Origin of the sequence: Streptomyces sp. NPDC050535, assembly GCF_044457665.1 — a bacterium.
In the GTDB taxonomy this organism is placed as follows: Bacteria; Actinomycetota; Actinomycetes; order Streptomycetales; family Streptomycetaceae; genus Streptomyces.
The window spans coordinates 360,217-417,187 of record NZ_JBITHE010000006.1; the positions used below are offsets into that span (position 1 = coordinate 360,217).

The following is a 56,971-nucleotide window of genomic DNA, read 5'->3' on the forward strand; positions in this document are numbered from 1 at the left end:
CGCCCTCATCCAGTCCGTCGAACTCGACACAAGGGCCTGGACGGAGACGGAGCGGAGCGTCGCGTTCCTGCTCACAGGCCGTCTGCCCGATCGCGTCGATCGCGCCCTGTGATCCTGTTGTCGTACTGCGCGCGGTAGGCTGGCCGATCGTTGTACCGCTTTCGGGGGATCAGCCTTTCGTAGGCCAATGTCCGGAAAACGCGCCCGTTTTGAGGTGTGTGTGGTACGGCGAACCGGAGGACGCGCAACGTGGCGCAGTCCACAGCGGGCCCTCGCGGATCAAGCTGTCGCGAGGGCGGAACGACCGGGACAATGCCAGTTAATGGCTTTGTCGTCTTTCTTGGTCGGTCGTTCGTGCCGCTGGGCATGCGCGCTCGTTCTTCACCGTGGGGCGGTCGGTGCGCCGTTCCGGGCGAGCTGGACTTGGAAGCACTAACCGATGGGCGAGGGGTACGCATGACTGACACCGGCCAGGTCCCGGGCGAGGGACTGCCGGAGAACGCAGGCATGGTGGATCAGCCGGGCGTCCTCGCGCCGGGTGCGTACACCTTCCTCGACCCCTCCGGGACTCCCGCAGATGACGACGACCTGCTCCTGATGCCCGGCGCGCCCGGGGCCCAGGGCGCGTGGGGCAACGAGGTGCCGCCACCTGCCCCGATGCCGTTCGTCCACGAGCCGGGTGCGCATGAGGCGGGTGCGCCCGAGGGGGCTGCATACGAGCCGCTTCCGCACGAGCCGCTTCCGCACGAGCCGGGTTCGCAAGAGTTGGCTGGACACGAGTCAGCGGGGCACGAGCCCCTCCCGCACGAGTCAGCCGGAGAAGAGCCCTTCTCGCACGAGCCCGGTCCGCACGAGGCTGCCGGGCGCGACAGCGGTTCGGTCGACCTCGCCGCCGTCCGCGCGCCGGAGCCCGTGCCTGCCCCGCAGCCGACGCCGCCCCGTCGCCCGCTGCACCTCGGCCCGCCGACTCCGGACGGCTCCGCGAGTCCGGTGCGTTCGCTCGCCGACCGCGGCCCCGCCGGCGCGCGGGTGAGCCCCGCGGCCGTGTACACCGCCCCGGTGACTCCCCTACGCCACCCCGGTCCGCCGACCGCCGGGCCCGAGTACCTCGACGTGCAGCAGCTCTCCGAGATCCCGCCGCAGGGCGCGATGCCGTGGGGGGCTCCTCCGTCGGGACCGGAAGAGGCCGCAGCAGAAACGGTCGTCCCGGAGGCGGCGAGCGGCACGGAGTTCGCGCACGTCCCCGCTTTCGTCCCCGCTGTTCATGAGCGGGCCCAGGAGGTGGCAGAGGACCGGGCGGCGTTCGCCGAGGTCTCCCAGGAACCCGAAGCGGCTCAGGAGTCCCAGGGTCAGGAGGCCGCCGAGGCCGCGGCGTTCGCTGAGGCCCCGGCGTTCGCCGAGGTGCCTCAGGAGCCGGAGGCGGTCCAGTTCTCGGGGCCCGCGCAGGTGTCCCAGGACATCGACGCGGCCCCGGGCCTCGCTCCCGAGTCCCCGGCCCCCGCCCTGCCGCCCGAGGCGACGCAGGTTTCCGAGGCCATGTTCGCGCCCGCCACCGACGGAACGCCGGACCCTCGTCACCTCACGCCGGCCCTGGACGAGACCCCCTTCTCCGAGGCCCCGCCCGCCCAGGTGCCGACAGCCGACGCCGAGTACACCGCCGAGGCCTACGCGCCCGTGCACCCTGCCCCGCAGGCGCCGGTCCCGCCGGACGCCGAGCACTTCGCCCCCGACCAGCACGTCGCACCGGAGCGGAATCCCGACCGGTACCAGGCGCCGGAGCAGAGTCCCGACCAGTACCAGGCACCGGAGCAGGACTCGCGCGGAGCGCACGCGACCCCGCCGCAGGCCACCGGACCCGCGGCTGTCCACTTGGCCGACCAGTCCGAGGCGTCTGACGAGGCCCTCCAGGCACCCCGGTTCGCGACCGCCCCCGCTGTCCACATCCCGGACCACGCCGCCCAGTTCGCGGACACCGGATCCCACGCGGAGGGCTCGCTCGCGCCCGGCCAGGCGCTGCCGCAGGCCCAGTCCCGGCCCCACTCCCAGGAGCAGACACCTCCCGCGTTCGCCGAGGTGTCCGCGTCCCAGCCCCCGCACAGCGTCCCGGCAGGTGTCGGCGCGTATGCCCAGGCCCCGCACACAGCCGTGGGCCAGGCCCATGGCGAGCACTTCCCGGTCCCCGGCGAAGGAGCGGGTGCTTCCGAACTCCCGGCCGCACCTCTCGAACCCCACGCGGACCATTCCCTCGGCCAGTTCGTGCCGGTGGAGGGCACGGTGCCGACGACCCCGCACCTCGCCCCGACTCCGCCCCACGCCATGACGGTGCCGCCCTTCCTCGCCGAGGAGCAGCCCCCGGCCGAGGAACCCGCGGCGGAAACCCCGCAGGCTCCTGTCGTCGATGCGGAGATCGTCGAGGCCGAGATCGTCGAGACGGATCTCGTCGAGACGGAGTCCGTCGCCCCCGTACCCGCGCCCCGCGAGGCGGCGGCGCCGGAGGCCGAAGCGGCGGCGGAGGCTCAGTCGGTCTCCGTGCCGGAGCCGCTCCCGGCGGCCGCGGAGACCGTGGTGGCACAGCAAGCGGACGACCTGGACACTCAGGGCGCCGACCAGGAAGAGAGCACGGCCGCAGTGGCAGACGTACGAGAGTCCACCGGCCCGGCGGCACCCGGCTACGACGACGCCGAGCGCGAGGCCGTCCTGCGCGTGATGCGCGAGCGCCGCGACATCCGCAACGGCTTCCGCAGCGACCCGATCCCGCACGACGTACTGCTCCGCGTCCTGGAGGCGGCCCACACCGCACCGTCCGTCGGGCACTCCCAGCCCTGGGACTTCGTGGTGATCCGCTCGGCCGACACCCGGCGTTCGATGCACGAACTCGCGGCCCGTCAGCGCGAGGCGTACGCGAAGTCGCTGCCCAAGGGCCGTGCGAAGCAGTTCAAGGAACTCAAGATCGAGGCCATCCTCGACACCCCGGTGAACATCGTCGTCACCGCCGACGCGACCCGCGGCGGCCGCCACACCCTGGGCCGCCACACGCAGCCGCAGATGGCCCCGTACTCCTCCGCGCTCGCGGTCGAGAACCTCTGGCTCGCGGCCCGCGCCGAGGGCCTCGGCGTCGGCTGGGTCAGCTTCTTCGACGAGCGCGAGATGGTCCGCGCGCTTGGCCTCCCCGAGCACCTGGAGGTCGTCGCCTACCTCTGTGTCGGCTACGTCGACGAGTTCCCGGACGAACCCGAGCTGATGCAGGCCGGCTGGTCCAAGCGCCGCCCGCTCTCGTGGGTCGTCCACGAGGAGACGTACGGCCGTCGCGCGCTGCCCGGTGAGGAGCCGCACGACCTGCTCGCCGAGACGATCTCCAACATCCGTCCGCTGGACGCGAAGGCGCTCGGCGAGGCCTGGGAACGCCAGAAGCGGATGACCAAGCCCGCCGGCGCGCTCGGCATGCTGGAGATCATTTCCGCGCAGCTCTCGGGCCTGTCCCGGATGTGCCCGCCGCCGATCCCGGAGCCCGCCGCGGTCGCGATCTTCGCCGGCGACCACGGTGTGCACGCCCAGGGCGTCACCCACTGGCCGCAGGAGGTCACCGCCCAGATGGTGGCCAACTTCCTCGGCGGCGGCGCGGTCTGCAACGCGTTCGCCAACCAGGTCGGCGCCGAGGTCTGCGTCATCGACGTGGGCGTCGCCTCCGACCTCCCGGCCACGCCGGGTCTGCTGCCGCGCAAGATCCGCGCCGGCACCGCCGACATGACGACCGGACCCGCGCTGACCCGCGAGGAGGTCGTCGCGGCCATCGAGGTGGGCATCGAGACGGCCCGCGACCTGGTGGCGGCGGGCAACAAGGCCCTGCTGACCGGTGAGATGGGCATCGCCAACACCACTCCGTCGGCTGCCCTCATCTCGGTCTTCACGGGCACCGACCCGTCCGAGGTGACCGGCCGCGGCACGGGCATCAACGACGAGACCCTCGCCCGCAAGACCGAGGTCGTGCGCCGCGCCATCGAACTCCACCAGCCGGACCCCGCCGACCCCATCGGCGTGCTCGCGGCCTTCGGCGGCCTCGAACACGCCGCCATGGTCGGCCTCCTCCTCGGCGGCGCGTCCCTGCGTACGCCGGTGATCCTGGACGGTGTCAGCGCCGGCGCCGCGGCCCTCGTGGCCCGCGCCATCGCCCCCGAGGTGCTCGCCGCCTGCATCGCGGGCCACCGCAGCGCCGAGCCGGGTCACGTGGCCGCCCTGAACAAGCTGGGCCTGCGCCCGCTGGTCGACCTCGACCTGCGCCTGGGCGAGGGCACCGGGGCGCTGCTGGCCCTCCCGGTGGTGCAGAGCGCGGCACGGGCGATGCACGAGGTGGCGACGTTCGACTCGGCCGGGGTGACCGAGAAGTAGACGCGAGGACGAGGGCCCGGAGGCGCTGCCCTCGGTTCGAGGAAGGGGCGGCCCTGGGGAAGGAACCGCATCGGCCGCCGCCGTATCGTGGACCCGGACCCGGAAACAGCACGTCAAGGCCGCTCCAGCCCAGCGCGGCGGCCCCGCAGGAGGAGCCGCACCGCCATGGCCGAACACCCCGCCTACCCCGTAGGCCTCCGCCTCACCGGCCGCCGCGTGGTGGTCCTCGGCGGCGGTCAGGTCGCCCAACGCCGCCTCCCGGCGCTCATCGCGGCGGGCGCGGACATCCACCTCGTATCCCCGGAGGCCACTCCCTCCGTGGAAGCGATGGCGGACGCGGGTGAGATCACCTGGACGAGGCGCCCGTACCAGGAGGGCGACCTGGAAGACACCTGGTACGCCCTGATCGCCACCAGCGACCACGAGGCGAACGCCGGAGCCTCCGCCGAAGCGGAACGCCACCGGGTCTGGTGCGTCCGCTCCGACAACGCCGACGCGGCGACGGCGTGGACCCCGGCCACCGGCCACAGCGAGGGCGTCACGGTCGCGGTCCTCACGACCGACGCCCGGGGCCGCGACCCCCGCCACACCGCCGCGATCCGCGACGCGGTGGTCGAGGGCCTCCGCGACGGCACCCTCGTGGCCCCCCACTACCGCACCCGCACCCCCGGCGTCGCCCTGGTCGGCGGCGGCCCCGGTGACCCGGACCTGATCACGGTGCGCGGCCGCCGCCTCCTCGCCGAGGCGGACGTCGTCATCGCCGACCGGCTCGGGCCGCGCGACCTGCTCGCCGAACTCCCGCCGCACGTCGAGGTGATCGACGCGGCGAAGATCCCGTACGGCCGTTACATGGCCCAGGAGGCCATCAACAACGCGCTGATCGAACACGCCAGGCAGGGCAAGTCGGTGGTACGGCTGAAGGGCGGGGACCCCTTCGTCTTCGGCCGCGGCATGGAGGAGGCCCAGGCCCTCGCCGAAGCGGGCATCGCCTGCACGGTGGTCCCCGGCATCTCCAGCTCGGTCTCGGTGCCGGGCGCCGCGGGCATCCCGGTCACCCACCGCGGGGTCGCCCACGAGTTCACGGTGGTCAGCGGCCATGTCGCCCCCGACGACGAACGTTCCCTCGTCGACTGGCGGGCCCTCGGCAGACTGCGCGGCACGCTGGTCGTGCTCATGGGCGTCGACAAGATCGGCGCCATCGCCCGCACGCTCATGGACAACGGCAAGGCGGCCGACACCCCTGTCGCCCTCGTCCAGGAGGGCACCACGGCGGCCCAGCGCCGGGTCGACGCGACCCTGGAGACGGTCGCGGAGACGGTACGCACACAGGACGTCAGGCCCCCGGCGGTCATCGTCATCGGCGAGGTCGTCAACGTGGGCCCCGGGAACCTCAACCGGTAACCCCCGGTAACACAACACCTTCCCAGCCGTTGGCACCACACCCAGGACAAGGCAGTATCACCCTGTGGCCGATCTCATCACCGTCGAGGACCCCGCCGACCCCCGTCTGCGCGACTACACGGGCCTGACCGACGTGGAGCTGCGCCGCAAGCGCGAACCCGCCGAGGGCCTGTTCATCGCCGAGGGCGAGAAGGTCATCAGACGTGCCAAGGACGCCGGGTACGAGATGCGCTCGATGCTGCTCTCCGCCAAGTGGGTCGACGTCATGCGCGACGTCATCGACGAGCTGCCCGCCCCGGTGTACGCGGTCAGCCCGGAGCTCGCCGAACAGGTCACCGGCTACCACGTGCACCGCGGCGCCCTCGCCTCCATGCAGCGCAAGCCGCTCCCGGCCTCCGACGAACTCCTGCGGACCGCGCGCCGCGTGGTCGTCATGGAGTCGGTCAACGACCACACCAACATCGGCGCGATCTTCCGCTCCGCCGCGGCCCTCGGCATGGACGCGGTCCTGCTCTCCCCGGACTGCGCGGACCCGCTCTACCGCCGCAGCGTGAAGGTCTCCATGGGTGCCGTCTTCGCGGTCCCCTACGCCCGTCTCGACTCCTGGCCCAAGGGCCTGGAGTCGGTCCGCGACGCCGGCTTCAACCTCCTCGCCCTCACCCCCGACGAGAAGGCCAAGTCCCTCGACGAAGCGGCCCCGCACCGTATGGACCGGGTCGCGCTGATGCTCGGCGCGGAGGGAGACGGCCTCTCCACGAAGGCCCTGATGGCGGCCGACGAGTGGGTCCGCATCCCGATGGCCCACGGCGTCGACTCGCTCAACGTGGGCGCGGCGGCCGCCGTCGCCTTCTACGCCGTGGCGACGGGCCGCCCGCAGCCCTAAGGGCTGTCCCGTAATCCCCGGCGGGCGCACGACGACAGCTACGGCACCTCGCCGCGTTGTCGGATCGCCCGAATACACCCGGTATGAGGACGACCCTCCGTCTTGCGATGCACCGCATCTGACGCCGCGCGCTGATCCACCGGGGATTACGGGACAGCCCTTAGCCAGTGCCTGTCACGGCGCCGGTCCTCGACCAGTGCCCGTCACGGCGCTAGTCCTCGAATCCGCTCCGGGAGTCGGCCACGTCCTCGGGCACCGAATCGTAGGGCCGTGACTGCCGTACGTCGTCGCGTACGTGCCGGTCGTCGTCGAGGCTCCGCGCCGGACCCTGGCAGCCCTGCGCCACCGCGATCCCCAGCGCGACCAGCAGGGTCACCACGACGAACACGAAGAGCCGCTGACGCAACAGCCGCGGATTGGCGGGCCGCCTGCCGGTACCGGTGGTCCGGGGCCCCGGACGACCCGTGCCACTGCGCGCCCCGGGTCTGCTGCCGGAACGGCCGGTGTTCCGCGCGGGAGCCGGACGGGCGCCCGACCGCGGCCCGGCGGCGCCGTTCGTTCCGCCCGTCCGCGGCGGGGGAGTGCCCTGCGGACGCCGCTGGGTGCGCTGCTCGGCGTACTGCTCGGCGAGCCGCCCCGTCGGCCGGTCGGGATCGGTGCGCGGCGCGGGCGGCCGGACATCGGCCAGCCCCTGCGTCTCGCGGGCCGCGATCTCCTTGAGCCGCAGCGACAGTTGGAGCGTGCTGGGCCGCTCCTGGGGGTCCTTCGCCAGACAGGCCCGTACGAGAGGCGCCAGCGAGTCCGGTACGCCGTGCAGTTGGGGTTCCTCGTGCACGACCCGGTAGAGCATCACCTCGGAACTGCCGTGTCCGAAGGGGGAGTCCTGCATCGCCGCGTACGCGAGCGTGGCGCCCAGCGCGAACACGTCCGTCGCCGGGGTGACGGCGGCTCCGCGCACCTGCTCGGGCGCGAGGAAGCCCGGCGACCCGACCGCCGTACCGACGTGCGTGAGGGTGCTCGCGCCCGTCGCCCAGGCGATCCCGAAGTCGATGATCCGCGGCCCCTTCGGGGACAGCAGGATGTTGGACGGCTTGAGATCCCGGTGCACGACACCGGCCTCGTGCACCGCGAGGAGCCCCTCGGACAGTGCGGCGCCCACCGCGGCCACGTCGGCGGCGGGCATCGGCCCTTCCTCGGCGACCTTGTCGTGCAGGGAGGGCCCGGGAACGTACTGCGTGGCGAACCAGGGCCGTTCGGCCTCCAGATCCGCCGCGACGAGCCGCGCCGTACACCCGCCGCGAATCCGCCGCGCGGCCGAGACCTCGCGCGCGAACCGCGACCGGAACTCCTGATCCTCCGCCAGATCGGGCCGGATCACTTTGAGCGCGACCCGCTGCCCACGCCGGTCGGAGCCCAGGTAGACCACGCCCATCCCACCCGCGCCGAGCCGTCTGTGAAGCCTGAACGAGCCGACGACACGCGGGTCCTCGCGCCTCAGGCGCATCATCGCCATGTCCATCCCCGCTGCCCGGTCCGTTTGACGAGCCACAGCTTACGTTTACGCGGCCGGTGGCGCGCAGAGGCCGCGCCCTCTCGGCCCGATCGATTGTCAGTGCCGGGTGGGAAACTTGAAAGGTGGTCAGGGAGCGTGCGAGCAGTGCGGCTTTGGGCCGGCTGTGATCCCAACCATCCGTCGCAGAAGGGGGATTGAACCCGTGAAGGGTGACCGAGTGGAGATAGTCGTGGACGCCGGGGACACGACGAGAACGTACGAGGTGGTGGCCAGCAGGGCAGGCCGCAGGGTGGAGACAGCGGTCCGCCGAGGGGTCGTGGAAGTGAGCGAAGTCACCCGAAGCGGATCAGTGGTGCGTACCGCCCGCTTCATGGCGACCCGCGTCCTGGCACTGGTGGAGCAGCCGGTCCCCAGGGAAGACAGCTCGGAACAGACGGGATAGCCCGGGCAGACCGGACACCCCCTCCGGGAAGACCCTGAGGCCCGGGACCTCATCTCCACCCAGGGGAGTACTCCGCAGGTCATCGGTCATCCTCCGGGAGGCCCGCCAATCGGTACGAGGGCATGACGACCCATCGGCGCCGCACCCCTAGATTTGAAGTCAAGCGGCGGGTGCAGCACTCGTCCCCCGAGGTCAGACACCCGCCGCTGCCAACCACAACAGAAGCTCGGTCAGGAGAGGACCATGGCCCACACGGCATCGCGGACAATGATCCGCACGCAGGGACGCAAGGCATACACCGCCGCGTTCAGCACCCGCCAGGGTCAGCGCCACCCACTGGTGGCGACAGCGATGGTCCTTCCCCTGGCGGCCCTGCTCGTAGTCGTCTTCGGCGGCTGGGAAGCAGTGGTCACACAAGCGTCGTCCGTGGGCGTGATGCTGGGGCGCTGAGCGGCGCCCCAGGCCCGGAAGAGCGGTCCGGGCGGGGACATCCGGCCATGAAACCCCGTGGGGACGGGGGTGCGGCGGACGGCAAAAAATGCCCGCGCAGCTGGGGAGCTGCGCGGGCATTGCCGTGTTGTGCGCCTGGACCGGCGCTGCTTTCGCGGACCGTATCGCTCGCCGTGGGGGTCGCTCAGTTGATGGTTGCGGTTCGGAGCCCCTTCGGTGGCTGCGTACGCTCGCGGGGAACCGTAAGTACTCGCAGGGGGACTCGTGACCGCAGACGTGCTGCCCGCGCTGACCGCCGAGGCGCGCGGTGCGGCCCATTCGGAAGGGGCCTGTGCTCACGACGACACGGTCCTCGCCGACAGGCAGGACGGCACTGTCGTCCGGCACGGCGACACCGTCGCCAAGGCGCACGCGCCCGGTACGGACCCGGGGGAGCTCGCCCGCCGCCTGGCGGTCGCCGCGGACCCCGCCCTCGGGGGGATCCTCCTCGCCCCACTCCGCCCGACGCCCGTCGATCTCCACGGCCGCCTGGTGACCTTCTGGCCGTACGGCAGCCCCGTCGATCCGGGGAACCCCGAGGCGGCCCCGTGGGAGGACGCCGCCGCCCTGCTGGCCCGCCTGCACCGGTCACCCGCGCCGGACGGGCTGCCGCCCATGCGAGGCCCCGCGAAGGCGGCCCGCGCGATCGCCCGGCTCAGGGCGGTGGGCCCGCACCCGGCGGCCGCCCCGGTTCTTCGCGCCTGGGCAGTCCTCCCGGCCTGGGCACGCGCGGAGGCTCCCATGCCGGCCACGGCGACGCTCTGTCACGGCGACCTCCACCTGGGCCAGCTCGTACGCCGGCCGGCGGCGACCGGCCCGTGGCTCCTCATCGACGTGGACGACCTCGGCGTGGGCGTCCCGGCCTGGGACCTGGCCCGCCCGGCCGCCTGGTACGCCTGCGGCCTGCTCCCGCCCGAGGAATGGACCCGCTTCCTGACCGCCTACCGGATCGCCGGCGGCCCGGCCGTACCCGCACAGGGTGACCCCTGGCCCGCCCTGGACGTCGCGGCCCGCGCCCTCACCGTGCAGACGGCGGCACTGGCGATCGCCAAGTCCGCCGCCGCGGACCGCCCGTTGGACGAGGTGGAGCAGGCCGTGATCGACGCCTGCGACCGAATGAGCGGCGCCCCGCCCGAGTTGGCGACCGATTTCGCGAAGTAGGGTGCAACCGACCGAAGCCGGGCAGTGTCTGTCCTGGCGGAAGCAGTACCGACGGCGAGGAGTTGAGCCGAGCATGCAGTGTCCGAAGTGCCATGCGCCGATGCACACGTACAACCGCAACGGCGTCCAGATCGAGCAGTGCAGCGGTTGCCGGGGGATATTTCTCGACTACGGCGAGCTGGAGTCGCTGACCCGGATGGAGTCCCAGTGGTCGCAGCCCGCGCCGCCGCCCCCCGGAGCCCCGTACCAGGGCGCGCCCGCGCCGGCCTGGGGCGCCCCGCAGCACGGCGGTCACGGAGGCCACGGCGGTCAGTACGGCGGCCACCACCGCCAGAAGAGCTTCGGCCGCATGCTCTTCTCGTCCTGAGACTCCCGGGGCCCCTCGCGGGCCCCGGAACGACGAAACCCCCCAGCCGTACGAGACGGCTGGGGGGTTTCGGCTGGTGCGCGATACTGGGATTGAACCAGTGACCTCTTCCGTGTCAGGGAAGCGCTCTCCCGCTGAGCTAATCGCGCGGGTCACGGGGCCTGAGCCACGCTTACCGCCGGTGCTGCGTGCGCGATACTGGGATTGAACCAGTGACCTCTTCCGTGTCAGGGAAGCGCTCTCCCGCTGAGCTAATCGCGCGGGGATCCTCGCGGACCGAGTCCTTGCGGACCAGTGGACGATACTGGGATTGAACCAGTGACCTCTTCCGTGTCAGGGAAGCGCTCTCCCGCTGAGCTAATCGTCCTTGGAGGTGGAGACGGGATTTGAACCCGTGTAGACGGCTTTGCAGGCCGTTGCCTCGCCTCTCGGCCACTCCACCAGGAGTGTGGGGATTCGGTTGGAGCCCCCACGTCCTGCGAGCGGACGACCAGGTTCGAACTGGCGACCTCAACCTTGGCAAGGTTGCGCTCTACCAACTGAGCTACGTCCGCTTGTCGGTTCCGTTCCGCTTGCGCGTCGCGGCGACGAGTTGAACTCTAGCGGATTCCGGGGCCAGCACAAAAACGCGTTTGTGCAGCGTGCTGGGGTTCGTCCACTTCAAGGACACGGTCGGGGCACCCGCAGGTCACCCACCCTAGACTCGACCGCGTGCCCGACCTCCCTCCTCTCGCCCGCTTCGGCGGTCTCGTCGCGACCGGTCTCACCGATGTGACCAGCGACCTGTCGGCCCTTGACTCCACCGGCTTCTGGGCCGTGTCCGCCGACTTCGAGGGCCGGCTCGTCTGCGCCCGTTTCCGGGACGTACGGGAGGAGCCCGTGCCGACGCCGGTGCCCGGGCGGTGGCGGGGTCCGGCGACCGGTGACTGGAAGTCGTCGCTCGACCGCGCCGCGTACACCGAGGGTGTACGCCGTATCCGCGCGCACATAGCGGCCGGGGAGGTCTATCAGGCCAACCTCTGCCGCGTCCTGTCGGCGCCCGTCGCCCCCGACGCCGACGTGGACGCGCTCACCGCCCTGCTCGCGCGCGGCAACCCGGCGCCGTACGCCGGAACGATCCGTCTGCCGGGCCATGGCGTCGAGACAGCCACCGCGTCCCCCGAACTCTTCCTGCGCCGCGCCGGCCGGACCGTCGAGTCGGGCCCGATCAAGGGCACCGGACGCACCGAGGCGGACCTCCTGAAGAAGGACTACGCCGAGAACGTGATGATCGTGGACCTGGTCCGCAACGACCTCGGCAAGGTCTGTGCCACCGGCAGCGTGACCGTCCCCGACCTGTGCGTCGTCGAGAAGCACCCGGGTCTGGTCCACCTCGTCTCCACCGTCCACGGCGAGCTGCGCGAGGACGCGGGTTGGCCGGAGCTCCTCGCCGCCGCCTTCCCGCCCGGCTCCGTCACCGGTGCCCCCAAGTCCAGCGCCCTGCGGATCATCGACGCCCTGGAGACCGCGCCGCGCGGCCCGTACTGCGGAGGCATCGGCTGGGTCGACGCCGACCGCGGCACCGCGGAACTCGCGGTCGGCATCCGCACCTTCTGGATCGACCGGGACGCCGGGATGCTGCGGTTCGGCACGGGCGCCGGCATCACCTGGGGCTCCGACCCGGAGGGGGAGTGGCGGGAGACCGAGCTGAAGGCCGCCAGGCTCCTCGCGGTAGCGTCGGGGGAGTACGAGGCAGGTGGGGGACCCTGACGTGCTGTGTCCCGGGGGACGCCGCATCCGACAGCGGCTCCGCCGCGGGCCGGACCCCGGCCGGACATCACGTCGAACGACGGACCGGCACTTTCCAGCGAGGTGAAATCCAGTGAAGCTCTGGCTCGACGGCGGGCTCGAGGACATCGAGACGGCCCGCGTCTCCGTGTTCGACCACGGACTGACCGTGGGCGACGGCATCTTCGAGACCGTGAAGGCGGTCGACGGGCGGCCCTTCGCACTGACCCGCCACCTCGACCGGCTGTCCCGCTCGGCGCGTGGCCTCGGCCTGCCCGAGCCCGATCTCGACGAGGTGCGCCGCGCCTGCGCCGCCGTCCTGGACGCCAACCCGATGCCGCTCGGCCGGCTGCGGATCACGTACACCGGCGGCCACGGACCGCTCGGCTCCGACCGCGGCGAGCACGGCCCGACCCTGGTCGTCGCGCTCGGCGAGTCCGGCAGGCGACCCGACTCCACCGCCGTGATCACCGTCCCCTGGACCCGCAACGAACGCGGCGCCCTGACCGGCCTCAAGACCACCTCGTACGCCGAGAACGTCGTCGCCCTGGCCCGCGCGCGCGAACACGGCGCGTCCGAGGCGCTGTTCGCCAACACGGTGGGCCAACTGTGCGAGGGCACGGGCTCGAACGTCTTCGTCGTCCTGGCCGGTGAGCTGCACACCCCGCCTGTCGCCTCCGGCTGCCTGGCCGGCATCACGCGCGCGCTGACCGTCGAGTGGACGGGCGCCAAGGAGACCGACCTGCCGCTGGACGTCCTGGAGTCCGCCGAGGAGATCTTCCTGACCTCCACGCTGCGGGACGTACAGGCCGTGCACCGGGTCGACACCCGCGAACTCCCCGGCGTGCCGGGCCCGGTGACCGCCAAGGCGATGCGCGTCTTCGACGAGCGGGCCGGGAACGACCTCGACCCGTAGAACGCCCCCGACACGGAAACCGGGATGACGGCAGGCCGCGGGGCGGGTACAACACCTCTGATGACCACCACCCTGCGGCCGGCCGAGCCGCTCCAGCACGCCGCCGACGGGACGCGTTCGCGCCACTACCACGTGTGTGTGAACAGCCGTCCCGTGGGCGTCATCCACCTCGCGACGTCCCCCGTCTCCGGGTCGGCCGTCGCCCAGATACGCGAGCTCAGCATCGAGGAGCCGGACCGCGGACGCGGCCGGGGCACGGTGGCCGCGCTCGCCGCGGAGGAGGTGGCACGCGGCTGGGGCTGCGAACGGATCGAGACCTCGGTCCTGGCCGGCGCCGAGGCCGGGCTCCGGCTCACCGAGGCGCTCGGGTACGTCACCCGCAACCGCTGGATGGAGAAGCCGCTGGGCGCGACCCCGCCGGAACTGCCCGCGGGCAGCCGCGCCCGGCCTATGACGCAGGCCGAATACCAGGCATGGGACCGGCAGGCCAGGAAGGACTTCGCGCAGGACTGGATCCGCCGCGGCGTGCCGGAGGCGGAGGCGTACGCGCAGTCGGAGCGGAGCCACGACCAGTTGCTGCCGCAGGGGCTCGCCACCGAGAACATGCTGATCAGCGTCCTGGAACACGAGGGCGACGTGGTCGGCGACCTCTGGCTGGGAGAGCGCCGGGGCAGCGCCTTCGTCTACAACGTCGAGGCCCGCGCCGCTCACCGTGGCAAGGGGCACGGCCGCACGCTCATGCTGCTGGCCGAGGTCCAGGGTGCGGCCGCCGGGAGGAGCCGCATCGCCCTCGACGTCTTCGCGGGCAACACCCCGGCCGAGCGGCTCTACGAGTCCCTCGGTTACGAGACGACGAGGTACCACCTCTACAAGATCTTGCTGTAGTACGAGGTGGCAGCGCCGGGCCGGGTCCGGCGCGGGAGTTTCAGGTCTGCAGCTCGGCCAGCAGCCGGTCGGCGATCTCCTCGATGCGTTCGCGCAGGCCCTCCTGGCTCTTGCCGCCGTCGAGGAGTTCGCCGCCGATGACGTACGTCGGGGTGCCGGTCACGCCGATGGCCTTGCCCTCCGCCTGGTCGGCGTCGACGATCAGGATGTGCCGGCCGTCGATCAGGGCGGTGTCGAACTCCTCGGCGTCGAGGCCGAGTTCGCGGGCGGCCTCGACCAGGAAGGGTTCGCCCGCGCGGTTCAGTTCCTCGACGCGGCCGAGCACCGCCTCGATGTACGGCCACCCCTGCCCCTGCTCCGCCGCTTCCTCGGCGGCCTGCGCCGCGGCGAACGCGTGCTTGTGCTTGTCCAGCGGGAAGTGCCGCAGCCGCAGCTCCAGACGGTCGCCGTAGCGGGCGCGCAGCGCGCGCAGGTCGTCGAGGGCGCCGCGGCAGTCGGGGCACTGCAGCTCGCACCAGACGTCCAGAACGGGGACCGGGCGTGCGGATGAGGAGTCGTTCATGGACACCAGTCTCCCAGTCCCGGCGCGGGCGCCCCAACCGGGACCGACGGTGGACGACTCTCCACCCGGTGACGGGACCTGGGGAGGACCCCGACCCCGAGATGTCCCTGAGGTCGGCCCAGGGCATGGCACACCGGGCGTCGGGCGGTGCAGGATGGATGGGGACGAACCTGCCGACCCCGCCCGACCGAGCCCCTGCCTGGAGGACCGGATGATTGCCGAGACCGTCTGTTCCGCCGCCTCCGCGGCCGGCCTGGGTATTGTTGCGGTCACCGCCTACCGCAAGCGTTTCCTCGCGGCCACGCGTATAGCCGCCTACTCACTGGTGCCGGTCGGCCTGGTGATGACCGGGATCGTCGGCTGGGTGGCCGACACCGCGTTCAGTCCGAGCGCGTGGGCGGGCTTCGTCGTGCTCGGCGGTGCCTGGCTGCTGTTCATGACCACCCGGGCCGTGGAGCGGCGCGGCGGTGGGACCCGCAAGGAACGCAGGGCGGCGCGGGCCGCCCAGCGCGACGCGGTCGCCCCCGCGGCCTCGGCGCCCTCGCTGGGCCCGGCCACCCGACCCGCCGCCCGCCGGGCGGCGACACCGCGTGCCACCGGCTCGGGGGACGACTTCAGTGACATCGAGGCCATCCTGAAGAAGCACGGCATATGACCCGGATGTGACCGACTGAAACGACACAGAGATCTCACAGAGCGCGCCTAACCGATCACGTTCGAGCGCCGTCATCACGTGATCCGGCTAACTCCCGTATTTTCTGGGCGTGTTGATCGCTAAGAGGGTCTTCCCTGCGTCATCATCGCCCGCGAGATGCTGGACACAACACAGAGCGACACCGCCGCCCCGCCCGCGGAGCGGCGTGGTTGTCTCTTCGCACTTTCCCAGCCACCGCTGATGATCTTCCTAGCGGTGATCGGCTGTCTCCTGCTCATGGCTTCGCTGCACGACCTGCTGCTGCTCTGAGCCGTACACGGAGCCCCTGGCGTCACCCGCCGAGGGCTCCGTCAACCCGCCGAGTCCGTGGAACCGGCCCGCGGGGCACGCCCGTCAGCCCGCCGCCTCCTTGCGGCGTGCGCGGTACGCGGCCACGTGGAGGCGGTTCCCGCAGGTGCGGCTGTCGCAGTAGCGGCGGGAGCGATTGCGGGACAGGTCCACGAAAGCGCGCCGGCAGTCGGGCGCCTCGCACCGGCGGAGCCTCTCCTGCTCCCCGGCCACCACGAAGAAGGCCAGCGCCATCCCGCAGTCGGCCGCGAGGTGGTCGGCGACCGAGGCTCCCGGCGCGAAGTAGTGCACGTGCCAGTCGTAGCCGTCGTGGTCGGTGAGCCGGGGTGTGGTGCCGGCCGTGGCCACCAGTTCGTTGATGAGACCCGCGGCGACCCGCGGATCGCCCGCCGCGAAGATCCCGGCGAACTTGCCGCGAACCTTCTGTACGGCCGAGAGGTCGTACTCCGACAGCTCTCCGATATCGCTGATCTCGTGCTTTCGTACGAAACCGGCGAGGGAGGCGACGTTCGCGAGCCCGTCGTCGGTCGTGTGGTCCTCCGGCGCGGTGTTCACCAGATCGACCACGGTGTCGAGGGCGCACCGGGTGTCGTGGGTGATCAGCACGTTTCGCTCCCTGGCCTGGGGGTCGGGCCGGCGCCCGCCCGATGCTGGCCGATGGTAGTGGCTTCGCGGCGTGGGGGAGCGTGGGCGGCCCGTCAGGGGTGCGGTCGGGGGCGGTCGGGGCGGTCGGCCGGAGCATCCGAGGCCCGTCGGCACGCGCACCGGCGCCGCCCCCGCGGAGATCCGCGGTGACGGCGCCGGTGCGTGCGCTATCCGATTGTCCAGGCCCGAGCCGTCTCCCCGAGTGGACGGCGCCGGGCGGCTCTGAGGGGTTCTCGTCAGCTCTCGGCCAGGATGTGTGAGAGCTCCGTGTCGAGATCGAAGTGCCGGTGTTCCGTGCCGGGTGGCACGGCGGCGTCCGTTCGCTTCAGGAAGGACTCCAGGGCCCTCGCGGGGGCCTCGAGCAGGGCTTCGCCCTCCGGGGAGCTCAGGGCGATGCATACGACGCCCTGGCCGTGGCTCCGGGACGGCCAGACTCGGACGTCGCCGGTACCGGTGGGCCGGTGCAGGCCCTCGGCGAGGAGGTCGCGGGCGAACACCCACTCGACGGTTTCCTCGGCTCCGGTGTGGAAGGTGGCGTGCACGGCGTAGGGATCGGCCGTGTCATACCGCAGTCCTGCGGGAACAGGCAGTGAGGACTCGCTCGACACAACGAGGCGCAGGTGCAGCTCGCAGCTGACCGTGGTGTTCATAAGCGCCAGGGCCTTTCGCTCAGTGTGCGCTCGGGGATTCGCACGTCGGCGAAATCGACATGCCACCTACGGTGCCGTTGTAAACCCCTCTGAGGGTTTTGCGTGCCTTTACGTAACTCATCCGGCCGAGAGGTCGTTCGCCGGATAGGACCATTCCGGTGACTGGTTTCTCTCGGGTAGGGTTTGGCCGTATGAATACGGGGAGTGACGAGCCGGGCGAGATCGCCACGGCCGATGACGAGGCGACGGCCGAGCGGGCGCTCGGTTCGAGGGCGCCGCATTTCATCAAGGCACGTCGCGCGCTGCATCTGAGCTGGCAGGTGGGCGTTTTCATCGTGGGGCTCGCGGTGGTCGGCGCGGGCGTGATCATGCTTCCGCTGCCGGGTCCCGGCTGGCTGGTGATCTTCGGCGGCATGGCGATCTGGGCGACCGAGTTCGTCTGGGCGCAGCTCGTGCTCCGCTGGACGAAACGCAAGGTGACCGAGGCGACGCAGCGTGCGCTCGACCCCAAGGTACGGCAGCGCAACATCATCCTCACGACGATCGGGCTCGTGATCATCGTGGGACTCGGTGCGGTGTACGTCTGGAAGTTCGGCTTCGAGATGCCCTGGAACATAGAGGAGTGACGGGCACGCTCGCGGAGCCTCTGACGGCCCCGCGAGGGGCCTCTCCGGCGACCTCTCGGGCGGTGTGGGTCACCCTCTGACATGGGGTAATGTTCTCCCTGCGCCCGGGCGATTAGCTCAGCGGGAGAGCGCTTCGTTCACACCGAAGAGGTCACTGGTTCGATCCCAGTATCGCCCACCACCGCGTTAGGCGGCCCATCTCCACGTACTGCGTGGACCGGGTCGCCTTCGTTGTTTTCTGGTCGTGGTCGGGGCCGCGCCCGTGGCGGGGGAGTGGTGGCGGGTGACCGTGTCACCTGGCTCGGGTGAGGTCGGCCGAGTCACGGGTTCCGGGGTCTGGGGTTGGCTCCGGCTGTGCTGCGCGGAGGTGGTTCCCGCCGGGGCGGGGCTGGCGGGCGTGGCCTGTGGTGGGGGTGTCCGCGGTGATGGGCGGGTTCGGGGGGTCGGCCGACGGCGGGTACCGCTTCGCAGCCCCGTTCCTCGCCTGCCGCTCACCGTGTGACTGGGTACTGGCATGGGGCTGGCATCGGGGCCCGCGCGCGGTCCGTGACGCCGCCGGGACTGCCCTTGTGACCTGCACCGCCGCGTAGATCCTGGCCCGCGGCCTGTGGGGTCGCCGACGGCTCGGCCGAGGATCGGCCCGAAGCCCGAAGCCCGAAGCCCGAAGCCCGAAGCCCGAAGCTCGCTGACCAGCGGCCAGCGGCCAGCGGCCAGCGGTGGCGGCCGGCGGCCAGCGGTGGCGGCCGGCGGGACCGTGCGCGTCGTACCCCACCTCGCCGACCGCCAGTCACCCCCGACCGCACCCCACTTCGCCGACGCCGGCACCCCTCGGCCTCCCCCACCCTCACGCTCAGTGCCGAACACCCCCACCCGGCCACCCTCCCCGGTCCCCAACCGTTTTCGGCCCCACCCCCGCCCACCTCACCCCCCAATCCCGTTCGGCAGGTCGACCCCGCCCGCCCGACCTGCGCAGTCGCGGACGTGGTCCCGAGTTCCACCCCCAACTCCCGTCGCCGCCCGGGAAATCCACCTCACATCAATTCCTGTCCGAATCATTGACGCGCCCGTAAGCCCTCCGTACCTTGTGCCAGCAAGCGCTTACTTGAAACGATTCATGCAGCGGCAACGGCGTCGCGGGGAGGCCCGACTGTGGGAAACAACGGGAGTGTCGAGAGGCGTACGGTCCTCAAGGCGGCGGGAGCTTCGCTGGCCACGCTGGGGCTGGCGGCGACGACGGGGTGCGGCGGGGGGAGCGGTTCCGGGGACGGGACGGTGACGATCCGGTACGCCTGGTGGGGCGCCGACGAGCGGGCGAAGCGGATCAACCAGTCGATCGCGCTCTTCGAGAAGAAGTACCCGAAGATCAAGGTGAAGACGGACTTCCAGGACTACGTGGCCTTTTGGGAGAAGTTCCAGACCCAGGCCGCGGGCGGAAATCCACCGGACGTATTCCAGAACGCCGTGGGATTTCTTCGGAAGTACGACAAGAGAAGTGTGCTTCTCGACCTCAAGACCCAGGTGGACGCGGGCAATTTGAGCATGGAGAACTTCCGCGCCGGAGTGGAAAAGGTCGGCGAGGTCGACGGTAAACTTCTCGGAGTACCCGTCGGATCCAACACCATGTCACTTGTCATCGACGAAAAGGTGTTTGAGGCGGCAGGCGTCAAGCCCGAACAGGGCTGGACGTGGGACGAGTATTTCGCCGCCCTCGAGAAGATTCACGACACCCAGAAGGTGGCCGGCGACACCGGCTACTTCGGGATCATGTACCTCTACGATCTGTACCTCCGTCAGAACGGCAAGGCGTTCTTCACCGAGGACGGACTCGGCTTCGACGAGGCCGATCTGACGGAGTGGTGGACGGACGGCTACAGCCGCGTCAAGGCCGGGATCGTCACCGACCCGAAGCGCGTCGAGCAGGACAAGCCGAAGTCCTCCCTCTCGGCGGCACACGGCGCCTCCGAGTTCACCTGGGACAACTTCACCGTCCGCTACACCGCCGAGGGTGACAGCACGTACGGCCTCGCGCCGATCCCCACGACCGACGGCAAGGAGACCGGGCAGTACCTCGCCTCACTCATGCTGAGCGCCTCCGCACGCACCGAGCATCCCAAGGAAGTCGGCCAGTTCATCAACTTCATGGTCCACGACCCCGGGGTCGGGAAGATCATGGGCTACGACCGCGGGATCCTCGCCACCACCGAGCAGTTCGACGCCTTCAAGCCGGCCGACGCCCCCAGCAAGGCGATCGCGCAGTACGAGGAGGACGTCGCCACCGCCGGAGTCCTCGGCGCCCTCACCCCGCATCCGGCCGGTGCCGACACCGCCGAGGCGGCCTTCCTGCGGATCGCCGGTGACATGTCGCAGGGCACGACCAAGGTCGCCGACGCGGTGAAGCAGTTCTTCTCCGAGGCGAAGACCGCCCTCGCCGCCTGATGGGAACCGCCGTGACGCTCGTCAAGGACTCTCCGCCCGACGCGCCGGACATACCCCGCGCCGCCCCCGCCGCCCGAAAGCGGCGGGGGCGCCGGGAGAATCTCGCCGGATATCTCTTCATGTCCCCGTGGATCGCCGGCTTCCTGCTGCTGACCGCGGGCCCGATGGCCGCCTCGCTGTACTTCGCGTTCACCGACTACAACCTCTTCAATTCACCGAGCTGGATCGGTTTCGACAACTTCACCAAGATGTTCGAGGATCCCCGCTGGCAGAAGTCGGTCGAGGTGACGGCCAAGTACGTCGTCATCGGTACGCCGCTGAAGCTGCTGCTGGCGCTGGGGGTCGCCCTGCTCCTCGCGCAGAGCCGGCGCGGGCAGGCCTTCTACCGGGCCGCGTTCTACGCCCCGTCGCTGATCGGCGCGAGCGTCTCCGTCGGCTTCGTCTGGCGCGCGCTCTTCTCGGACGACGCCATCGTGGACCGTACGCAGTCGTTCTTCGGATTCCACACGGGCGGCTGGGTGGGCGACCCGGAGTGGGTGCTCTTCAGCCTGGTCGCGCTCACCGTTTGGCAGTTCGGCGCACCCATGGTGATCTTCCTCGCCGGGCTCAAGCAGGTGCCGAGGGAGTTGTACGAGGCCGCCGAGGTGGACGGGGCCGGGCCGCTGCGGCGGTTCTGGAACATCACGCTGCCGATGATCTCGCCGGTGCTCTTCTTCAACGTGCTCCTGGAGACCATCCACTCCTTCCAGATCTTCGGCTCGGCGTACGTCGTCTCCAACGCCACCTGCGGACCGGCCGACGCCACGCTCGTCTACACCTGTTACCTGTACCAGAAGGGCTTCAAGGAGTCCCAGATGGGCTTCGCGTCCGCCATGGCCTGGATGCTGCTGCTCGCCGTGGCGCTGGTGACGGCCGTCCTCTTCTGGTCGCAGAAGCGGTGGGTGCACTACGAGGAGGACTCCCGATGAGCACCACCCTGCGCAAGCCCCTGGACGTCAGTCGTAAGCGCACCGGCTCGCTCGTCTGGCATCTCGGCGCCCTGGCCGTCCTCGCCGTCGTCCTCTACCCCGTCATCTGGGTGCTCGGCGCCTCGTTCAAGCCCAGCCGGGAGATCATCGGCAGCCTGGACCTCTTCCCGGCCAGTCCCGTCCTCGGCAACTTCCGGGGGCTCGCCGACGGCATCGCCGACATCTCGATCGCCACCTTCTTCCAGAACTCCCTTTTCTACGCGCTCGGTTCCGTCGTCGGCATCGTGGTCTCCTGCTCCCTGACGGCGTACGCCTTCGCCAAGATCAGGTTCGCCGGGCGGAACGTGATGTTCTCGATCATGATCGGCACGCTGCTGCTGCCGTACCACGTGCTGATCATTCCGCAGTACGTGATGTTCCAGAAGCTGGAACTGATCAACACCTATGTGCCGTTGCTGATCGGCAAGTACCTGGCCACCGAGGCGTTCTTCGTCTTCCTCATGGTGCAGTTCATGCGGAATCTGCCCAGGGAACTGGATGAGGCGGCCCGGCTCGACGGGTGCGGGCATCTGCGGATCTACTGGTCGATCGTGCTGCCGCTGTGCCGGCCCGCGCTCATCACCAGCGCGATCTTCACCTTCATCAACGCCTGGAACGACTTCATGGGGCCGTTGATCTACCTCAACGAGCCCGGCAAGTACACCGTCTCGCTGGGCATGATGATGTTCCGCGACCAGGAGGGCGTCGCCAACTACGGCGGCATGATCGCGATGTCGCTGGTCGCGCTGCTGCCCGTGCTGCTGTTCTTCCTCGCCTTCCAGCGCTACCTCATCGACGGCATGGCGACCTCCGGATTGAAGGGCTGAGATGGCCACCAGCCAGGCGCGCGCGAAGGCACCAAAGGCACCTCGCGAATCGGTGTTCGCCGAGCGGTTCGCCCTCTTCGCCGAGTGTCTGCTCACCGGAGTGTGGATCGCGGTGGCCTCGCTCCCGCTCGTCACCTGTCCCGCCGCGTTCGCCGCCGGAGCGCGGCATCTGCGGCGGCGAACGGCCCATGAGGCCGGTGGCTGGCGGGAGTTCACCACCGACTTCCGGGCGGCTGTCCGGGGCGGCTGGATCGCCGGGGTCGCCGGATGTGCCGCGGTTGCCGCGGTCTGGGTGGATGTCCAGGCCGTGCGCGCCGGGATTCCCGGCGGTCCGTTCGTCGGGGCCGTCGGTCTCTTCGCACTGCTCGGACTCGCCGTCGCCGGGCTGCGCGCGGCGGCGGTCTGGGCGCCCGGCGCGTCCTGGCGCACGCTGCTCGCGGAAGCCGGGCGCCGCACCGTCCTCGACCCGGCCGGGTCGTTCCTGCTCGTCGGCGGGCTGGCCGTGGTGGCCTGCTCCGCCTGGCTCATGGCGCCGCTGGCGGTCCCCGTCCTCGGGGCCGTCGCGGCGGCGGCGCTCGCCGTCGAGGAGCGCTACCGCCACCGCCTCCGCTGATTTCTCCACGGGCCGGCGCCGCGGGCGCCGCACCTCGCTCTGTCATGCCCCTGACTTCCCCGCACGGAAAGGAAAGGCCATGTCTCCCATCCCCCGCAGGTCCCTGCTGAAGGCGGCCGCCGTCGCCGGAGCCGCAGCGCAGTTCAGCTGGGCGCTAGGAAGCGCGAACGCCCAGGCCGCGCCGAGAGCCGAGGCCGCCGACGCGGACCCCGTCAGCCTGGACTGGCTGGAGGACGGCGGCCTCGGCGCCGCCCCCGGCTCCACGGTCGGCGTGCCCTGGCCGATGGGCGCCTACGCCCAGGACCAGACCTTCGCGCTCACGGACGCCGAGGGCGGGGCGGTGCCGGTGCAGTCCTGGCCGATCGCCTACTGGCCCGACGGCTCCCTCAAGTGGACAGCCCACGCGGTCAGTTCGGGGGAGGGTCAACTCAGCCTCTCCGCCGGGGAGCCCGCCGCCCCCGACCAGAAGGTCACCGTCGACAAGCGCGGCGGCACCATCGGCATATCGACCGGAGTCATCACCGCCAAACTCGGCAAGAGCGGCTCCACACTCGTCAAGTCCGTCACCCGCGGCTCCACCGAGATCGCCAGGAACGGCCGTCTCGTGCTCATCCGCCAGCCCGAGATCGAGGACGAGGACCAGGGCGCGGAGAAGTTCGAACGCTTCGAGAGCGCCATCTCCGAGGTCGAGGTCGAGCAGGAGGGCCCGGTCCGCGCCGTCGTCCGCATCGACGGCAAGCACCGCAAGGGCGGCCGGAGTTGGCTCCCCTTCTCGGTCCGGCTGTACTTCTACGCGGGCGCCGACTCGTTCCGCATGGTGCACACCATCACCTTCGACGGGAAGCAGGAACCGGGCAGCGCGAGCGGCGACTTCATCCGCGGTCTCGGCGTCCGCTTCACCGTGCCGATGCGCGACGCGTCGTACGACCGGCACATCCGGATCGGCGGTGACGGCACCGGTCTGCTGCGGGAGGCCGTCAAGGGCATCACCGGGCTGCGGCGCGATCCGGGCGCGACGGTGCAGGCCGCGCAGTTCGCGGGGGAGAAGCTGGCCGACCCCTCGACCTGGGACCAGCGGGTGACGACGCGGCTCCAGTACATCCCCGAGTGGGGCGACTACACGCTCTCGCAGCTCTCCGCGGACGGCTTCGGGCTGCGCAAGCGTACGAAGAAGGGGTACGGCTGGATCCCCGCGGGCGGCGGCAGGCGGGCGTCCGGCTTCGGATACGTCGGCGGGCCCAGCGGCGGATTCTCCTTCGGGCTGCGGGACTTCTGGGAGAAGCACCCGGCGCAGCTCGACATCCGCGACGCCCACACCGACGAGGCCGAGGTCACCCTCTGGCTCTGGTCGCCCGAGGCGCAGCCCATGGACCTGCGCTTCTACCACGACGGCATGGGCCAGGACACGTTCGCCGAACAGCTCGAAGGCCTCAACATCACCTACGAGGACTACGAACCCGGGTTCGGCACCCCCTACGGCATCGCCCGCACCTCCGAACTCCTCTTCTGGGCCAACGAGTCGACGCCCACCCCCGAGAAACTCGCCCAACAGGTCGAGGCGGTGAGGGTGTTGCCGCAGCTCGCCGCCGCACCCGCACATCTCGTCAAGGCGAAGGTCTTCGGCGGTCTCTTCTCGGAGCCGGACCGCTCCACCACCGCCAAGGCGAAGATCGAGGACCACCTGGACTTCCTCTTCACCTACTACAAGGACCAGGTGGAGATGCGCCGTTGGTACGGCTTCTGGGACTACGGCGACATCATGCACTCCTACGACCCGGTCAGACACCAGTGGCGGTACGACGTCGGCGGCTACGCCTGGGACAACTCCGAACTCTCGCCCGACCTCTGGCTCTGGTTCGCCTACCTCCGCTCGGGCCGCGCCGACATCTTCCGCTTCGCCGAGGCGATGACCCGGCACACCGGCGAGGTCGACGTCTACCACCTGGGCCAGTGGGCGGGCCTCGGCACCCGGCACGGCGTGCAGCACTACGCCGACAGCGCCAAGCAGCAGCGCATCGCGAACACCACGTACCGGCGCTACTACTACTTCCTCACCGCCGACGAACGCGTCGGCGACCTCATGCACGCCAACGTCGACTCGGACGAGACCTTCCTGGTCCTCGACCCGATCCGCAAGATCCGCACCGAGCCCTACACGCCCGACCGGCACGCCCTGTCGATCGGCTTCGGCACCGACTGGAGCGGGCTGGTGTCGGCGTGGCTGACGGAGTGGGAGCGCAGGGGGCCCAAGTGGGAGAAGGCCAGGGCGCGGGTGCTGTCGACGATGGAGACGATCGCCGCCCAGCCCAACGGGTTCGTGCAGGGCAGCGGGCTGTACGACCTCGACACGGGGAAGTTCGCGATCGCCGCCGCGCCCGTGGTGGGCGTCTCGCACCTGTCCGCGGTCTTCGGGCTCAACGAGCTGTGCGCCGAGCTCATCGACCTCGTCGACGTGCCCGGGTTCAAGGACGCCTACCTCGACTACTGCCGCTACTTCAACGCGACCAAGGCCGAGCAGGCGGCCCGGTACGGCACCAACTTCGGGACCCTGCTGCTGTTCCAGGGCCACTCACGTCTCGACGCGTACGCGGCCGTGCAGACCGGCGACGCGAAGCTCGCCACCCGGGCGTGGGACAAGTTCTACAACTCCGACGGCTACAAGGAGTCGGCTCCGTGGACCACGGAGAAGCTGAGCGGCCCGGTCACCCTGGTGCCGGGCAGCGAGGCCAACTGGGTCTACACGAACGACACCGCCCTGTACGGCCTCGCGGCGATCGAGAACCTGGCGCTGCTCGGCGACCGGATGCCGTAGGGGCGGACCGGTCAGCGCATCCTCCCCAGCACCTCCCGCACCCGCCGCGCGTCGCGGATCCGCCGCTCGTACGTCGCACCCAGCGCGAGCAGCAGCAGACCGGCGAGTGCGGGAGGCGCCCAGCGGGGGAGCGCCTCGGCCACCTGCGCGATGTACGGGGCGAGTTCGTGCAGGGCGTCGAGGACGAGCACCGTTCCGCCCAGCACGAGCGGCGCCTGGAGGCGGTGCCGGGCGCCGGCCAGCGTGACGGCGAGGGCCGCGACGCCGAGCAGCAGCGGGCGCGTCCAGTGCGCGTCGCCCCAGGCCGCGAGGAGGCTGGGCACGAGCGTGACGGAGATACCCGGTCCGTACGCCGTCCAGGACGAGACCCGGTTGTCCTCGCGGCGCCTGAGCAGGCCGACGAGCAGCGCGGGAACGGTCACCGGAAGGGTGTACGCCTCCGGGGAGCCGACGTCCCAGGACGCCAGGCGGACCCAGGCGGCCAGCACGAACAGCGCGGCCGCCGCGTAGCCGACGGGGCGCCGGTCCACCCGTACGGCCGTACCCGCGGCGATCACTCCGCAGAGGGCCAGCACCAGGGCGAGCATCGGCGGATCGGTGACCGCGAGCCCGACGGCCAGCAGCGCGGCGGTGGCGCCGGTCACCTCCATGGACACGGTCGTCGGGGAGGTGCCGAGGCGTGCCGCGAGCAGCGCGGCGGTGACGGGCACGAGGAGGACGAGCAGCGCGGTCTGCTGCGGCTGCCGGTCGAGGGACGCCCCGACGGCGCAGAGGAAGGCGGTCGCGTGGACCAGGGAGGCCGGTGCCGCGATCGGGCCGAGGTGCGGGCGCAGGGCGGCGGCCGCGAACAGAACGGTCAGCGCGGCCAGGACGCCCAGGGTGGCCGGCTCGGAGGCCAGGGCGAGGAAGGCCAGGCTCAGCGAGGTGAGGAGGGAGAGGCAGAGGACGACGAGAGGCGCGGGAAGCGTGGGGACCCGCGAAGGCCTGAGGGCGTAGGCCACGAGAGTCACCGTCAGCAGAAGCTGCGCCGACAAGCCTGCCGCATAGGGGAGTTCGAAGGTCGCGGGAATGACGAGAGCCGTTGCCCAGGCCACGGTGAGCGCACCCGTCAGGGCCGGTGAGCGCCAAGTCGTGCCACGGGTCGCCACCACCAGGACACCGGCGACGAGCCCGAGGACGAGAGGCGCCGTGGCCGTGTTCGGGGGCCAGGGCAGGTTCGCGGTCGTCACCGCGTCGCGGGCGGTCGCCGGGGCCCCGGTCCACGCCCGCTGGGCCCGGTCGAGCGGGCCCAGCAGGGCGACGGCGACCGAGGGCAGCGCCCACAGCACCGCGACGGCCTGCACACACGCGGAAGCCTGGGCGAGACCGTGCCGCACGGGCCCGGGGAAACGGGTGCCCAGGACCGCCAACAGGGCGACAGAGCACACCAGATAGCCGGGAACCGTCCAGGCCTCGGGCAACGCCGAGCGAGGGATGCCACCGATCCCGGCGACGGTGATCAGGCCGCCGGTCAGCGCGATGCCGGTGCCGACGTGCGGTACCGGTGCCCGCCAGGCCGCCGTCAGGGCGATCGCCGCGGCGAAGAGGAGGAGCGCCGCCGCACGGGCGGCGGCGCTCGGGCCGGAGGCCGTCCAGGACAGCCAGCCGGCGGCGAAGGTGCCCCAGCCGCCCAGGCCGTACGCGCCCACGGAGGCGACGACTCGTACGGACCTCATGGGTGTCCGGAGCGCGAGCGCCGCGTCGAACGCGGCCGTCAGCAGGAGCGCGGCCGTGACGGTGTGGGCCCCCGCGTCAGCCGCGCCCGCCCAGAGCAGCAGCGGGAGCTGGGCCGTCCCGGTCGCGAGCGGGAGGGGCAGCCGCAGCGGACCGGGCCGGTGCGCCCGGACACCCGGCGCCGGCCGCGACGCGCCGAGCGTGAGCCCGTACGCCGCCCACCCCACGGCCAGCACCGCCGACGCCACGGCCGCGTACCCGAGGCCGTCCGTGTCCGGGAGCGCCACCTCGTACAGCGCGTAGGCGTCGAGGACCGTCAGCGCGAGACCCAGCCCCGCCACCGCCTCGGCCGTCGAGGCCAGCCCCCGCCTGAGGAGCGGCACGGGCGCGCCGAGTGCGGCCACCGTCACCGCGCCCAGCACCAGGGACCGACCCGTGATCCCCAGGTGACCCCAGCTGACCAGGGTGAACGCGATCGCGGCGATGGTCAGCAGGACGCCGCCGAGGATCAGCAGCACGTTCTGGACGCTGGGTGCCGTGGTCTCGGGCCGGCGTACGGCTGCGGCGACGGGCCGGGGCGCGGGTACCGGATACAGCGCCTGGATCAGCCAGGCGCGGCGGGCCAGCAACTGGGCCCGGCGTGCGTCGAGTTGCCGCAGCTCGGTGTCGAGGTAGCGCAACTCCTCGGCCGGAGGCGGGATATGGGTCATGCCGAGAATTGTGGTCCCGGTCACGTCCGCGGGCATGAGTGCACGTACTCAGGCGGTACTCATCTGCCCGGGCGGGCACACTCCGCACATGGACTGGAGCCGTTACCGCTTCCGCAGCGTGTGGGACCTGCCCGCGCCGCCCGCCGACGTGTACGGCGTGCTGGAGCGGGCCGAGGAATACCCGCGCTGGTGGCCGCAGGTGCGCGAGGTGACCCGCCTCGACGAGCACAGCGGTGAGATCCGGGTCCGCTCCACCCTGCCGTACGACCTGACGTTCACCGGGCGTGAGGTACGCCGCGACCCGGAGGGCGGCGTCCTGGAGATCGCGATGTCCGGCGACCTGGAGGGCTGGGCACGCTGGAGCCTGACCGCCGAGGGCCAGGGCACGCGCGCCCGGTACGAGCAGGAGGTCGAGGTGAACAAACCGCTGCTGCGGCGGCTCGCCGTGCCGGGACGGCCCGTCTTCCGCGCCAACCACGCGCTGATGATGCGGGCCGGGCGGCGCGGCCTCAGGGCGTACCTGGAAGCGGATTGACCGAAGCGGTTTGAACGACACCCGCCGAGACCTGTATTGTTCGGTGCGTTCCCGGGCGATTAGCTCAGTGGGAGAGCGCTTCGTTCACACCGAAGAGGTCACTGGTTCGAACCCAGTATCGCCCACCCGGACAAGGACCGGTCCGTCACAGACGGACCGGTTTTCTGTTGCCCGGTCTCTCGGTCGCGCGCGCCCTACGCCGCCGTGGCCAGGTCCGGACGCAGCGGCCACGCCGGATCCACCGCCTCCTCCGAACCACTGCGCGCGAACCACGCCTGCAACCCACGCGCCTGTGCCGCGTGCCAGACGGCCTGGAGCGTGTGCAGTTCGGCCGGGGAGAGCCGCTCGAGCCGGGCCGCGAAACGGCGCCCGACCGCCCGTACGACATCCATCGAGGCGACCGCGTCGGCCGCCGCGTCGTGCGCCCCCTCCAGCGCCACGCCGTAGTGCGCGCAGAGGTCGGTGAGGGTGCGGCGGCCCTTGCGGTAGCGGTCCAGATGCTTGTCGAGGACGCGGGGGTCGAGCACGCGCAGCGGCCTCGCCTCGAACCAGTGGTCGAGCGACGAAGCGCGATGGCGGCGCAACTCCCGGTCCAGCAGGGTCAGATCGAAGGGAGCGTTCATCACCACGAGCGGGCGGTCCGCCGCGGCCTGTTGGGCCAGTTCCCTGGCTATCTCGTCCATCACAGGCGACGGCCAGCGGCCGTTGCTCCGCAGATGCTCATCCGTCAGTCCATGGATCGCCGTCGCCCCCACGGGCACCGGCACTCCCGGATTGACCAGCCACCGGGTCACCCGCGGGCGCAGGCCCGGGGCGTCCTGGACGACGACGGCGGCCGACACGATCCTGTCGGTCTCGACGTCCACGCCGGTGGTCTCCGTGTCGAACGCGGCCAAGGGGCCCTCGTACCAGCACGTCATACGCACACAACTCCTCGTTCACCCACGGCAGCTGACGCGCCGTCTTCTGCCAGTTTGGTGATACCCGCACTGTTTGCGCCGTACGCCGGGAGGAGACAACAGAGGTACGGGTCTTCGCAGTTCAGCGGCCCGTCGCGGGGATACACCTGGTTTGGAAGGCTGTTGGACTCATGGCACTCGCGCAGCCCGAACGGGGCGGGCTGCTGCCCCAGCGCACAGCACCCCACAGAGGCTCACTCGCTACCACCGCCTGCATGGAGACACTCCAGGTGGGCTACCTGCACGCCGTCGCGGCCGCCGCGGGCTGCTCGCTCTCCCAGCCATTTCCCGACAACGGCATCGACTGGCACGTCAGCCACAGCGCCCCCGGGCACACGGTCGACGACGAAGTCACCATAAAAGTGCAGCTCAAGTGCACGTACCAGATACCGCCCAACCCGGCGGGCCCCGCCTTCTCCTTCACGCTCGACAACCCGCACCTGGAGAAGCTGGCCCGCACCCCGGTCTCGGTGCACAAAATACTGGTCGTGATGCTCGTGCCCCGAGCGCAGGACGACTGGCTGCGCGCCGGCCACGACCGCCTCGACCTGCGGCACTGCTGCTACTGGATCAACCTCGCCGGTCACGCCGTCACCGGCCGGCGCAGGACCACCGTCCGCATCCCGACCGCGCGCATCTTCGACGACCGAGCGCTCTGCGAGATCATGACGCGGGTCGGGACGGGAGGAAAACCTTGACGCACCGCCCGATCGACGAAGTCCTACGGCCGGTCAGGCCGCACCCGGTCGAGGCCGTCTGGAGCGAACCGCCGGAGCCCGGCGAGGTCGATCCCGTCGTACTCGGCGCGCTGCTCCACCGGCACGGCTGGCAGCGCCGCGGCGGCGCGCCGGGCCGGTACGGCCGATGGACCCCACCCGGGCCCGGCGGCGGCGGTACGAGCCTGCTCGTACCGGAAAGCCGGGCCTTCCCCGACAGCGACGACCTGCTCGGCGAAGCGCTCGTCGCTCTCTCCCGCAGCGTCTCACCGTCCGCGCGCGACATCCTGGTCGCGCTCGCCGTGACCAGCGACGAGATCCGCTGGTGGCGCGACGTCCCGACCGGTCCCGTGGGCGCAGCCCCCTGGACCGTCGAGGAACAACTGCGCGCCGCCGCCCGCCAGATGCTGCTGGCCGGGGCACTGGCCACGCGCGCGCGTGTCGGCTACCACGGCGCCCGGCACCGCAGGCCCGCCGTCGCCTCCCTGGACAAGGTCCTCGTCGGAGCCGAGCCCGGCGGACGCCGGCTCACCGCCTTCGTGCCCGTCGACACCGGCCGGGCCCTCGCCGTACGCCTGCACCAGGCGCTCTACGCCGCCCGCGAGGCCATCGACTACCAGCGGGCCACCGGCGGCATGGACGCCTTCGACGCGGCGGTGGAGGCCGGCGTAAGCCACGAACTCATGGAAGCCCTGGTGACCCTCGTCCGCGGCACCGAGGGCGCGCGGATCGCCGTGGAGTGGGCGCCCGCCGCAGGCGTCCCCGAAGGCTGCGCGACCCCCACCGAGCCCGTCGAGTTCTCCCCCGGCGACCTGCCCGTGCTGCGCGAGGCCGGGGCCCGCTTCCTGCGCGAGGAGCCGTCCGTGCCCGTGCGCATCACGGGCGCCGTCGTACGGATGCGCAGGTCCGGGCCGCGCGGCGAGGGCACCGTACGGCTGAAGGTCATCGCGGGCGCCGAGATCCCGCACGTCCGGATGACGCTCGACGAGGAGTCGTACCGGATAGCGGGCCACGCCCATCTCGTCGGGCTGCCGGTGCGGGTGCACGGGCGGCTGGAGAGCCGGGGCGGTTTCCGCCGGCTCACGGACGCCTCCGGGGTCGTCCCCGTCCAGGTCGACGAGGCCGAGCGGGACCGGCTGATGAAGTCGCTCCAGGAGAACCTCGACTTCTTCGAGGAGGCGTGCAGCGGGGACTGAGGGGGCGCCGTGCGGGCTGCTGGGGCAGGGCGGCGTTAACCGTTTAGCGAACGGGACCCGGGGCTCGGTACGATTCCTGTCTGCGTACGCGGCCGTGTGCGCGCCCACCTCAGTCAGGAGAAGACCGGTGTCAGACGTCCGTGTGATCATCCAACGCGATTCCGAGCGGGAAGAGCGCGTGGTGACGACGGGCACTACGGCAGCCGACCTCTTCGGCGGCGAGCGCACCATCGTCGCGGCCCGCGTCGGCGGCGAGCTCAGGGACCTCGCGTACGAGGTGCGGGACGGCGAGGAGATCGAGCCCGTCCAGATCTCCTCCGAGGACGGCCTGAACATCCTGCGCCACTCCACCGCGCACGTCATGGCCCAGGCCGTGCAGGAGCTCTTCCCCGAGGCCAAGCTGGGCATCGGCCCGCCGGTCAAGGACGGCTTCTACTACGACTTCGACGTCGAGAAGCCCTTCCACCCCGATGACCTCAAGGCCATCGAGAAGAAGATGCAGGAGATCCAGAAGCGCGGCCAGCGCTTCTCCCGCCGGGTGGTCAGCGACGAGGCCGCCCGCGAGGAGCTGGCGTCGGAGCCGTACAAGCTGGAGCTCATCGGCATCAAGGGCGCCGCGTCCACGGACGACGGCGCGGACGTCGAGGTGGGCGGCGGCGAGCTGACCATCTACGACAACCTCGACGCCAAGACCGGCGAGCTGTGCTGGAAGGACCTCTGCCGCGGTCCCCACCTGCCCACCACCCGCTACATCCCGGCGTTCAAGCTGATGCGCAACGCCGCCGCGTACTGGCGCGGCAGCGAGAAGAACCCCATGCTCCAGCGCATCTACGGCACCGCGTGGCCGTCCAAGGACGAGCTGAAGGCGCACCTCGACTTCCTCGCCGAGGCCGAGAAGCGCGACCACCGCAAGCTGGGCAGCGAGCTCGACCTGTTCTCCATCCCGGAGCAGATCGGCTCCGGCCTCGCCGTCTTCCACCCCAAGGGCGGCGTCATCCGCCGGGTCATGGAGGACTACTCGCGCCGCCGGCACGAGGAGGAGGGCTACGAGTTCGTCTACACCCCGCACGCCACCAAGGGGAAGCTCTTCGAGACCTCGGGCCACCTGGACTGGTACGCCGACGGCATGTACCCGCCCATGCAGCTCGACGAGGGCGTGGACTACTACCTCAAGCCCATGAACTGTCCGATGCACAACCTGATCTTCGACGCGCGCGGCCGGTCCTACCGTGAACTGCCGCTGCGGCTATTCGAGTTCGGGACCGTGTACCGGTACGAGAAGTCCGGCGTCGTGCACGGCCTGACCCGCGCGCGCGGCTTCACGCAGGACGACGCGCACATCTACTGCACCAAGGAGCAGATGGCGGACGAGCTCGACAAGACGCTCACCTTCGTCCTGAACCTGCTGCGCGACTACGGCCTGACCGACTTCTACCTGGAGCTGTCGACCAAGGACCCGGAGAAGTTCGTCGGCTCCGACGAGGTCTGGGAGGAGGCCACCGAGACGCTGCGCAAGGTGGCCGAGAAGCAGGGCCTCCCGCTGGTCCCGGACCCGGGCGGCGCCGCGTTCTACGGCCCGAAGATCTCCGTCCAGACGAAGGACGCCATCGGCCGCACCTGGCAGATGTCGACCGTGCAGCTCGACTTCAACCTGCCGGAGCGCTTCGACCTGGAGTACACCGGCCCCGACGGCACCAAGCAGCGCCCGGTCATGATCCACCGTGCGCTGTTCGGCTCCATCGAGCGCTTCTTCGCGGTGCTCCTGGAGCACTACGCGGGCGCGTTCCCGGCCTGGCTGGCGCCCGTGCAGGCGATCGGCATCCCGATCGGCGACGCGCACATCGAGTACCTCGACAAGTTCGCCGCCGAGGCCAAGCGGAAGGGGCTGCGCGTCGAGGTCGACTCGTCCTCCGACCGCATGCAGAAGAAGATCCGCAACGCGCAGAAGCAGAAGGTGCCCTTCATGGTCATCGCGGGCGACGAGGACATGGCGGCCGGCGCCGTCTCCTTCCGCTACCGCGACGGCTCGCAGGAGAACGGCATCCCGGTCGACGAGGCGATCGCCAAGATCGCGAAGGTCGTCGAGGACCGCGTGCAGGTCTGACGCCGTGACGGAGGCCCCCGGGGAGTTCAGCTCCCCGGGGGCTCCTCCTTGACCCCGCCCGTGCCCACATCACTGCCCCCTTCCGTGCCCGTGCTCTCGCTCTCGCCCTCGCTCGAGAACACCTGCAACAGCCACGACGAGAACGAACCCGTCACCGCGCCGAGCAGCGCGAGCCCGCACGCCATCAGCCCGACCGCGATCGTCCGTCCCGCCGCCGTCACCGGCGCCACATCCCCGTAGCCGACTGTCGCGAGCGTCGAGCAGGTCCACCACACCGCGTCACCGAAGGTGCGCATCGTCGCGCCGGGCGCCGCGTGCTCCTGCTGGTAGACGGCGAGGGCACCCGCGAACCCGAGCAGCGCGACGGACAGTCCCGCGTACACCATCACGCGCGCGTGCAGCGCGAGCCGGGGCTCCCCACGCCGGCGCTGTACGGCCTCGTAGACCTTGACGACGCGCAGCGGTCGCAGCAGCGGCAGGAGGACGACCAGGGTGTCCAGCCAGTGCGTCCGGACGAATCGGCGGCCCTGTCCGCTCAGCCGCCAGCGCACGGCGTAGTCGACGGCGAACACCGCCCAGGCGGCGAGCAGCACCGCGAGGCAGAGGTCCCGCCAGACGGTGGGCAGACCGGCCGCCAGGACGAGGGTCGCGTACGCGGCGAGGTACAGCATCGAGGCCAGACCGAGCGGGAGCCCGGTGAGCCGCTCCCAGTGGGCCATACGGCTGTCGTCGTCCATGGCCCCAGCTTGGCCGGGGACCCTTTTGTTCGGCACCCGCCGACACGCCGCGAACGGGCGAAGCAATATGCTGCACCTCATGACGAGTGAGCCGGAGCAGCAGATCGGAGTGGGAACCCAGGACGCGTTCCAGCGCCTGTGGACGCCCCATCGGATGGCTTACATCCAGGGCGAGAACAAGCCCACCGGCCCCGGGGCCGACGACGGCTGTCCGTTCTGCTCGATCCCCGCGAAGTCCGACGAGGACGGGCTCGTCGTCAGGCGCGGCGAGCAGGTTTACGCGGTGCTCAACCTCTACCCGTACAACGGCGGCCACCTCATGGTCGTGCCCTACCGTCATGTCGCGGACTACACCGATCTGACCGGTCCGGAGACCGCGGAACTCGGCGAGCTGACCAAGCAGGCGATGACCGCGCTGCGGACCGCCTCGGGCGCGCACGGCTTCAACATCGGCATGAACCAGGGCACCGTCGCGGGCGCGGGCATCGCCGCCCACCTGCACCAGCACATCGTCCCCCGCTGGGGCGGCGACACGAACTTCATGCCGGTGGTCGGCCACACCAAGGTCCTGCCCCAGCTCCTCGCGGACACCCGCAAGATGCTCGCGGAGGCGTGGCCGACGGCTGCCTGACCGGTTTCCGGCGGCCGACGACCGCCTGACCGGTCCACCGGTTCCCGTCGCCGACGACCGCCCGTCCGCTCGCCGGCATGACCGGCCGGACAGGTTCTACGCGTCGTACACGTCGGCCTTCCTCGGGCTCGGGTCCTGCACCATCCCGCTCAGGAACGACGACCTGTTGCCGAACGGCGCCGTGTCGACGCCGTTCTCCTCAAGCACCTTGATCGACGCCGAGTGGACCACGCGCAGCACCGGCGCGGCGGCCCGCAGCGCGTCGTCGGCCATGAAGCGGTGCCGCCACGGCTGGTCGGCCCAGGAGTGCCGGAGGCCGAAGGGCTCGGGGAGCGCGAGGCCGCCGCCGAGCCAGTTGAGGAGCGGCGGGTACCAGGCCAACGGGGCGCGGGCGGCCAGGCGTACGACCTCGTCGGTGGTGATCAGCGGCAGACTGACCTTGCGGGTCTCCCAGAACTTGACGGCCTTCGCGACCTCTTTGCTGGGCACTTCGGGCTTGCTGGTGAACAGCGGGTTCACCGGTCCCAGGGCATGTCCGGTGACCTCGATGCGCAGCGTCTGGTGCAGCACGGTCACGGTGATCAGCATGGTGATGACCAACTGGCCGTCCCAGAGCGTCCACTGGACCCCGAGGTAGTGCCGGTCACCGCTGCCGAACTGCTGCTTGTTGCAGATCTCCTGTATGGCGTGGTTCTTGATCGTGTACGCGTCGACGTCCGTACCGCCCGGTCGCGACACCGCCTTGGAGTTCTCGCCGATGGGCGTGACTATCCAGTGCTTTATCGTCGGCTTGCTGAAGCCACCGGTGTTGAGCGGACCGCGCTCCAGCATGCGGAGCTGGTCGTGGATGGACCGGATGACGTCCCAGCTTCGGAACGGGTGGATCTCCTTGGCCGCGTCACGCGCGACGAGCTCCTCGGCGAGCTGCCAGCTTCCCCACCGGGTACCCATGCCGAGTATGCCCTTGGGCCCGGCGTAGAAGACGGAGTTGGACTGCTGCTCGGCGCTGAGCCGGGCCAGCTCCTGGCGCAGCCGCTCGGCCGCCGACTCGCCCGGGCTGCCCGGCACCGCCTCGGGGATCTTGGCACCGATGGCGCCGCCGGACAGCAGGCTGCCCCAGCGCTCGCGCAGGTCCTTCGCGGTGCGTTCGCAGATCTGCTTGGCCCAGAACCAGCCGACGACCGGCAGGACGACCGACGCGCGCCCGTACCAGCCCCAGAAGCCCGTGAACGGCATCTTGACCAGGAAGAGCACGGCCAGGGCTCCTACGGCGATCAGGAGCGTGGTGCCCAGGGCCGAGGCCCGCCTGTCCGCGGTCTTGGCGATGGTGGACCGGATCTGGAAGACCAGCAGCCACACCAGCAGTCCGGGCAGGAAGAGCACTCCGCACAGCACCATCACGGCCGACAGCCAGTTGTCGCGCTCGCGGCGGATACGGTTCGCGGCCAGGCAGTGTTCGACGACGACCTGCGGCTCGGTGCCGAAGGACTGGATGAGCGGATTGCGGCCGGTACCGAGCATGCGGTCCTGCACCGCCCGCGCGAAGGCCTCGCCCAGGTTCGGCGAGAACAGCTTGATCCGCGGGGGCTTGATGGTGGACTTGTGCCATTCGTTGTCGGCCTTGAGGATCTCCTCGACCGGGCTGTCGCGGTACGAGGCCGAGGCGAGGGCGTAGGTCGCGGCCGTCTGTCCCTCGGAGCCCGAGAGCGGCACCTGCGCCCCAGGAGTGAAATCGAATCCGTCGAACGCCACTGCCGCCCCCCATTGCCGCTGTTCCGCTGCTGCGGCCTTTCCCGACTTCCGTGCTCCGCACACCTGTTGATCAGGTCATCGGCTTGATCAGGTTCTCAGAGTAACCGTCCCAACCGCCATTCGTCGGTGGACGACCGAAGCCGTTCACCGACGTGAAGGGGCGTCAGGGGCACTCACGGCGCGAGCCGGACCACTCGCGGCGCACAGGCCGGATCCCTCGCGGCACAAGGGCCGGACTACGAGGTGTCCCGCGCCCGTTCGCGGATCCTCTCGGCGATCTGCGGCGGCATCGGCTCGTGCCGCGCGTAACTGCGGCTGAAGCGTGCCGTGCCGTGCGAGAGGGAGCGGAGGTCGACGGCGTACCGCCCGATCTCGATCTCCGGTACCTCGGCCCGTACGAGCGTGCGCCCGCCGCCCGCCTGCTCGGTGCCCACTACCCGGCCGCGCCGCCCCGACAGGTCGCTCATCACGGCGCCCACGTAGTCGTCGCCGACCATGACGCTCACCTCGGCCACCGGCTCCAGGAGATGGATCCTGGCGTCGCCGGCGGCCTCGCGCAGGGCGAGCGCGCCCGCGGTCTGGAACGCGGCGTCGGAGGAGTCCACGGAGTGAGCCTTGCCGTCGAGCAGGGTGATCCGGATGTCGATGAGCGGATGGCCCGCGGCCACACCCCTGGCGGCCTGGGCGCGTACGCCCTTCTCCACGGACGGGATGAACTGCCGTGGCACGGCGCCGCCGACGACCTTGTCCACGAACTCGATGCCCGAGCCGTTCGGCAGCGGTTCCACCTCGATCTCGCAGATCGCGTACTGGCCGTGCCCGCCGGACTGCTTCACATGCCGCCCGCGCCCGGCGGCCCTGGCCGCGAACGTCTCCCGCAGGGACACCTTGTACGGAATCACGTCGACCTGGACGCCGTAACGGTTGCGCAGCCGCTCCAGGGCGACGTCCGCGTGCGCCTCGCCCAGGCACCACAGGACGACCTGATGGGTGCTCTGGTTCTGCTCCAGGCGCATGGTGGGGTCCTCGGCCACCAGTCGCCCCAGGCCCTGCGAGAGCTTGTCCTCGTCGGCCTTGCTGTGCGCCTGGATGGCGAGCGGCAGCAGCGGGTCGGGCATCTGCCAGGGCTCCATCAGCAGGGGGTCGTCCTTGGCCGAGAGGGTGTCGCCGGTCTCCGCCCGGTGCAGCTTCGCCACGCACGCCAGGTCGCCCGCGATGCAGTGCGTGAGGGCGCGCTGCTGCTTGCCGAACGGCGCGGACAGGGCGCCGACGCGTTCGTCGACGTCGTGGTCCTCATGGCCGCGGTCGGACAGGCCGTGACCGGAGACGTGCACGGTCTGGTCGGGGCGCAGCGTGCCGGAGAAGACCCGCACGAGCGAGACCCGGCCCACGTAGGGGTCGGACGCCGTCTTCACGACCTCGGCGACCAGCGGCCCGTCCGGGTCGCAGGCGCTGACCTCGCGCGCCCTGCCGTCCGGTGTGGTGACCGCGGGCGCCTCGCGCTCCAGCGGGGTCGGGAAACCGCCCGTGACGAGCTCGAGGAGTTCGACGGTGCCGAGACCCTGCCGGGCTCCGTCGGCGGCCGGCGCGGCGGCCAGCACCGGGAAGAAGGCCCCGCGCGCCACGGCCCGCTCCAGGTCCTGCACCAGCGTCTCGAGATCGATCTCCTCGCCGCCGAGGTAGCGGTCCATGAGGGTCTCGTCCTCGCTCTCGGCGATGATCCCCTCGATCAGCCGGTTGCGGGCCTCCTCGATGAGCGGCAGCTGACCGGCGTCGGGCTCGGCCTCCTTTCGCTCTCCGGAGGAGTAGTCGAACAGGCGCTGCGAGAGCAGCCCGATCAGCCCGGTCACGCTCGCGTGCCCGTCCGGTCCCGCCGCGCCGTGCAGGGGCAGGTACAGGGGCAGTACGGCGTCCGGGTCGTCCGCGCCGAAGGCCTCCGCGCAGATCCGCGTCATCTCGTCGAAGTCGGCCCGGGCGGATTCGAGATGGGTGACCACGATGGCTCTCGGCATACCGACGGCAGCGCACTCCTCCCACACCATCCGGGTCGAGCCGTCCACCCCGTCCGAGGCCGAGACGACGAAAAGGGCCGCGTCCGCGGCTCGCAGACCGGCCCTCAACTCGCCGACGAAATCGGCGTATCCGGGGGTATCGAGAATATTGATCTTGTATCCGTCCCAGTCGACGGGTACCAGGGAGAGCTGCACCGAGCGCTGCTGCCGGTGCTCGATCTCGTCGTAGTCGGAGACGGTGCCGCCGTCCTCCACGCGGCCCGCCCGGTTCACCGCTCCCGCCGTCAGCGCGAGAGCCTCCACCAGAGTCGTCTTGCCCGATCCGCTGTGGCCGACCAGCACCACATTCCTTACGGACGCGGGGTGGTCGGCCGCCGTAGCCCTGCCGGCGGCTCCGGGGTGTGCGTTCGCCTTGTCGCCCATGGCCTTGCCTCCCGTACACGGTGAGGTCACTGTGGGCGCGGACACGTGGAGGCCGCGTGCGGGGCGGCTCCGGTGACGCCCGCGGTGCCTTCGAGCTTTCCACTCGCGTCATGGTGCGTCCATACAGCGGACGTGATCGCGCCTCGGCACCGGCTTGATCACGCCGGGACACGGGGGTGCGGGTGCCCGAGCGTCGCACAAGCGCGCGCGTGGCTACGATGGGCCAGCCGGTGGCCAGCAGGGGCCGCGCGGTCACACCGACCCTCGGGAAGGCCATGCTGAACAAGTACGCGCGTGCATTCTTCACGCGTGTCCTCACACCGTTCGCCGCGTTTCTCATCCGCCGGGGGGTAAGCCCCGACACGGTCACCCTCCTGGGTACGGCCGGAGTGGTGGCGGGCGCGCTGGTCTTCTACCCCCGGGGAGAGTTCTTCTGGGGCACGATCGTCATCACGCTGTTCGTGTTCTCGGACCTCGTCGACGGCAACATGGCGCGCCAGCTCGGCCGCACCAGCCGCTGGGGCGCCTTCCTGGACTCCACGCTCGACCGGGTGGCCGACAGCGCGGTCTTCGGCGGCTTCGCGCTCTGGTACGCGGGCAGCGGCGACAACAACGCGCTGTGCGCCGTCTCGATCTTCTGCCTGGCCAGCGGCCAGGTGGTCTCGTACACCAAGGCCCGCGGTGAGTCGATCGGCCTGCCGGTAGCGGTCAACGGACTGATCGAGCGTGCCGAGCGCCTGGTGATCTCGCTGGTCGCGGCGGGTCTCGCGGGCATGCACAAGTTCGGGATCCCAGGCATCGACGTACTGCTGCCCATCGCTCTGTGGGTCGTCGCCGTCGGCAGCTTCGTCACGCTGATCCAGCGGGTGGTCACGGTGCGCAGGGAGTCCGCCGAGGCGGACGCCGAGGCCGCGGCGCAGAGCACCGGGACCTCCTCGTGAGCGGTCTGAAGGACCGGCTGACGGACGGGGCGTACGCGCTCGGCTGGAGCACCGTCAAGAAGCTCCCCGAGCCGGTCGCCGTGCGACTGGGCCGGACCGTCGCGGACATCGCCTGGAAGAAGCGCGGCAAGGGCGTACAGCGCCTGGAGAGCAACTACGCGCGCGTGCTGCCCGACGCGACCCCGGAGCGGCTCGCCGAGCTCTCCAGGGCGGGCATGCGCTCCTACCTGCGCTACTGGATGGAGTCCTTCCGGCTTCCGGCGTGGAGCGAGGAGCGCGTGACGACAGGCGTCGAGGTGCAGGACGTGCACCTCCTCACCGACGGGATCGCCTCCGGCAAGGGCGTGATCCTGGCGCTGCCCCACACGGGCAACTGGGATCTCGCCGGCGCCTGGGTCACCACCGCGCTCGACACCCCTTTCACCACGGTCGCCGAGCGGCTCAAGCCCGAGTCGCTGTACGACCGTTTCGTCGCCTACCGCGAAGGCCTCGGCATGGAGGTCCTGCCGCACAGCGGCGGCACGGCGTTCGGCACGCTGGCCAGGCGGCTGCGCGACGGCGGTCTGGTCTGCCTGGTCGCCGAGCGCGATCTGTCCGCGTCCGGCGTCGAGGTCGAGTTCTTCGGCGAGGCGACCCGGATGCCGGCCGGACCGGCCCTGCTGGCCCAGCAGACCGGCGCCCTGCTCCTGCCCGCGACGCTCTGGTACGACGACTCGCCCGTGATGCGCGGCCGTGTCCATCCCCCCGTCGAGGTCCCCGGGACAGGCAGCCGGGCCGAGAAGACGTCTGTCATGACACAGGCGCTGGCCGACGCCTTCGCCACCGGGATCGCCGACCATCCGGAGGACTGGCACATGCTCCAGCGCTTGTGGCTCAAGGACCTCGATCCCGAGAGGGATCCCCAGAAGGGCCCCGACCAGGGTCCCCGGCAGTATCCAGAGAAGGGGTCCCCGTGAGGATCGGCATCGTCTGCCCGTACTCCTGGGATGTGCCGGGCGGCGTCCAGTTCCACATCCGTGACCTGGCCGAGCACCTCATCCGCCTCGGACACGAGGTGTCCGTCCTCGCTCCCGCGGACGACGAGACCCCCCTGCCGCCGTACGCCGTCTCGGCGGGGCGAGCGGTTCCGGTGCCCTACAACGGCTCGGTGGCCCGGCTGAACTTCGGCTTCCTGTCGGCGGCCCGGGTACGGCGCTGGCTGCACGACGGCACCTTCGACGTGATCCACATCCACGAACCGGCCTCGCCGTCGCTGGGTCTGCTGGCGTGCTGGGCGGCGCAGGGCCCGATCGTCGCCACCTTCCACACCTCCAACCCGCGCTCCCGGGCGATGATCGCCGCGTACCCGATCCTGCAGCCCGCACTGGAGAAGATCCGCGCGCGGATCGCGGTGAGCGAGTACGCGCGCCGCACCCTCGTCGAGCACCTGGGCGGCGACGCCGTCGTCATCCCGAACGGCGTCGACGTCGACTTCTTCGCCCGCGCCGAGCCCAAGGCCGAGTGGCAGGGCGACACCCTCGGCTTCATAGGACGCATCGACGAGCCCCGCAAGGGACTGCCGGTCCTCATGAAGGCCCTGCCGAAGATCCTGGCCGAGCGCCCGCGGACCCGGCTCCTGGTCGCGGGGCGCGGCGACCAGGAAGAGGCCGTCGAGAACCTGCCGGAGGAGATGCGTTCGCGCGTCGAGTTCCTCGGCATGGTCAGCGACGAGGACAAGGCACGCTTCCTGCGCAGCATCGACGTGTACGTGGCACCCAACACCGGCGGCGAGAGCTTCGGGATCATCCTGGTGGAGGCCCTGTCCGCGGGGGCGCCGGTGCTCGCCTCCGACCTCGACGCGTTCACACAGGTGCTGGACAAGGGCGCGGCCGGCGAGCTGTTCGCCAACGAGGACGCGGACGCGCTGGCCGCCTCCGCCGTACGGCTGCTCGGTGATCCCGCGCGCCGCGCGGAGCTGCGCGAGCGGGGGAGTGCGCACGTGCGGCGGTTCGACTGGTCGACCGTGGGGGCGGACATCCTGTCCGTGTACGAGACGGTGACGGACGGGGCGGCGGCGGTGGCCGCCGACGAACGGACCGGGCTGCGGGCGCGGTTCGGGCTGGCGAGGGACTGAGCGGCGGCAGCTGAGCGGGAGCGGGCGAGTCGTCCACCCGCGCGCGAGGGCGAGTCGTCATCTCCCGCGCGCGGGAAGGCAGTTCGCTTTTCCGACCGCCCAGGTCCGGGCGCCCGAAGAGCGGGGCCCGCGCACAGGTAGCCTTTGCGCCCGTGACCCCAACCCTCATCTGGATCCTCGTCGCCCTCGTCGCGGTCGGCCTCTACCTGAGCTGGACCGCGGGGCGGCTCGACCGGCTGCACTCCCGGATCGACGCGGCCCGCGCCGCCCTCGACGCGCAACTCCTGCGCCGGGCCTCGGTCGCCCAGGAGCTGGCCACCTCCGGGGTGCTCGATCCGGCCGCGTCGATCGTCCTGTACGAGGCCGCGCACGCGGCCCGGCAGGCCGAGGAGGAACAGCGCGAGGTGGCCGAGAGCGAGCTGAGCCAGGCGCTGCGGGCCGTGTTCGGGGAAGTGCAGCAGGTCGAGGCGGTGCGAGCCGCGCCCGGGGGCGAGGAGGCAGCCGGAGAGCTGGCCCAGGCGGTGCGCCGGGTGCCGATGGCCCGGCGCTTCCACAACGACGCCGTACGGGCCGCCCGGGCGCTGCGCCGGCACCGCGCCGTCCGCTGGGTCCGGCTGGCCGGGCACGCGCCGTTTCCGCTGGCCTTCGAGATGGACGACGAGCCGCCGGTGGCGCTCGCGGACCGTCCGACGAGCTGAGCGTGGGTTCCTTCGCCCCGCCGGCGACGGAAAACGAGCCACCGCCTCCCCAGTGGCCCTTGCTGTGGCCTGGTCCACTCGCGTTTCCTCGGTGATGCAGAAACCCTCTTTCACCGAGTGAGGTCTACCCGTGTCCAGCACGCTCTCCAGCTCCGCACAGCCCACTGAAACCACTGCGACCGGCACCGCGCGCGTGAAGCGCGGTATGGCCGAGCAGCTCAAGGGGGGCGTGATCATGGATGTGGTCAACGCCGAACAGGCGAAGATCGCCGAGGACGCGGGCGCCGTCGCCGTCATGGCCCTGGAGCGCGTCCCCGCCGACATCCGCAAGGACGGCGGCGTGGCGCGCATGTCGGACCCGACCATGATCGAGGAGATCATCGAGGCGGTCTCGATCCCGGTCATGGCCAAGTCGCGCATCGGCCACTTCGTCGAGGCCCAGGTGCTCCAGTCCCTCGGCGTCGACTACATCGACGAGTCCGAGGTCCTCACCCCGGCGGACGAGGTCAACCACTCCGACAAGTGGGCGTTCACGACCCCCTTCGTGTGCGGCGCCACCAACCTGGGCGAGGCCCTGCGCCGCATAGCCGAGGGCGCCGCCATGATCCGCTCCAAGGGCGAGGCCGGCACCGGCAACGTCGTCGAGGCGGTCCGCCACCTGCGCCAGATCAAGAACGAGATCGCCAGGCTGCGCGGCTACGACAACAACGAGCTGTACGCCGCCGCCAAGGAGCTGCGCGCCCCGTACGAGATCGTCAGGGAGGTCGCCGAGCTCGGCAAGCTGCCGGTCGTGCTGTTCTCCGCCGGTGGTGTCGCGACCCCCGCCGACGCCGCGCTGATGCGCCAGCTCGGCGCCGAGGGCGTCTTCGTCGGCTCCGGCATCTTCAAGTCCGGCGACCCGGCCAAGCGCGCCGCCGCCATCGTGAAGGCCACCACCTTCTACGACGACCCGAAGATCATCGCGGACGCGTCGCGCAACCTGGGCGAGGCCATGGTCGGCATCAACTGCGACACCCTCCCCGAGTCCGAGCGCTACGCGAACCGTGGCTGGTAGTCACCCATGAGCACTCCTGTCATAGGCGTCCTGGCTCTCCAGGGCGACGTACGGGAGCACCTGATCGCCCTGGCCGCGGCCGACGCCGTGGCCAGGCCGGTGCGGCGCCCCGAGGAACTCGCCGAGGTCGGGGGTCTGGTCATCCCCGGCGGCGAGTCCACCACCATCTCCAAGCTGGCCGTCCTGTTCGGCCTGATGGAACCCCTCCGCGCGCGCGTGCGGGACGGACTGCCGGTATACGGCACCTGCGCCGGCATGATCATGCTCGCCGACAAGATCCTCGACCCCCGCTCGGACCAGGAGACCATCGGCGGCATCGACATGATCGTGCGCCGCAACGCCTTCGGCCGTCAGAACGAGTCCTTCGAGGCGGCGGTCGACGTCACCGGCGTCGAGGACGGTCCCGTGGAGGGCGTCTTCATCCGTGCCCCCTGGGTCGAGTCCGTGGGCGCCGGGACCGAGGTGCTCGCCGAGCACGAGGGCCACATCGTCGCCGTACGCCAGGGCAACGCCCTCGCCACGTCGTTCCACCCCGAACTGACCGGCGACCACCGCGTGCACGGTCTGTTCGTCGACATGGTGCGCGCGAACCGGATGCCCGGGTCCTTGTAGGATCTGGGGATCTCCTCGGACGCCGAAAGCCCGGGGGAGTTCGTACGGGATGGGTTACGCGAAGGAGACAGGCAGATGTCCGGCCACTCTAAATGGGCTACGACGAAGCACAAGAAGGCCGTGATCGACGCCAAACGCGGCAAGCTCTTCGCGAAGATGATCAAGAACATCGAGGTGGCGGCCCGCACGGGCGGCGCCGACGTGTCCGGTAACCCGACGCTGTTCGACGCCATCCAGAAGGCCAAGAAGAGCTCGGTTCCGAACAAGAACATCGACTCCGCGGTCAAGCGCGGCGCCGGTCTCGAAGCCGGTGGCGCCGACTACGAGACGATCATGTACGAGGGGTACGGCCCGAACGGTGTCGCGGTGCTCATCGAGTGCCTCACCGACAACCGCAACCGCGCAGCCTCGGACGTCCGCGTCGCCATGACGCGCAACGGCGGCAACATGGCCGACCCGGGCTCCGTCTCGTACCTCTTCCACCGCAAGGGCGTCGTGATCGTCCCCAAGGGCGAGCTGAGCGAGGACGACGTCCTGGGCGCCGTACTCGACGCCGGCGCGGAGGAGGTCAACGACCTCGGTGACTCCTACGAGGTCATCTCCGAGGCCACCGACCTGGTCGCGGTGCGCACCGCGCTCCAGGAGGCGGACATCGACTACGACTCCGCCGAGGCGAACTTCGTCCCGACCATGCAGGTCGAGCTCGACGAAGAGGGCGCCCGGAAGATCTTCAAGCTGATCGACACCCTCGAGGACAGCGACGACGTGCAGAACGTCTTCGCCAACTTCGACGTGAGCGACGAGGTCATGGCGAAGGTCGACGCCTAGGGCCTGGATCTCGGCGGGCCGGCGGGACACGTCCCACCGGCCCGCCGTCGTTGTCGGTGGCAGCGGATAGCCTGGCGACGACAGATGATGATCGCCGTCCACGGACCGCGGCCATCGAGCGACGACTACGGTGACCGGCCACCTCCGCGAGAGCGGCGGCGGTCCAGCCGCAAAGGGGGGCCGGGGTGCTGGTACTGGGCGTTGACCCCGGGCTGACGCGGTGCGGAGTCGGTGTGGTCGAAGGTGTCGCGGGGCGGCCCCTCACCATGCGCGGCGTCGGAGTCGTACGCACCCCGGCGGACGCCGAGTTGGGACTGCGCCTCGTCGCCATCGAGCAGGGCATCGAGCGGTGGCTCGACGAGTACAAGCCCCAGTTCGTCGCCGTGGAGCGGGTGTTCAGCCAGCACAACGTCCGTACGGTGATGGGCACCGCCCAGGCCAGCGCGGTCGCCATGCTCTGCGCAGCCCGGCGCGGCATCCCCGTCGCCCTGCACACCCCGAGCGAGGTCAAGGCGGCCGTCACCGGCCACGGCCGCGCGGACAAGGCCCAGGTCGGGGCGATGGTCACGCGCCTGCTGCGGCTCGACGCGCCGCCCAAGCCCGCCGACGCCGCGGACGCCCTCGCCCTCGCCATCTGCCACATCTGGCGCGCGCCCGCGCAGAACCGGCTCCAGCAGGCCGTCGCGCGCAACCGGCTGGAGCAGGCCCACGCCCTGCACGCGTCGAAACAGGCGGCGCACCCGGTATCCCCCTCCGCATCACCACCCGCATCGAAAGGCCGTACCGCATGATCGCCTTCGTCAGCGGCCCGGTCGCCGCCCTCGCCCCCGACTCGGCGGTCCTCGAGGTCGGCGGCATCGGCATCGCCGTCCAGTGCACGCCCAACACGCTCTCCGGACTCCGTCTGGGACAGTCGGCCAAGCTCGCCACCTCCCTGGTCGTACGCGAGGACTCGCTGACCCTGTACGGCTTCGTGGACGACGACGAGCGGGGGACCTTCGAGCTGCTCCAGACCGCGAGCGGCGTCGGCCCCCGGCTCGCGCAGGCGATGCTCGCCGTGCACACGCCGGACGCCCTGCGCCGCGCGGTGTCCGTCGGTGACGAGAAGGCGCTCATGGCCGTCCCCGGCATCGGCAAGAAGGGTGCCCAGAAGCTGCTGCTGGAGTTCAAGGACCGGCTCGGCGCCCCCGTCGGCACCGGCACCGGAATCGGCGCTCCCGTCAGCACCGGCTGGCGCGATCAGCTGCACGCCGCGCTGATCGGCCTCGGGTACGCGACGCGCGAGGCCGACGAAGCGGTCTCCGCGGTCGCTCCGCAGGCCGAGGCCGCCGAGGGCACACCTCAGGTGGGCCCACTGCTGAAGGCCGCCCTCCAGACCCTCAACCGCACTCGCTGAACCGCCGGCCCCACCACAACGCGAGGCACACGCGATGCTGTGTCTGTCCGGGGGACAGCCACCGGACCCCGGCCGGCGAGAGCCACCCGGCGCGCCCCCTCCGAGGAGAACTTCAGTGAACTGGGACGACCCGACCGACGAAGCCGCCGACGAGCGGCTCGTCGGAGCGTCCGCCGACCGCGAGGACCAGGCGGTCGAGGCCGCGCTGCGCCCCAAGGACCTGGGGGAGTTCATCGGCCAGGAGAAGGTCCGCGAGCAGCTCGACCTGGTTCTGCGTGCCGCACGCGCGCGCGGCGCCACCGCCGACCACGTGCTCCTCTCGGGTGCCCCCGGACTCGGCAAGACCACCCTGTCGATGATCATCGCGGCCGAGATGGAAGCTCCCATCCGCATCACCAGCGGCCCCGCCATCCAGCACGCCGGAGACCTCGCCGCGATCCTCTCCTCGCTCCAGGAGGGCGAGGTGCTGTTCCTCGACGAGATCCACCGCATGTCCCGGCCCGCCGAGGAGATGCTCTACATGGCGATGGAGGACTTCCGCGTCGACGTCATCGTCGGCAAGGGCCCCGGCGCCACCGCCATCCCCCTCGAACTGCCGCCCTTCACCCTGGTCGGCGCCACCACACGCGCGGGACTGCTGCCCCCGCCGCTGCGCGACCGCTTCGGCTTCACCGCGCACATGGAGTTCTACGAACCCGCCGAGCTGGAGCGGGTCATCCACCGCTCGGCGAACCTGCTCGACGTCGAGATCGACACCGCGGGCGCCGCAGAGATCGCCGGCCGCTCCAGGGGCACGCCCCGAATCTCCAACCGCCTGCTGCGCCGTGTGCGCGACTACGCGCAGGTCAAGGCCGACGGCGTCATCACGAAGGACATCGCCTGCGCGGCCCTCGCCGTGTACGAGGTGGACGCGCGCGGCCTGGACCGCCTGGACCGCGGCGTGCTCGAAGCCCTGCTCAAGCTCTTCGGCGGCGGTCCGGTCGGCCTCTCCACGCTCGCGGTCGCGGTGGGGGAGGAGCGTGAGACCGTGGAAGAGGTCGCCGAGCCCTTCCTCGTACGGGAGGGACTGCTCGCCCGTACCCCCCGCGGCCGGGTGGCCACACCGGCCGCCTGGGCACATCTCGGACTCACCCCACCCCGCCGGGCGACCGGCGGAAACGGACAACCGGACCTGTTCGGGGCGTGACGACGGGGGTCCCCCCGGCCGAGCCCGGCCGAAGTGGGGCAGGGTACTGCCGGGGCAGGAACCCCGGTGCCATGCTGAGCGTTGTTCCATGAGTGCGGACTCGCTTAGACTCCGCCGATGCCGCCCTTGTCGGCGGTGCACACCCCCATCCAACAGGCCGCTCACCATCGCGGTCGACTGAAGGAAGTTCCGACCCGTGAGTCTCGTGACCCTCCTCCCGTTCATCGTGCTCATCGGGGCGATGTTCCTGATGACCCGCTCGGCCAAGCGCAAGCAGTCGGCGGCCGCGCAGATGCGCAATGACATGCAGCCCGGCACCGGCGTCCGCACGATCGGCGGCTTGTACGCGACGGTGAAGGAGGTCAACGAGGAGACGGTCCTCCTTGACGCGGCCCCGGGCGTCGACCTCGTCTTCGCCAAGAACTCCATCGGTGCCGTCCTGACCGACGACGAGTACAACCGGATCGTCCACGGTATCGAGCACGACCTGAAGTCCGATGTCTCCGTCGTCCCGGACGACGCCTCCTCCCTCACCGAGTCCGACGAGCCCGCCGCCGACGCATCTTCCGACGCTTCCGACGACAAGCCCATCGACCTCGGCAAGAAGGACGCCGTGGACGAGCCGGCCGACAAGCCCGTCGCCGCGAAGGCCGACGAGCCCACCGAGGCCAAGGCCGCCGAAGCAGAGCCGAAGAAGACCGACGGCGAGCCCGACGCGAAGTAGGCACACCCCCAGGCCGCGGCGCGATCCGCTCGCGCCCCGCCGCCGAGGGGATGTGCGGTCCTCGCACGGAATCGCGACACCATGTCATGGCCGCCCGCGCGCTCACCCGGCGTGAGGCGGCCCGAGAGGGAGTACGAGAAGGTGGCAGCACCGAAGAAGGGCCGGAGCGCGAGCGCCCAGAGCAGGCCGGGGCGCTCGCTGGCCCTCATCCTGATCGCCATCGTGGCGCTCACCGGGGGGATGTTCCTCTCCGGGCACACCACTCCACGTCTCGGTATCGACCTCGCCGGCGGCACGAGCATCACGCTCACGGCGAAGAACGAACCGGGCCAGCCCAACGCGATCAACAAGACCAACATGGACACTGCGGTCGACATCATGAACCGCCGTGTCAACGGTCTTGGCGTCTCCGAGGCAGAGGTCCAGACCCAGGGCGACAAGAACATCATCGTCAACATCCCCAAGGGCACGAACTCCGAGCAGGCCCGGGAGCAGGTCGGCACCACCGCCAAGCTCTACTTCCGTCCGGTCCTGACCACCGAGGTCTCCGGGGCGGACGCGTCGGCCAGCCCGTCGTCGAGTGCCTCCGGCAGCGCCTCGAGCAGTCCTTCGAGCAGCGCCTCCCAGGAAGCCACCGACAAGGCGACCTCCGCCACGCCGTCGGCCACCGCCACCTCCCAGGGCCGCGCCGTCACCGACGCCCTGAAGGCCGACACCACGCCCACGCCTTCGGCGAGCAGCTCCACCAGCCCTTCGGCCAGTGCCTCGCCCTCCGCGAGCGCCAGCGTCGACGCCGCGACCGCGAAGCTCCAGGCCGAGTACACCGCCCTGGACTGCACCGACAAGGCGGCCCGCGCCACCGCCGGTGACGGCGCCAAGCCCACCGACTCCACCGTGGCCTGCGGTCAGAACGCCTCGGGCCAGTGGCAGAAGTACGTCCTCGGCCCGGCCGCCGTGTCGGGTACGGACATCAAGTCGGCCGCCGCGGTCTTCGACACCCAGGGTGCCGCGGGCTGGAAGGTCACCATGGACTTCACGTCCGGTGGCTCCAAGAAGTTCGCCGAGATCACCGGCACGCTCGCGCAGAACACCACCCCGCAGAACCAGTTCGCCATCGTCCTGGACGGCGAGGTCGTCTCCGACCCGTACGTCAGCCAGGCGCTGACCGGCGGCAGTGCGGAGATCTCCGGCACCTTCGACCAGACCGAGGCGCAGGACCTGGCGAACATGCTGAAGTACGGCGCCCTGCCGCTGACCTTCACCGAGTCGAGCGTCACCACGGTGACCGCCGCGCTCGGTGGCGAGCAGCTGCACGCCGGTCTGATCGCGGGTGCGATCGGCCTGGCCCTGGTCGTCATCTACCTGGTGGTCTACTACCGGGGCCTGTCGCTCATCGCCATCGCCTCGCTGCTGGTCTCCGCCGCCCTCACGTACGTGATCATGTCGCTGCTCGGTCCCGCCATCGGATTCGCCCTGAACCTGCCGGCGGTCTGTGGAGCGATCGTCGCGATCGGCATCACGGCGGACTCGTTCATCGTGTTCTTCGAACGCATCCGGGACGAGATCCGCGAAGGGCGCTCGCTGCGCCCGGCCGTCGAGCGTGCCTGGCCGCGCGCCCGGCGCACCATCCTGGTCTCCGACTTCGTGTCGTTCCTCGCCGCCGCGGTGCTCTTCATCGTCACCGTCGGCAAGGTCCAGGGCTTCGCGTTCACGCTCGGTCTGACGACGCTGCTCGACGTGGTCGTCGTCTTCTTCTTCACCAAGCCACTGATGACGATCCTGGCCCGCAAGCAGTTCTTCGCGAGCGGTCACACCTGGTCCGGCCTCGACCCGAAGCGACTGGGCGCCAAGCCGCCGCTGCGTCGCCCCCGTCGTCCCTCCGCCCCCGTCGACACGAAGGAGGCGTGAGATGTCGAAGCTCGGCACCCTCGGCGCCCGGCTCCACCGCGGTGAGATCGGCTACGACTTCGTCGGCAAGCGCAAGATCTGGTACGGCGTCTCGATCCTGATCACCATCACGGCCATCCTCGGCCTGACGGTCAGCGGCCTGAACATGGGCATCGAGTTCCGCGGCGGAGCCGTCTTCACCACCGAGAAGACCAGCGCCTCGGTCAGCCAGGCCGAGACGTACGCGGAAGAGGCCTCCGGTCACGACGCGATCGTCCAGAAGCTGGGCAACGGCGGCCTGCGCATCCAGATCGCCGACATCGACACCGCCAAGTCCGACGAGATCAAGACCGCTCTCGCCAAGGACCTGAACGTCGACTCCGAGAAGATCGCGGCCGACCTGGTCGGCCCCAGCTGGGGTGAGGAGGTCGCCAACAAGGCCTGGCAGGGTCTGGGGATCTTCATGGTCCTCGTCGTGATCTACCTGGCGATCGCCTTCGAGTGGCGGATGGCCATCGCCGCGCTCGTCGCCCTGATCCACGACATCACGATCACGGTCGGCGTCTACGCCCTGGTCGGCTTCGAGGTCACCCCGGGCACGGTGATCGGTCTGCTCACGATCCTCGGTTACTCGCTCTACGACACGGTCGTCGTCTTCGACAGCCTCAAGGAGCAGACGAAGGACATCACCAAGCAGACCCGCTGGACCTACAGCGATGTCGCCGACCGCTCGATCAACGGCACGCTGGTCCGCTCTATCAACACCACCGTGGTGGCGCTCCTGCCGGTCGCCGCGCTGCTGTTCATCGGTGGCGGAGTCCTCGGCGCGGGCATGCTCAACGACATCTCGCTGTCGCTGTTCGTCGGCCTCGCGGCCGGTGCGTACTCCTCGATCTTCATCGCCACGCCGCTCGTCGCCGACCTCAAGGAGCGCGAGCCGCAGATGAAGGCCCTCAGGAAGCGCGTACTCGCCAAGCGCGCGCAGGCCGCCGCGAAGGGCGAGACCGTGGAGGAACCGGTCGCCGAGGAGATCTACGACGACGAGGCGGAGGACGCCGCCCCGGCGGTCGTCGGCCCGCGCAACCAGCCCGCGTCCCGCAACCGCGGCCGTGGCCGTCCCTCGGGGAAGCGCCGATGACGGGCATCGAGGAGCTGCTGCTCAGCCGCATCCGCGACGTCCCCGACTATCCGCAGCCGGGTGTGGTGTTCAAGGACATCACCCCGCTGCTGGCCGACCCGGGCGCCTTCACGGCGCTCACCGACGCCCTGGCGGAGCTCAGCCTGCGGCACGGCGCCACGAAGATCGTCGGACTGGAGGCCCGCGGCTTCATCCTCGGCGCCCCCGCGGCCGTCCGCGCCGGGCTCGGCTTCATCCCCGTGCGCAAGGCGGGCAAGCTCCCCGGAGCGACCCTGAGCCAGGCGTACGACCTGGAGTACGGCTCCGCCGAGATCGAGGTGCACGCCGAGGACCTGACCGCGGGCGACCGCGTCATGGTCATCGACGACGTCCTCGCCACCGGCGGCACCGCCGAGGCCTCGCTCCAGCTCATCCGCCGGGCGGGCGCCGAGGTCGCGGGCGTCGCCGTGCTGATGGAGCTCGGGTTCCTCGGCGGCCGCGGCCGTCTGGAGCCGGCACTCGCGGGCGCTCCCCTGGAGTCGCTGCTCAAGCTCTGAGCCACCGCGAGGAAGGCCTCAGGACAGGCCTGGGACACCCGTAGGACACCGCGGAGGCGGGCCCGGAGGAATCCGGCGCCCGCCTCTCGTGTTCCTCCTGTACGAAGCCGTCCCACCGGCCGAAAGAGAGTCCGAAGCCCAGGATCGCTACCATGGGGGTCCGGAGCCTGACCGGAGGACCCGGAACGCGCACGAGGAGCCCTCTTGCCAGACGAGGCCCAGCCACTGATCGCCGCCAAGCCCGAACCGACCTCGGGCCCTGTGGCGACGCCCGCGGAGGACGCCGCCCACGGGCCGGTCGAGCACGCCCAGTCCGCTCCGGACGACAAGGCGGCCGAGGAGCCACGCCCCAAGCCGGCCACCCCCGAGGCCGAGCGCCCGGCGAGCGCCCCGGTGGTCCGTCCGGCGACGGCGGCCGGCCAGCCCGCCCGCACCGGCGGTGGCTCCTCCAACCGCGTGCGCGCCCGCCTCGCGCGCCTCGGCGTGCAGCGCTCCAATACGTACAACCCGGTTCTGGAGCCGTTGCTGCGGACAGTGCGCAGCAACGACCCGAAGATCGAGACGGCGACGCTCCGCCAGGTCGAGAACGCCTACCAGGTCGCCGAGCGCTGGCACCGCGGCCAGAAGCGCAAGAGCGGCGACCCGTACATCACGCACCCGCTCGCCGTCACCACGATCCTCGCCGAGCTCGGCATGGACCCGGCCACGCTGATGGCGGGGCTCCTCCACGACACGGTCGAGGACACGGAGTACGGCCTCGACACCCTCCGCAAGGACTTCGGCGACCAGGTCGCCCTCCTCGTCGACGGCGTCACCAAGCTCGACAAGGTCAAGTTCGGCGAGGCCGCGCAGGCCGAGACCGTGCGCAAGATGGTCGTCGCCATGGCCAAGGACCCCCGCGTCCTGGTCATCAAGCTCGCCGACCGCCTGCACAACATGCGCACCATGCGCTATCTCAAGCGCGAGAAGCAGGAGAAGAAGGCGCGCGAGACCCTCGAGATCTACGCGCCGCTCGCCCACCGGCTGGGCATGAACACCATCAAGTGGGAGCTGGAGGACCTCGCCTTCGCGATCCTCTACCCCAAGATGTACGACGAGATCGTGCGGCTGGTCGCCGAGCGCGCCCCCAAGCGCGACGAGTACCTCGCCATAGTGACCGACGAGGTCCAGTCCGACCTGCGCGCGGCCCGCATCAAGGCGACCGTCACCGGCCGCCCGAAGCACTACTACAGCGTCTACCAGAAGATGATCGTCCGCGGCCGTGACTTCGCGGAGATCTACGACCTGGTGGGCATCCGTGTCCTGGTCGACACCGTCCGCGACTGCTACGCGGCACTCGGCACGGTGCACGCGCGGTGGAACCCGGTCCCCGGCCGGTTCAAGGACTACATCGCGATGCCCAAGTTCAACATGTACCAGTCGCTGCACACCACGGTGATCGGCCCCAACGGCAAGCCCGTCGAGCTGCAGATCCGTACGTTCGACATGCACCGCCGTGCCGAGTACGGCATCGCCGCGCACTGGAAGTACAAGCAGGAGCCCTCCGCCGGTGCCTCCAAGGTGCGCACCGACGCGCCCAAGGCCCTGGGCAGGGACAAGGACGGCGTCAACGACATGGCGTGGCTGCGCCAGTTGCTCGACTGGCAGAAGGAGACCGAGGACCCCAGCGAGTTCCTCGAGTCCCTCCGCTTCGACCTGTCCCGCAACGAGGTCTTCGTCTTCACGCCCAAGGGCGACGTGATAGCGCTTCCGGCGGGGGCGACCCCGGTGGACTTCGCGTACGCGGTGCACACGGAGGTCGGCCACCGCACGATAGGGGCACGCGTCAACGGACGCCTGGTCCCGCTCGAATCGACCCTGGACAACGGCGACCTGGTGGAGGTCTTCACCTCCAAGGCGGCCGGCGCGGGCCCCTCCCGCGACTGGCTCGGCTTCGTCAAGTCCCCGCGCGCCCGCAATAAGATCCGCGCCTGGTTCTCCAAGGAGCGCCGCGACGAGGCGATCGAGCAGGGCAAGGACGCGATCGCCCGCGCGATGCGCAAACAGAACCTGCCGATCCAGCGCATTCTCACCGGCGACTCGCTGGTGACGCTGGCGCATGAGATGCGCTACCCCGACATCTCGTCCCTGTACGCGGCGATCGGCGAGGGCCATGTCGCCGCGCAGAGCGTCGTGCAGAAGCTGGTGCAGGCCCTCGGCGGCGAGGAGGCGGCCACCGAGGAGATCGACGAGAGCGTCCCGTCGCCCAACGGCCGCGGCCGCAAGCGCCGTTCCAACGCCGACCCCGGTGTGGTCGTCAAGGGTGTCGACGACGTGTGGGTCAAGCTCGCGCGCTGTTGCACACCCGTACCGGGCGACCCCATCATCGGCTTCGTCACCCGCGGCAGCGGCGTCTCCGTGCACCGCAACGACTGCGTCAACATCGAGTCGCTGTCCCGCGAACCGGAGCGCATCCTCGAGGTCGAGTGGGCGCCCACCCAGTCCTCGGTCTTCCTGGTCGCCATACAGGTCGAGGCGCTTGACCGCTCCCGGCTCCTCTCGGACGTCACGCGCGTTCTGTCGGACCAGCACGTCAACATCCTGTCGGCGGCCGTCCAGACCTCCCGCGACCGGGTCGCCACATCCCGCTTCACCTTCGAGATGGGCGACCCGAAGCACCTGGGACACGTCCTGAAGGCGGTCAGGGGAGTCGAGGGCGTCTACGACGTGTACCGCGTCACCTCGGCCCGCAGGCCGTAGCCGACCGGCACCACGTAGAGGGGCTCCCGTACGCGATGTACGGGAGCCCCTCTACGTAGAAGCGGAGGACCGGCCGCCCAAGGCCCGGTGGTCCGGCCTCAGTGCCTCAGCCGCCGAACTCCTGAAGACCCTTCAGCGCCTGGTCGAGCAGTGCCTGACGGCCGTCGAGCTCCCTCTGGAGCTTGTCGGCCTTCGCGGTGTTGCCCGCGGAGCGAGCCGTCTCGATCTGGCCCTGGAGCTTGTCCACGGCGGCCTGGAGCTGACCGGTGAGACCCTCGGCACGCGCGCGTGCCTCCGGGTTCGTCCGGCGCCACTCGTTCTCCTCCGACTCCTGGAGCGCCCGCTCCACCGCCTGCATCCGGCCCTCGACCTTGGGACGGGAGTCGCGCGGCACGTGGCCGATGGCCTCCCAGCGCTCGTTGAGGGAACGGAAGGCGGCGCGGGCCGTCTTCAGATCCCGCACCGGGACGAGCTTCTCGGCCTCCTCGGCCAGCTCCTCCTTGAGCTTCAGGTTCTCCGTCTGCTCGGCGTCCCGCTCGGCGAAGACCGAGCTGCGGGCCGCGAAGAAGACGTCCTGGGCGCCGCGGAAGCGGTTCCACAGATCGTCCTCGTGCTCCCGCTGGGCACGGCCCGCGGCCTTCCAGTCCGTCATCAGCTCGCGGTAGCGCGCCGCCGTCGGACCCCAGTCCGTCGAGGCGGACAGCCCCTCGGCCTCCGCGACCAGCTTCTCCTTGGTCTTGCGGGCGTCCTCGCGCTGCGCGTCCAGCGAGGCGAAGTGCGCCTTGCGGCGCTTGGAGAACGCCGAGCGCGCGTGCGAGAAGCGGTGCCACAGCTCGTCGTCCGACTTGCGGTCGAGCCGCGGCAGCCCCTTCCAGGTGTCCACAAGGGCGCGCAGCCGCTCACCCGCGGCCCGCCACTGGTCGCTCTGCGCCAGTTCCTCGGCCTCGACGACCAGCGCCTCCTTGGCGTGCCGCGCCTCGTCGGACTGCTTGGCCCGCTGGACCTTGCGCTCCTCACGGCGGGCGTCGACCGTCTCGACGAGCTTGTCCAGCCGCTGACCCAGCGCGGCCAGGTCACCGACCGCGTGATGCGCGTCCACCTGCTCGCGCAGATGGTCGACAGCGGTCTGGGCGTCCTTCGCCGACAGGTCGGTGGTCTTGACTCGCTTCTCGAGGAGGCCGATCTCGACAACCAGGCCTTCGTACTTGCGCTCGAAGTAGGCCAGCGCCTCATCAGGCGAACCGGCCTGCCAGGAGCCGACGACCTGCTCGCCGTCGGCCGTACGCACGTACACGGTCCCCGTCTCGTCGACGCGGCCCCACGGGTCGCTGCTCACAGCGCCTCCTCCACATGATGCCTGCGAGAGGCGTCAGCGCCCCCGGGCATCGTCCACAGTTTCGTCACGGCCAACATAGGCGACCGGCAGGGCGGCTGTCCGCATCCCGCGCGACCGAGATTTCGCAGTCTGGCGCTCAGGATTTCGCCACGGTCATCTTGTTGATCACGACGGTCGCGTTGGGCGCTCCGTCGCCCGCACCGGTGCTCTCACCGGCCGCCGCGATCTTCTCCAGGACCGTCATTCCGGACTTGGAGATCGTCCCGAACGGTGTGTAGCTGGCCGGTAGCTGACTGTCCTGGTAGACGAGGAAGAACTGGCTGCCGCCGGTGTGCGCCTGACCGGTGTTGGCCATGGCGATCGTGCCCGCCGGATACACACCGCCCGTAAGGGATTTGTCCTTCAGGTTCTCGTCCGGGATCGTGTAGCCGGGGCCGCCGGAGCCGGCGCCCGTCGGGTCACCGCACTGGAGAACGTAGATGCCGTTGGTGGTGAGCCGGTGGCACTTCGTGTGGTCGAAGAACCCCTTGCCCGCAAGGAAGTTGAACGAGTTGACGGTGTGCGGCGCCTTGGCCGTGTTCAGGGCGATGTCTATCTCGCCGCAGGTCGTCGCCATCTTCATCGTGTAGCCCGCGGACTTGTCGATGGTGACCGCCGGCTCCTTCTTCCACGTCAGCGACTTGACCTTGCCGGCCGCGGCCTTCTCGCACGGATCCGGCGCCGCGCTGGACGCCGAGGCGCTCGGGGTCACCTCCGCGTTCGCGTTCGCCTTGCTGTCGTCGTTCTTGAACACGCCGGTCGCGTAGGACACGACGCTGCCCACCACGATGACGCCGAGGACCGAGGCGATGATCGCGTTGCGTGCGTGCGTCTTGCGCCGAGCGGCCGTGCGCCGCTGCTGCTG

General features: G+C 70.8%; 50 protein-coding genes and 7 tRNA genes (2 of these 57 running past the window's edge). 41 read left to right on the forward strand and 16 right to left on the reverse strand.

Annotated features, from left to right (window positions below; translation table 11 throughout):
- From cbiE to ACIBLC_RS17065, 4 genes are all read left to right on the forward strand, one after another.
- A protein-coding gene (cbiE, locus tag ACIBLC_RS17050; protein WP_399211736.1) for a precorrin-6y C5,15-methyltransferase (decarboxylating) subunit CbiE crosses the window boundary here: on the forward strand, positions 1 to 112 show its final stretch. It extends 1,109 nt beyond the left edge of the window; 112 of the gene's 1,221 nt are visible here — the last part of the coding sequence; its start codon lies off the left edge, out of view; it ends in the stop codon at positions 110 to 112.
- 344 nt (positions 113 to 456) lie between these two features.
- The gene (cobT, locus tag ACIBLC_RS17055) at positions 457 to 4,386 is read left to right on the forward strand and encodes a nicotinate-nucleotide--dimethylbenzimidazole phosphoribosyltransferase (protein WP_399211737.1); all 3,930 of its coding nucleotides are present in this window, start codon (positions 457 to 459) and stop codon (positions 4,384 to 4,386) included.
- A gap of 165 nt (positions 4,387 to 4,551) precedes the next feature.
- Positions 4,552 to 5,787, forward strand: coding sequence for a uroporphyrinogen-III C-methyltransferase (gene cobA, locus ACIBLC_RS17060; RefSeq protein ID WP_399211738.1), 1,236 nt, complete (start codon positions 4,552 to 4,554; stop codon positions 5,785 to 5,787).
- 64 nt (positions 5,788 to 5,851) lie between these two features.
- Positions 5,852 to 6,670, forward strand: coding sequence for a TrmH family RNA methyltransferase (locus ACIBLC_RS17065; RefSeq protein WP_399211739.1), 819 nt, complete (start codon positions 5,852 to 5,854; stop codon positions 6,668 to 6,670).
- Between the two features lie 211 nt (positions 6,671 to 6,881).
- Here ACIBLC_RS17065 and ACIBLC_RS17070 read toward each other — a convergent pair whose 3' ends face one another.
- A complete protein-coding gene (locus ACIBLC_RS17070; protein WP_399211822.1) occupies positions 6,882 to 8,189 on the reverse strand; it encodes a serine/threonine-protein kinase in 1,308 nt (435 codons plus the stop codon).
- A 196-nt stretch (positions 8,190 to 8,385) separates the two neighbouring features.
- Here ACIBLC_RS17070 and ACIBLC_RS17075 point away from each other — a divergent pair, with 196 nt between their 5' ends.
- The 4 genes from ACIBLC_RS17075 (at position 8,386) to ACIBLC_RS17090 (ending at position 10,642) form a co-directional block, all read left to right on the forward strand.
- A complete protein-coding gene (locus ACIBLC_RS17075; protein ID WP_399211740.1) occupies positions 8,386 to 8,625 on the forward strand; it encodes a hypothetical protein in 240 nt (79 codons plus the stop codon).
- 243 nt (positions 8,626 to 8,868) lie between these two features.
- Positions 8,869 to 9,075: a hypothetical protein gene (locus tag ACIBLC_RS17080; protein WP_399211741.1), complete on the forward strand. Its 207-nt coding sequence runs from the start codon at positions 8,869 to 8,871 to the stop codon at positions 9,073 to 9,075.
- 264 nt (positions 9,076 to 9,339) lie between these two features.
- Positions 9,340 to 10,275, forward strand: coding sequence for an aminoglycoside phosphotransferase family protein (locus ACIBLC_RS17085; protein WP_399211742.1), 936 nt, complete (start codon positions 9,340 to 9,342; stop codon positions 10,273 to 10,275).
- 73 nt (positions 10,276 to 10,348) lie between these two features.
- On the forward strand, positions 10,349 to 10,642 hold the full coding sequence (locus tag ACIBLC_RS17090) for a zf-TFIIB domain-containing protein (RefSeq protein WP_399211743.1): 294 nt from the start codon (positions 10,349 to 10,351) through the stop codon (positions 10,640 to 10,642).
- Positions 10,643 to 10,716: 74 nt separating this feature from the next.
- Here the strand turns inward: ACIBLC_RS17090 and ACIBLC_RS17095 are convergent.
- From ACIBLC_RS17095 to ACIBLC_RS17115, 5 genes are all read right to left on the reverse strand, one after another.
- Positions 10,717 to 10,791, reverse strand: a tRNA-Val gene (locus tag ACIBLC_RS17095).
- 40 nt (positions 10,792 to 10,831) lie between these two features.
- Positions 10,832 to 10,903: transfer RNA gene (locus tag ACIBLC_RS17100), tRNA-Val, on the reverse strand.
- A 34-nt stretch (positions 10,904 to 10,937) separates the two neighbouring features.
- A tRNA-Val gene (locus tag ACIBLC_RS17105) sits at positions 10,938 to 11,009 on the reverse strand.
- A gap of 1 nt (position 11,010) precedes the next feature.
- Positions 11,011 to 11,084: transfer RNA gene (locus tag ACIBLC_RS17110), tRNA-Cys, on the reverse strand.
- 39 nt (positions 11,085 to 11,123) lie between these two features.
- Positions 11,124 to 11,196 (reverse strand) — tRNA-Gly (locus tag ACIBLC_RS17115).
- Positions 11,197 to 11,353: 157 nt separating this feature from the next.
- On the opposite strand from ACIBLC_RS17115, the gene ACIBLC_RS17120 reads away from it, so the two are divergent.
- From ACIBLC_RS17120 to ACIBLC_RS17130, 3 genes are all read left to right on the forward strand, one after another.
- Positions 11,354 to 12,391 (forward strand): chorismate-binding protein, encoded by a 1,038-nt coding sequence (locus ACIBLC_RS17120; protein ID WP_399211744.1) that lies wholly within the window; start codon positions 11,354 to 11,356, stop codon positions 12,389 to 12,391.
- Between the two features lie 112 nt (positions 12,392 to 12,503).
- On the forward strand, positions 12,504 to 13,325 hold the full coding sequence (locus ACIBLC_RS17125; protein ID WP_399211745.1) for an aminotransferase class IV: 822 nt from the start codon (positions 12,504 to 12,506) through the stop codon (positions 13,323 to 13,325).
- 60 nt (positions 13,326 to 13,385) lie between these two features.
- On the forward strand, positions 13,386 to 14,210 hold the full coding sequence (locus ACIBLC_RS17130) for a GNAT family N-acetyltransferase (RefSeq protein WP_399211746.1): 825 nt from the start codon (positions 13,386 to 13,388) through the stop codon (positions 14,208 to 14,210).
- 40 nt (positions 14,211 to 14,250) lie between these two features.
- Here ACIBLC_RS17130 and ACIBLC_RS17135 read toward each other — a convergent pair whose 3' ends face one another.
- Complete coding sequence (locus tag ACIBLC_RS17135; RefSeq protein WP_399211747.1) at positions 14,251 to 14,772, reverse strand: DsbA family protein; 522 nt, start codon at positions 14,770 to 14,772, stop codon at positions 14,251 to 14,253.
- A 211-nt stretch (positions 14,773 to 14,983) separates the two neighbouring features.
- Between ACIBLC_RS17135 and ACIBLC_RS17140 the strand changes: the two genes are divergently transcribed.
- Positions 14,984 to 15,427: a hypothetical protein gene (locus ACIBLC_RS17140; protein ID WP_399211748.1), complete on the forward strand. Its 444-nt coding sequence runs from the start codon at positions 14,984 to 14,986 to the stop codon at positions 15,425 to 15,427.
- Positions 15,428 to 15,583: 156 nt separating this feature from the next.
- Positions 15,584 to 15,736, forward strand: a complete 153-nt coding sequence (locus ACIBLC_RS17145) for a hypothetical protein (RefSeq protein WP_362515718.1) — start codon at positions 15,584 to 15,586, stop codon at positions 15,734 to 15,736.
- Between the two features lie 84 nt (positions 15,737 to 15,820).
- Here ACIBLC_RS17145 and ACIBLC_RS17150 read toward each other — a convergent pair whose 3' ends face one another.
- Together ACIBLC_RS17150 and ACIBLC_RS17155 are read right to left on the reverse strand one after the other, a co-directional pair.
- Complete coding sequence (locus tag ACIBLC_RS17150; protein WP_399211749.1) at positions 15,821 to 16,381, reverse strand: CGNR zinc finger domain-containing protein; 561 nt, start codon at positions 16,379 to 16,381, stop codon at positions 15,821 to 15,823.
- A 275-nt stretch (positions 16,382 to 16,656) separates the two neighbouring features.
- Positions 16,657 to 17,070, reverse strand: a complete 414-nt coding sequence (locus ACIBLC_RS17155) for an SsgA family sporulation/cell division regulator (RefSeq protein ID WP_003959770.1) — start codon at positions 17,068 to 17,070, stop codon at positions 16,657 to 16,659.
- A 191-nt stretch (positions 17,071 to 17,261) separates the two neighbouring features.
- Here ACIBLC_RS17155 and ACIBLC_RS17160 point away from each other — a divergent pair, with 191 nt between their 5' ends.
- The 7 genes from ACIBLC_RS17160 (at position 17,262) to ACIBLC_RS17190 (ending at position 25,391) form a co-directional block, all read left to right on the forward strand.
- On the forward strand, positions 17,262 to 17,696 hold the full coding sequence (locus tag ACIBLC_RS17160) for a TIGR02611 family protein (protein ID WP_399211750.1): 435 nt from the start codon (positions 17,262 to 17,264) through the stop codon (positions 17,694 to 17,696).
- Between the two features lie 106 nt (positions 17,697 to 17,802).
- A tRNA-Val gene (locus tag ACIBLC_RS17165) sits at positions 17,803 to 17,877 on the forward strand.
- Between the two features lie 968 nt (positions 17,878 to 18,845).
- A complete protein-coding gene (locus ACIBLC_RS17170; protein ID WP_399211751.1) occupies positions 18,846 to 20,132 on the forward strand; it encodes an ABC transporter substrate-binding protein in 1,287 nt (428 codons plus the stop codon).
- Complete coding sequence (locus tag ACIBLC_RS17175) at positions 20,132 to 21,100, forward strand: carbohydrate ABC transporter permease (RefSeq protein WP_399211752.1); 969 nt, start codon at positions 20,132 to 20,134, stop codon at positions 21,098 to 21,100. Before ACIBLC_RS17170 ends, ACIBLC_RS17175 begins: the two co-directional genes overlap by 1 nt.
- Positions 21,097 to 21,966 carry a carbohydrate ABC transporter permease gene (locus ACIBLC_RS17180; RefSeq protein ID WP_399211753.1) on the forward strand — a complete coding sequence of 290 codons (870 nt, stop codon included), beginning with the start codon at positions 21,097 to 21,099 and terminating at the stop codon, positions 21,964 to 21,966. Before ACIBLC_RS17175 ends, ACIBLC_RS17180 begins: the two co-directional genes overlap by 4 nt.
- 1 nt (position 21,967) lies before the next feature.
- Complete coding sequence (locus ACIBLC_RS17185; RefSeq protein ID WP_399211754.1) at positions 21,968 to 22,579, forward strand: hypothetical protein; 612 nt, start codon at positions 21,968 to 21,970, stop codon at positions 22,577 to 22,579.
- Positions 22,580 to 22,658: 79 nt separating this feature from the next.
- Entirely contained in the window at positions 22,659 to 25,391 is a 2,733-nt protein-coding gene (locus ACIBLC_RS17190; protein ID WP_399211755.1) for a Tat pathway signal sequence domain protein, read from the forward strand.
- Positions 25,392 to 25,402: 11 nt separating this feature from the next.
- On the opposite strand, the gene ACIBLC_RS17195 is transcribed toward ACIBLC_RS17190, so the two are convergent.
- Positions 25,403 to 27,814: an SCO7613 C-terminal domain-containing membrane protein gene (locus tag ACIBLC_RS17195; RefSeq protein ID WP_399211756.1), complete on the reverse strand. Its 2,412-nt coding sequence runs from the start codon at positions 27,812 to 27,814 to the stop codon at positions 25,403 to 25,405.
- Positions 27,815 to 27,902: 88 nt separating this feature from the next.
- Here ACIBLC_RS17195 and ACIBLC_RS17200 point away from each other — a divergent pair, with 88 nt between their 5' ends.
- Together ACIBLC_RS17200 and ACIBLC_RS17205 are read left to right on the forward strand one after the other, a co-directional pair.
- Positions 27,903 to 28,349 (forward strand): SRPBCC family protein, encoded by a 447-nt coding sequence (locus ACIBLC_RS17200; protein WP_399211823.1) that lies wholly within the window; start codon positions 27,903 to 27,905, stop codon positions 28,347 to 28,349.
- Between the two features lie 53 nt (positions 28,350 to 28,402).
- Positions 28,403 to 28,474: transfer RNA gene (locus ACIBLC_RS17205), tRNA-Val, on the forward strand.
- Positions 28,475 to 28,543: 69 nt separating this feature from the next.
- On the opposite strand, the gene ACIBLC_RS17210 is transcribed toward ACIBLC_RS17205, so the two are convergent.
- Positions 28,544 to 29,269, reverse strand: a complete 726-nt coding sequence (locus tag ACIBLC_RS17210; protein WP_399211757.1) for a 3'-5' exonuclease — start codon at positions 29,267 to 29,269, stop codon at positions 28,544 to 28,546.
- 170 nt (positions 29,270 to 29,439) lie between these two features.
- On the opposite strand from ACIBLC_RS17210, the gene ACIBLC_RS17215 reads away from it, so the two are divergent.
- The 3 genes from ACIBLC_RS17215 to thrS all read left to right on the forward strand — a co-directional run bounded on the left by ACIBLC_RS17215 (position 29,440) and on the right by thrS (position 33,324).
- Positions 29,440 to 30,006 (forward strand): DUF4365 domain-containing protein, encoded by a 567-nt coding sequence (locus tag ACIBLC_RS17215; protein ID WP_399211758.1) that lies wholly within the window; start codon positions 29,440 to 29,442, stop codon positions 30,004 to 30,006.
- Positions 30,003 to 31,220: a hypothetical protein gene (locus ACIBLC_RS17220; protein WP_399211759.1), complete on the forward strand. Its 1,218-nt coding sequence runs from the start codon at positions 30,003 to 30,005 to the stop codon at positions 31,218 to 31,220. Before ACIBLC_RS17215 ends, ACIBLC_RS17220 begins: the two co-directional genes overlap by 4 nt.
- A gap of 127 nt (positions 31,221 to 31,347) precedes the next feature.
- A complete protein-coding gene (gene thrS / locus ACIBLC_RS17225) occupies positions 31,348 to 33,324 on the forward strand; it encodes a threonine--tRNA ligase (RefSeq protein ID WP_399211760.1) in 1,977 nt (658 codons plus the stop codon).
- 26 nt (positions 33,325 to 33,350) lie between these two features.
- Here the strand turns inward: thrS and ACIBLC_RS17230 are convergent, their stop codons facing one another.
- Positions 33,351 to 34,061: a potassium channel family protein gene (locus tag ACIBLC_RS17230; RefSeq protein ID WP_399211761.1), complete on the reverse strand. Its 711-nt coding sequence runs from the start codon at positions 34,059 to 34,061 to the stop codon at positions 33,351 to 33,353.
- A gap of 67 nt (positions 34,062 to 34,128) precedes the next feature.
- Between ACIBLC_RS17230 and ACIBLC_RS17235 the strand changes: the two genes are divergently transcribed.
- Positions 34,129 to 34,692, forward strand: a complete 564-nt coding sequence (locus ACIBLC_RS17235; RefSeq protein ID WP_399211762.1) for an HIT family protein — start codon at positions 34,129 to 34,131, stop codon at positions 34,690 to 34,692.
- 96 nt (positions 34,693 to 34,788) lie between these two features.
- Here the strand turns inward: ACIBLC_RS17235 and ACIBLC_RS17240 are convergent, their stop codons facing one another.
- Positions 34,789 to 36,444: a hypothetical protein gene (locus ACIBLC_RS17240; RefSeq protein WP_399211763.1), complete on the reverse strand. Its 1,656-nt coding sequence runs from the start codon at positions 36,442 to 36,444 to the stop codon at positions 34,789 to 34,791.
- A gap of 236 nt (positions 36,445 to 36,680) precedes the next feature.
- A complete protein-coding gene (locus tag ACIBLC_RS17245) occupies positions 36,681 to 38,879 on the reverse strand; it encodes an elongation factor G-like protein EF-G2 (protein ID WP_399211764.1) in 2,199 nt (732 codons plus the stop codon).
- A 218-nt stretch (positions 38,880 to 39,097) separates the two neighbouring features.
- Between ACIBLC_RS17245 and pgsA the strand changes: the two genes are divergently transcribed.
- The 15 genes from pgsA to ACIBLC_RS17320 all read left to right on the forward strand — a co-directional run bounded on the left by pgsA (position 39,098) and on the right by ACIBLC_RS17320 (position 54,731).
- Positions 39,098 to 39,820, forward strand: coding sequence for a phosphatidylinositol phosphate synthase (pgsA, locus tag ACIBLC_RS17250; RefSeq protein ID WP_399211824.1), 723 nt, complete (start codon positions 39,098 to 39,100; stop codon positions 39,818 to 39,820).
- Positions 39,817 to 40,776, forward strand: a complete 960-nt coding sequence (locus tag ACIBLC_RS17255; protein WP_399211765.1) for a phosphatidylinositol mannoside acyltransferase — start codon at positions 39,817 to 39,819, stop codon at positions 40,774 to 40,776. The genes pgsA and ACIBLC_RS17255 overlap by 4 nt, the downstream gene beginning before the upstream one ends.
- Positions 40,773 to 41,933: a glycosyltransferase family 4 protein gene (locus ACIBLC_RS17260; RefSeq protein WP_399211766.1), complete on the forward strand. Its 1,161-nt coding sequence runs from the start codon at positions 40,773 to 40,775 to the stop codon at positions 41,931 to 41,933. Before ACIBLC_RS17255 ends, ACIBLC_RS17260 begins: the two co-directional genes overlap by 4 nt.
- A 152-nt stretch (positions 41,934 to 42,085) precedes the next feature.
- The gene (locus ACIBLC_RS17265; RefSeq protein ID WP_399211767.1) at positions 42,086 to 42,631 is read left to right on the forward strand and encodes a hypothetical protein; all 546 of its coding nucleotides are present in this window, start codon (positions 42,086 to 42,088) and stop codon (positions 42,629 to 42,631) included.
- A gap of 130 nt (positions 42,632 to 42,761) precedes the next feature.
- Complete coding sequence (gene pdxS / locus ACIBLC_RS17270; protein WP_399211768.1) at positions 42,762 to 43,685, forward strand: pyridoxal 5'-phosphate synthase lyase subunit PdxS; 924 nt, start codon at positions 42,762 to 42,764, stop codon at positions 43,683 to 43,685.
- A gap of 6 nt (positions 43,686 to 43,691) precedes the next feature.
- Positions 43,692 to 44,297, forward strand: coding sequence for a pyridoxal 5'-phosphate synthase glutaminase subunit PdxT (gene pdxT / locus ACIBLC_RS17275; protein ID WP_399211769.1), 606 nt, complete (start codon positions 43,692 to 43,694; stop codon positions 44,295 to 44,297).
- Between the two features lie 75 nt (positions 44,298 to 44,372).
- On the forward strand, positions 44,373 to 45,125 hold the full coding sequence (locus tag ACIBLC_RS17280) for a YebC/PmpR family DNA-binding transcriptional regulator (protein WP_399211770.1): 753 nt from the start codon (positions 44,373 to 44,375) through the stop codon (positions 45,123 to 45,125).
- Positions 45,126 to 45,310: 185 nt separating this feature from the next.
- A complete protein-coding gene (ruvC, locus tag ACIBLC_RS17285; RefSeq protein ID WP_399211771.1) occupies positions 45,311 to 45,916 on the forward strand; it encodes a crossover junction endodeoxyribonuclease RuvC in 606 nt (201 codons plus the stop codon).
- On the forward strand, positions 45,913 to 46,521 hold the full coding sequence (gene ruvA, locus ACIBLC_RS17290) for a Holliday junction branch migration protein RuvA (protein ID WP_399211772.1): 609 nt from the start codon (positions 45,913 to 45,915) through the stop codon (positions 46,519 to 46,521). Before ruvC ends, ruvA begins: the two co-directional genes overlap by 4 nt.
- A gap of 115 nt (positions 46,522 to 46,636) precedes the next feature.
- Positions 46,637 to 47,707: a Holliday junction branch migration DNA helicase RuvB gene (gene ruvB / locus ACIBLC_RS17295; protein ID WP_399211773.1), complete on the forward strand. Its 1,071-nt coding sequence runs from the start codon at positions 46,637 to 46,639 to the stop codon at positions 47,705 to 47,707.
- A gap of 196 nt (positions 47,708 to 47,903) precedes the next feature.
- Complete coding sequence (yajC, locus tag ACIBLC_RS17300) at positions 47,904 to 48,431, forward strand: preprotein translocase subunit YajC (RefSeq protein ID WP_399211774.1); 528 nt, start codon at positions 47,904 to 47,906, stop codon at positions 48,429 to 48,431.
- A 141-nt stretch (positions 48,432 to 48,572) separates the two neighbouring features.
- Positions 48,573 to 50,339 (forward strand): protein translocase subunit SecD, encoded by a 1,767-nt coding sequence (gene secD, locus ACIBLC_RS17305; protein ID WP_399211775.1) that lies wholly within the window; start codon positions 48,573 to 48,575, stop codon positions 50,337 to 50,339.
- Position 50,340: 1 nt separating this feature from the next.
- A complete protein-coding gene (secF, locus tag ACIBLC_RS17310; RefSeq protein WP_399211776.1) occupies positions 50,341 to 51,456 on the forward strand; it encodes a protein translocase subunit SecF in 1,116 nt (371 codons plus the stop codon).
- Complete coding sequence (locus ACIBLC_RS17315) at positions 51,453 to 51,992, forward strand: adenine phosphoribosyltransferase (protein WP_399211777.1); 540 nt, start codon at positions 51,453 to 51,455, stop codon at positions 51,990 to 51,992. Before secF ends, ACIBLC_RS17315 begins: the two co-directional genes overlap by 4 nt.
- A gap of 204 nt (positions 51,993 to 52,196) precedes the next feature.
- The gene (locus ACIBLC_RS17320; protein ID WP_399211778.1) at positions 52,197 to 54,731 is read left to right on the forward strand and encodes a RelA/SpoT family protein; all 2,535 of its coding nucleotides are present in this window, start codon (positions 52,197 to 52,199) and stop codon (positions 54,729 to 54,731) included.
- Positions 54,732 to 54,837: 106 nt separating this feature from the next.
- Here the strand turns inward: ACIBLC_RS17320 and ACIBLC_RS17325 are convergent, their stop codons facing one another.
- Complete coding sequence (locus ACIBLC_RS17325; protein ID WP_399211779.1) at positions 54,838 to 56,067, reverse strand: DUF349 domain-containing protein; 1,230 nt, start codon at positions 56,065 to 56,067, stop codon at positions 54,838 to 54,840.
- 136 nt (positions 56,068 to 56,203) lie between these two features.
- Positions 56,204 to 56,971, reverse strand: the 3' portion of a protein-coding gene (locus tag ACIBLC_RS17330) for a peptidylprolyl isomerase (protein WP_399211780.1). The gene runs 54 nt beyond the window's last position; 768 of the gene's 822 nt are visible here — the last part of the coding sequence; the start codon falls outside the window, past its right edge — the gene reads right to left on this strand; it ends in the stop codon at positions 56,204 to 56,206.

Bases quoted from the DNA above. Each gene is read 5' to 3' on its own strand.
- ruvA (WP_399211772.1), top strand. From the start codon at position 45,913: ATGATCGCCTTCGTCAGCGGCCCGGTCGCCGCCCTCGCCCCCGACTCG.
- ACIBLC_RS17145 (WP_362515718.1), top strand. From the start codon at position 15,584: ATGCTGGACACAACACAGAGCGACACCGCCGCCCCGCCCGCGGAGCGG.
- pdxT (WP_399211769.1), top strand. From the start codon at position 43,692: ATGAGCACTCCTGTCATAGGCGTCCTGGCTCTCCAGGGCGACGTACGG.
- ACIBLC_RS17230 (WP_399211761.1), bottom strand. From the start codon at position 34,061: ATGGACGACGACAGCCGTATGGCCCACTGGGAGCGGCTCACCGGGCTC.
- ACIBLC_RS17175 (WP_399211752.1), top strand. From the start codon at position 20,132: ATGGGAACCGCCGTGACGCTCGTCAAGGACTCTCCGCCCGACGCGCCG.
- ACIBLC_RS17070 (WP_399211822.1), bottom strand. From the start codon at position 8,189: ATGGACATGGCGATGATGCGCCTGAGGCGCGAGGACCCGCGTGTCGTC.
- ACIBLC_RS17135 (WP_399211747.1), bottom strand. From the start codon at position 14,772: ATGAACGACTCCTCATCCGCACGCCCGGTCCCCGTTCTGGACGTCTGG.
- ACIBLC_RS17315 (WP_399211777.1), top strand. From the start codon at position 51,453: ATGACGGGCATCGAGGAGCTGCTGCTCAGCCGCATCCGCGACGTCCCC.
- pgsA (WP_399211824.1), top strand. From the start codon at position 39,098: ATGGGCCAGCCGGTGGCCAGCAGGGGCCGCGCGGTCACACCGACCCTC.
- ACIBLC_RS17245 (WP_399211764.1), bottom strand. From the start codon at position 38,879: ATGGGCGACAAGGCGAACGCACACCCCGGAGCCGCCGGCAGGGCTACG.
- ACIBLC_RS17200 (WP_399211823.1), top strand. From the start codon at position 27,903: ATGGACTGGAGCCGTTACCGCTTCCGCAGCGTGTGGGACCTGCCCGCG.
- ACIBLC_RS17130 (WP_399211746.1), top strand. From the start codon at position 13,386: ATGACCACCACCCTGCGGCCGGCCGAGCCGCTCCAGCACGCCGCCGAC.
- ACIBLC_RS17190 (WP_399211755.1), top strand. From the start codon at position 22,659: ATGTCTCCCATCCCCCGCAGGTCCCTGCTGAAGGCGGCCGCCGTCGCC.
- ACIBLC_RS17090 (WP_399211743.1), top strand. From the start codon at position 10,349: ATGCAGTGTCCGAAGTGCCATGCGCCGATGCACACGTACAACCGCAAC.
- ACIBLC_RS17140 (WP_399211748.1), top strand. From the start codon at position 14,984: ATGATTGCCGAGACCGTCTGTTCCGCCGCCTCCGCGGCCGGCCTGGGT.
- ACIBLC_RS17185 (WP_399211754.1), top strand. From the start codon at position 21,968: ATGGCCACCAGCCAGGCGCGCGCGAAGGCACCAAAGGCACCTCGCGAA.
- ACIBLC_RS17080 (WP_399211741.1), top strand. From the start codon at position 8,869: ATGGCCCACACGGCATCGCGGACAATGATCCGCACGCAGGGACGCAAG.
- ACIBLC_RS17210 (WP_399211757.1), bottom strand. From the start codon at position 29,269: ATGACGTGCTGGTACGAGGGCCCCTTGGCCGCGTTCGACACGGAGACC.
- cobT (WP_399211737.1), top strand. From the start codon at position 457: ATGACTGACACCGGCCAGGTCCCGGGCGAGGGACTGCCGGAGAACGCA.
- cobA (WP_399211738.1), top strand. From the start codon at position 4,552: ATGGCCGAACACCCCGCCTACCCCGTAGGCCTCCGCCTCACCGGCCGC.
- ACIBLC_RS17235 (WP_399211762.1), top strand. From the start codon at position 34,129: ATGCTGCACCTCATGACGAGTGAGCCGGAGCAGCAGATCGGAGTGGGA.
- secF (WP_399211776.1), top strand. From the start codon at position 50,341: ATGTCGAAGCTCGGCACCCTCGGCGCCCGGCTCCACCGCGGTGAGATC.
- ACIBLC_RS17155 (WP_003959770.1), bottom strand. From the start codon at position 17,070: ATGAACACCACGGTCAGCTGCGAGCTGCACCTGCGCCTCGTTGTGTCG.
- ACIBLC_RS17160 (WP_399211750.1), top strand. From the start codon at position 17,262: ATGAATACGGGGAGTGACGAGCCGGGCGAGATCGCCACGGCCGATGAC.
- ACIBLC_RS17195 (WP_399211756.1), bottom strand. From the start codon at position 27,814: ATGACCCATATCCCGCCTCCGGCCGAGGAGTTGCGCTACCTCGACACC.
- ACIBLC_RS17180 (WP_399211753.1), top strand. From the start codon at position 21,097: ATGAGCACCACCCTGCGCAAGCCCCTGGACGTCAGTCGTAAGCGCACC.
- ACIBLC_RS17215 (WP_399211758.1), top strand. From the start codon at position 29,440: ATGGCACTCGCGCAGCCCGAACGGGGCGGGCTGCTGCCCCAGCGCACA.
- ACIBLC_RS17280 (WP_399211770.1), top strand. From the start codon at position 44,373: ATGTCCGGCCACTCTAAATGGGCTACGACGAAGCACAAGAAGGCCGTG.